The organism is Streptomyces sp. NPDC107765, from assembly GCF_055657085.1.
Genome location: NZ_JBVKBL010000001.1, coordinates 112,842 through 169,191, shown reverse-complemented (window position 1 = coordinate 169,191; position 56,350 = coordinate 112,842). Strand labels below are relative to the sequence as shown.

Below are 56,350 nucleotides of genomic sequence, written 5' to 3'. Positions count from 1 at the left end.
ACGCGGAGGCCGAAGCGTACCTCGACCACCTCGCCCGGACGCTGCACGTCGAGTACGAGGAGCAGGAGTGAGCACCCGCCACGACCCACCACGCCTCTGGCGATCTGCCCGCGGCGACCGCCGTCACCGGGCGTGACCGGACCATCGGCCGCACCCGACATCAACCGCACCCGGCCCGGCCGGAAACGCCGGCCCCGCCGGGACACCCGTGCAAAGGGGAAACACCATGACCGACAGCACCAGCAACACGCTGACCACCGCACCGCAGCTCCGTGACGGCGTGCCCACCTTCTCGGAGCAGGTCCGCCGCACCGGCTTCGTCGTCCTGCGCACACCGGAGCTCGCCGGGCTGATCAGCGACGCCGACCTCGAGGAACTCCGCGGCGCCTGGGAGAACCTGCCGGTCGACACCCAGGTCGACGGCGTCGGCGTCTACCGCGAGCGCCGCTACGGCCGGCTGCGCGTCGACGTCGACGGCGACCACGTCACCTTCGAGGTCCTGCCCAACGCCGTCTTCCGCCAGGACGCCATCCCGCTCTGGAAGGGCAAGGACCGGGTCTTCGAGCCGATAGCCGAGGACGTCCTGCTCAGCGCCGGCATGCGCGCCCTGGTCAGCTTCGACGCCCGGATGGCGACCGCGGTCAACGGCAACACCTCGTGGACGGTCGGGGTTCACCTGGTCCGCGTGGTCGCCCGCGCCGGCGCCGATGGCCTGCCCACCCCCGAGGGCCGCCACCGCGACGGCCATTCCTGCGTCGGCCTGCACCTGATGCGCCGCGAGGGCGTCAGCGGCGGCCTGTCCACCGTCCACCCCAACGACGGCAGCGGCATCGTGCAAACCACCCTGCTCCAGCCGCTCGACTCCATGTTCTTCGACGACAACATGATCACCCACGAGGTCTCGCCGACCGTCTCCGAGGGCGCCTCGGGCGTGCGCGACATGCTCCAGGTCGACTTCAACCCGGTGGTCTGAGCCCATGGACCGGCCGAACGCGGCGGAGCTGCTGCACGATGTGCGGGGCTGCGGCACGGTGCCGGGCGGCGAGATACCGTGCTCGTGCCGGACGAACGCGCGCTCCGCCACCACTCGCCCTGCGTGGTGGTGAGGTGGACGAGGAGCACACAGCCGGCTGAGTGGCGTCAGCCAGGCATGAAGGCATAAAGCAGCCACAGACCCGGGCCGGCTCTTTCGTGGATTCATTCCTGTAGGAGCCGGTCGGGTCTACGGCGTTGGACAACTCCTCCTACCAGGGCGGCAGTTGGCCTCAGCAGTACGGCTCCCAGAGCTCGTACCTCAGGGCGTCGGAAACCGCGGGCGAGGAGTCGCGCAGGCGGGTGAGCAGGGCGCGGTTGTGCTCGCGGATCTCCTCGTCGTACCCGGCCAGCGGGCTGTCCTCGGACAGGTCCAGCAGCCACAGCGGCCGGAGCGTCGCGCCGCGCAGCGCCTTTCCTTCCGCGGTCTCGGTGCCCGCGTGAATCCAGCGCACTCCCGGAAGCCGCGCCGCCATGTAGTAGGTGAGGTTGAAGTACTCGGCGGCCGAGGCGAGTTGGTCGTGATCGAGGCCGAGCCCCCGCAGGTACACGGTGTCGCCGCAACGGTAGTACAGGCAGAAGCCGACGGGCGGTTCGCCGGGGCGCGAGCACAGCACCACTTCGGCGCGCGAACCGGCGAGTTCCCCCTGCTTGCGGAAGGACTCGGCCATCGGGGCCACGTCGACGGTTCTGCCGTAGCGCAGCAGCGAACGGGCCAGCAGCCGGGCGACGTCCTGCCAGGACTCGGCGAGCGTCCGGTGCTCCACCTCGTATCCGGCCTTCTCGAACTTCCGTATCTCGCTGCGGATACGGCGGGCCCGGTGCGCCGACAGCGACTCCAGCCAGGCGTGGAAGCCGCCGGGCGGGATCTCGATCCAGGCGTCGGTCTTCAACGCGACCGGGGCGGTCCGCACCCCCGCCGCACGCAGCGCCCCCACGTCCTCGGTGGTCAGGTACATCGCCACGCGGGCGATCTTCGACTCCTCATGCAGGGGTGAGCGCAGCGCGCGGACCGCGTCGAGCACCGCGGCGGCGGCCTCGGTCCGATCGGTTCCCTCGCCGGTCAGCAGGTGCGCCAGGTAGCCGCGGCGCTGGCCGATGAGCAGGCCGCCCGGCTCGGGCGCCGGCAGGCCGCGCGCGGCCAGCATGTCGTGCCACCGCAGGTCCGGGGTGGGCTCGTCGGTCACCGCCGCCACCGGGATCGCGGCCCGGCCGCCGCCCGAAGTCTTCACGTGCAGTCCGCCGGAGACCGACCCGGGGTCGAGGGCGCACACCCGCAGCCACAGCGCCGACGAGTAGAACCTGCCGTCGGCGAGCCGGTCCCACTCGGCGTCCCCGAGCCCGCCGATGGCGTCGGTGAAAGTGTCCGTCGTGGCGGTCATGGCGCCTCCCATAGTCTCGGCCTGACCGTGCCCGCGGGTTCGCTGCGCGATCGGACGCTGAGTGTGCCGAGCATCTTGCGTAGGTGATAACTGATCGTGTGCGGCGTGCGGTTGATGCGGGTCACGCTCCGGCTGTGGGTGAGGTCGTCGCTGACCAGGGTGGCGATCACCCGGTCGATCTGCCCCAGGCTGGCCGGATGGGCTGGACGGCCAGGGCACCCGCGGCCGGGCGGGCGGGCTCGCCGGGCCGTACGGAATCGCCCCGAGCCCCCGGCCCGCATCGGTTTGGGCAGCGACTCCAGGACGGCCTGCCACACAGCGGTTGGCTGAAGGCCAGCCGGTCGCTGCCGCTGACGATGCCTCCGACATGGGGGGAGCGGGTCGAGGGACCGGACTTGCCCATGTCGAGTGGTACAGGAGTGACCAGCCGGCCCTAGCACAAGCGCATATCGGTGCCAGAGACGCCGCTGAACCCGCAGGCGACGAGCCTATCGCCGTCGCGGGCCGGATGCAGGCCGAAGGTGCGCCCGTCGCAGCGGTGCGATGCACTCCTGTAGTACGAGGGCGTGCGTGGTGCCGGCCGTCATGCCGTCACCGTCTCAAGGTTCTCCGAGAACGGCACGTCCAGGGCGAGCAGCGGCTCGGTGTCCCGGCACACCACGTGGGCGGGGCGGGCCGGGCCGGACGGTTGCGGCAGATTGGCCACGTCGTTGTAGGTCGCGATGAGCAGCCGGCGGGTGAACGGGGACATGTTGGGTGCCGAACCGTGCACGATCTCCGGCGAGAAGAACACTATGGAGCCGGCAGGGCCCTTGGGGCCGGACATTCCGTGGCGGCTGACGAGTTGGGCGAGCTGCCGCGGGGTCAGCGAGATGTCATCGGGGTCCAGGTGCTGGTCCGACTTGGCGGAGTCTTCCCGGCCCTCGCGGACCAGCCCATCGCGGTGGGATCCGGGCAGGAAAATGACTGGCCCGTTGAACTCGGTCACGTCGTCCAGGAAGACACCGACGTTGATCTGCCGGGGGGCGGGCAGGCCGTCAGCGAGGCGCCAGGCGAGGTAGTCCTGGTGCCAGGCCCACTTGTCGCCGCCGAAGGCAGACTTGGCGTTGATCTTGAACTGGTAGATGTAGACGTCGTTGCTGAGCAGTTGCTGGACGGGGCCCAGAAGGCGCGGGTCGCGGATGAGCCTGGCGTACTCCGGTTGCCGCTGGTGTGAGGAGTACACCGCGCGGACCTCCGTCCCGCCTTCCTCGGTGACGACCTGCGGGCCGGGGATCACGCTGTCACGCTCGAAGGCGGAGCGCAGTGCTTCCACTTCTCGCTGGTCCAGCAGGGATTCCAGCAGCAAGAATCCGTTGGAGCGGTATTCGTCGACTTGCATGTGGTTCAGTCGCATGCTGAGGCTACTCCTGAAAGTGAGGGGGAGTTGACGGAGCATTATTCAGCTCATGAAGTGGCCGCCGCCGATGATGAGTTACGCCGCCGACGCAGCGGCCGCGGGCGGTCGGTCTGCCATGTCTGTTCCTGTGATCGAGTCGATTCCGGGCGTGACATTCCCGCCTGGCTGAACCATTCCGTCCAGGTGTTCAGGCATTCTAGTGTTAACACAGATTCTCCGTGCCCACAGGGGCCGTTGACCGGTAATTGAGCCGCAATTGAGTCGCGCCGAAGACCGGGGTGAAACAATGAACCCTGCGGGCCGAGGGGCCCGGTCGCCATCGAGCAGAGCGGAGACTTCATGTCGGCGGAGCGGGTAACGGCCCAGTACAACGAGGAGTTCAGCACACCGGGCAGCGACTTGCCAACGGTCGCCCAGCACGTCAAGAACTTCCCGACGCTCGCACCTTGGCATGGCGAGTATTTGGCCAGACCCCTCTTCGTCGCCGAGCGTGAGATTCGCGATTTCGGCGATGACCTGCAACACCTCCTCACAATGCTTCTTTCCTTGCCGGACCGGATGTTCGGCGGTGATCTGGAAGCATTTCGCTCGGTGCTGGGCATCAGCGACGGCCACTGGGAAGCGATACGGCAGTTCGGTGACGTACTGCCACCCCACTATGGCCGGGCCGACATGTATCACGACGGCACCTCATTCAAACTCCTTGAGTTCAATCTGGGGAGCGAGGCCGGCGGCTGGGGCCTCGCGGGTGAAATCTCCCGGGCGACGATGGAGGTCGACGCCTTTGCGGCCTTCGCGCGCCGGAATCGGCTGGGTTACGTGCATCCCGCTCGCGCCGCGGTGGAGGCGCTGCGCCGCTTCGGCGCCCGGGTGGCACCCGGGCGCGAGCCGGTGGTGGCCCTGCTGGAATGGCGTGGCGGTCTGGCGGACTACGGCGCCGCCTGGCTCAACGACCTGTCCGCACTGCGCTGGGCGGGCCTCGACATCCGGATGGCCGAGGTCTCCGACGTGCACGAACGCGGCGGGGCGCTCTACCTCGGGGACACGAAGATCGACGTGGTCTACCGCGGCTTCGTCCCGGACCAGATCGCCGAGGAACCCGACGGCTGGGACCTGGTCGCGCCCCTGCTGCGTGCACACCGGGCGGGCGGGACGCTGCTGTGGACGCCGCTTTCCAGCAACATGCTCGCGAACAAGGCATGTATGGCGCTGCTTTCGGACCCGAAGTGGCGGCGCAACTTCACCGCGGACGAGGGCCGGCTCATCGACCGGGTGCTGCCCTGGACCCGGCTGATCAACACTGACGCGCTCAAGACCGACACCGACCTCTTCGACGCATGCCTGGAGCGGCGCGATCAGTTGATCCTGAAGGTCAACGCGCGCGGCGGCGGAGTCGGCGCCGTGGTGGGATGGGAAACGGACGACGCCACGTGGCGGCGGGCTCTGGAGGACTCCGCCGCCGAAGGATGTGTCGTACAGCAGAGAGTGATCCCCCGGCCTGAGCTGGTCGTGGACCCGGTATCCGGGAAAACCGAGGAATGGCATGCGGCCTATGGCATGTTCTACACCCCGCAAGGTTGTGCAGGAGTATTCGGCAAGCTGGTGCCGGCCGGTTCGGGCGGCATCATCTCCGTCCTGTCGCATGCCAAGGCGCGCAGCGCGGCCGTCTTCCATAAGAGCGAGCTGCCCGTCTGGGGCGAAGTGCCTGCCGTGGGCGAATTGCCGGCCGATGCAGCGAAGTAAAGAGAAGTCATGATGCCGCAGCATTCCCCGGCGCCCTCGGCGTGGCGGCGGATCCAGTCGGCCTGGGGTCTGCCGGACCTCGCGGGAAAAGGCCGATTCGTCACGGCCAATCTGATCGACAGCCTGGGAAACGGGTTGGTGACGGCGTTCATCGTCGTCTTCTTCGTGAAGACGACGTCGCTGTCGCTGGTCGCCGTCGGCGCCGCGCTGACCGCCGGCCAGCTGCTCGTCCTGCCCTTTCCGCTCTTCATCGGGCGCCTGTTGGACGCCTACGGTCCGCGCACCGTGGTCGCCGTGGGCAACTGGGTTTCGGTGGCCGGATTCATCGGTTTCCTGTTCTCGCACGCGGCCTGGCAGATCGTGCTGTGGCAGTTCGTGGTGCAGCTGGGTTCCACCGCCTTCTGGATGGGCAGCAGTCCGCTCACCGTGCTGGTCGCCCGGGGCGTCGAGCGGGCCCGCTGGTTCGGCTTCGTCCGTGCCCTGCGCAATGTCGGCGTCGGTTTTGGCGGCGCCGCGTCCGCGGTGGCCCTGAGCATCGGAACCGTCGCTGGGCTGCGGGCGGTCATGGTGATCAACGTGGTCACCTTCGCCGTCGCAGGCTGGCTGGTGATCACCTTGCGGGGCGCGGACACGAGCGAGGTGGCCGGCGCCGGGCCCGCGGATCCGAAGCCCGCGGAGTCGAAGCCTGCCGAGCGGAAACCCACCGAGCCGAAACCCGCCGAGCCGAAACCCGCCGAGCCGAAACCTGCCGAGCCGGAGCAGGCGGCCGGCGAAACCACCGGACAACCCTCGGGCGGCTACCGCACCGTGCTGAAGGACACTCGGTATCTGCGGCTGGTCGCGACGAACATTTCCTTCGTCTTCGCCTCCACGGTGATCACGGTGCTGCTCGCCGTCTACGCGGCGGACAACCTCGATGTCGGCTCCTGGATCGTCGGCGTGCTCATCGTGCTGAACACGGCCATGGTCGCGCTGCTCCAGACGCTCGCCAGCCGGTGGATCGAGGCCCGCAGGCCGGTGACGGTGCTGGTGCTGGCCCTGCTGCTCAACGCGGCGGCGTTCGTCGTCTTCGGCATGCTGCTCGTGCTGCCCGGCTGGGCGGTGATCGCCGGGCTGCTGATCGCGATGGTGCTCTACACGGTGGCCGAGATCCTCAGCTCGCCGCCGACCAGCGAACTGAGCGTGGTGATGACGCCCGAGCATCTGCGGGGCCGCTATCTGGCCGTCTACCAGCTGTCCTGGTCGATCGGCAGTGCCGTCGCCCCGGCGCTGCTCACCGCGCTGTTGGAGGGCGGTGCGGCGTTGCCCTGGGTGTTCCTCACCGCGATCAGCGTGCTGGCCGTACCGCTGGCCCTCGGGCTCGACCGGCGGCCCGCGGCCACGAGCCAGGCCGCACCGGCCGGGGACGTCGCCCCCGTGGAGCACCTCGACGGCGACCCCGTCGGCTGAGCCTGCCCACGCCTGTCGAGCGCGCACCGCGCTCAACGCCGACCGCCGCCCGGCAGCACACCGGGCGGCGGTCGGCGTTTGCCATGTCCCTGAGCAGTTGCCGCGTGCCGCACAGTCCCGCCGCCTTGCCTTCGCCGTGTTCTGTGCGCGGACGACGGCGCAACCGCGGTACATGAACGCCTACGCCGGCGCGTGACTCGACGGGTAGGCGTCGACCAGGACGACGCTTGTGCTGTGGGGGCTGCTCATCGCTGTGTGCCCGCCTCCAGGGCCTCGGCGAGGCCCGCGACGGTGGGGTTTCTGAAGACCAGGGCCGGCGAGACCCGGCGCCCGAGTCGCTCGCCGAGCCGGCCCGCGACCGTGGTGATGGTCAACGAGGTGCCGCCGACGTCGAAGAAGTCGTCCTGTGGCCCGAAGTCATCCTCGACGCCCAGGCACTCCCGCCACACTTCGGCGACGAGGAGCTGCTGCTTGGTGACGGCCCGGCGGGTGGCGGGGGCCGGGGCGGACACCGGGCGTGGGTCGGGCAGTGCGTCCCGGTCGACCTTGCCGTTCGGGGTGAGGGGGATCTCGTCGATCACGGTGTAGCTCTGCGGCAGCATGTACGGCGGCAGTTGCTCCGCCAGGTGGGCGCGCAGTTCCGCCGGGTCGGGGGCGGGTCGGCCGGGGTGCTCGGGGATCAGGTAGGCCGCCAGCTGGTCCACACCGGCCCGGGTGCGGCGCACGGCCACCACGCAGTCGGTCAAGGCGGGGTGGCTCTGGAGTGCGGACTCGATCTCGCCGAGCTCGATGCGGAAGCCGCGCACCTTGACCTGGTGGTCGTTGCGGCCGAGGAAGACCAGATTTCCGTCGGGCAGCAGCCGGACCACGTCGCCCGTGGCGTACATACGGGCGCCGGGCTCCGCGGCGTACGGGTCGGGCAGGTACGCCCCGGCCGTGCGGGCCGGCCTGCCGAGATAGCCGCGGCCGACCGCGCTGCCGCCGACGTACAGCTCGCCGCGACAGCCCGGGGCGACCGGGCGCAGCTGCGGGTCCAGTACGTAGAGGTGCGCGTTGTCGGTCGCCCGGCCGAACGGGACGCTCGGGAGATGGCTGTGCCGGTCGAGCAGCTCCTCGGTGATCGGGCAGAACGCCGAGGTGACGGTCGCTTCGGTGGGCCCGTACTCGTTGAAGACCTGGCATCCCGGCGCGATGGAGGACAGGATGCGGCGGGCCACGTCGTGCGGCACGGCCTCGGCGCCGGTGAACACCAGGCGTACGGAGGCGAGTCGGGGAGCGGGATCCGTACCGGACTCCAGCAGGATCCGCATCTGCGAGGGCGTCGCGTTGAGCGTGGTGATACCGCGCTCGGCGACCTCCCGCAGGAACTCCTCGGGGTCGTAGGCGGCGGTGGGGCTCGCCAGGTGCAGTTCGGCGCCGGACACCAGGCACTGGAAGATTTCCCAGACCGAGTTGTCGAACGCCACCGAGTGGTTGAGCAGGGCCCGGTCCCGCCCGGTGAGCCGGCACAGCCGCTGGTTCCACTCCAGGAACCCGGTGATGTTGGCGTGGGTGATCGCGACGCCCTTGGGGTTGCCGGTCGAGCCGGACGTGTAGATCACGTAGGCGAGGTGGTGCGGTTGTGCCTCCTCGGCCGGCCCGGGGTCCCCGGGTTCCTGGTCCACCGCCACCAGCCGCACGCCGTCGCCGAACAGGGCCGAGGTGGGGTGTCCCGGATCCGCGACGACCAGGCGTACGCCCGAGTCGGCCAGCAGGTACTGCAGCCGGTCCGCCGGGTAGCCGGGGTCGAGCGGGACATAGGCGCCGCCCGCCTTCAGCACGCCCAGCAGGGCGACCACCAGCTCCACCGAGCGTTCCAGGCAGACACCGACCAGGCTTTCGGGGCGCACGCCCCCGGCCCGCAGCTCCCGGGCCAGGGCCGAGGCCCGCGCGTCGGTCTCGGCGAACGTCAGCGACCGGCCGTCGCCCACCACGCAGACCGCGTCCGGGGTGGTCCGCACCTGGCGGTCCCACAGGCGGACCAGGGTGGTCGGCTCGGGCAGCGGCTCGGCCCGGTTGCCGAGGGAGAGGGCGCGCAACTCATCGGCCGAGACGATCTCCAGCTCGGACAGGTGGGCCGTGGCGCCGGACAGCATCTGCTCGATCACCCGCAGGAAGTGCCGGCCGAGGCCCCGGACGAAGTCCGCGTCGAACAGGTCGGTGGCGTACTCGACGGAGATGCTGAGGTCACCGGCCCCGGCGGCGTGGTCCGTCACGTCGAAGGCGAGGTCGAAGCGGGCGGTGCCGAGCCGTCCCTCCAGCTCCTTGCGGTCGTACAGCTCGGTGAGGTGACCGGCCCTGGGCTCCTCGTGCAGGGCGAACAGCACCTGGAAGAGCGGGTTGCGGCTCAGGTCGCGCTCCGGGCTCAGCTGCGCCACCAGCTTCTCGAAGGGCAGCTCCTGGTGCGCGTACGCCTGCCGCGCGACCTCGCGGACCCGGCCCAGCAGCTCGCGCCAGGTCGGGTCGCCGGACAGGTCGGTGCGCAGGACGACGGTGTTCACGAAGTAGCCGACCACGTCGTCCAGTTCGGGGTGCGGCCGGCCGCCTGCCAGGGTGCCGACGGCGACATCGCTCTCGTCGGCGTACCGGCCGAGCAGCACCTGCAACGGGGCCAGCAGACCCATGAACAGGGTGACGCCCTCGGACCGGCACAGCATGCGCAGCCGGTGCGCCAAGTCGGCCGGGACGCGCAGCAGTTCGCGGCGGCCGCGGTGGCTCGCGACGGCCGGCCGGGGTCGACTGGTGGGCAGCTCCAGGACGGGCACGCCGGACAGCCGGGTGCGCCAGTGGTCGAGCAGCCGTTCCAGCTCGGCGCCGGTGAGTCGCGCGCGCTGCCAGGCCGCGTAGTCGGCGTACGTCACGGGCAGCGGTGCCGGGGCGGGACGGCGGCCGGCGGCGAGCTCGGTGTAGAGCTCGCCCAGTTCCCGCACCAGCAGGTCGACCGATGCGCCGTCGCAGGCGATGTGATGGATCGTCAGCAACGTGATGTCGCGACTCGGGGTGCGCAGCACGTCCGCGCGCAGCAGCGGTGGGCAGTCGAGGGCGAAGGGGGCGCGGATCAGCTCGGTCACCAGCGCGTCCAGGTCCGCCTCGGCGACCTCGGTGCGGCGCAGCGGCACCGGTCCCGGCTCGCGCAGTTCGGGGCGGGCCCGGCCGGCGACGGCGACGAGGGCCGTGCGCAGCGCCGGGTGCCGCTGCACCAGCGCGGACAGGCAGTCCTGCAGCAGCGTCAGGTCGACGCGCCCGCCGGGCAGGCCCAGGGCGACCGGCAGGTGGTAGGCGGGCACCGAGTCGTTGAGCTGCTCGAAGAACCAGATCCGCTCCTGACCGAAGGAGAGTTCGGCGGTCACGGCCGTGGGGATCGGCTTCTCGTCCGAGGGCGCCACGCCGTCCAGGGCGGCGGCGAGCCTGGCGGGTGTCGGATGGGCGAAGACCGACTGGGCGTCGACCGGCACGCCGAGCTCCGCACGCAGCCGGGCCACGGCCCGTACCGCGGTGAGCGACTGGCCGCCCAGGCCGAAGAAGTCGTCGTACGGGGACACGTCGTCGAGCCCGAGCACCTCGGCCCACACGCGGCGCACCGCCGCGGTGTGCGGCGGCAGCGGGGCATCGTCGGGCACCGGCCCGCTCGCCCGGACCGGGCTGTGCGGGATCCGCCGCACGGCGCCGCGGTCGGCCTTGCCCGCGGGGGTGCGGGGCAGGGCGTCGAGCACCGCGTAGCCCTGGGCCACCATGTGGGTGGGCAGCCGCTGCGCGAGGTGGTCACGGACCTGGCGGGGCAGGTCCTCGGATGCGCTCCGCGCGTCGTGCGCGGGCACGAGGTACGCCACCAACTGGTCGCCGCCGGCTGCCTCGCGGTCGACGAGGACCACCGCGTCCGTGACGAGGGGGTGGCTGCGCACACAGGCCTCGATCTCGCCGAGCTCGATGCGGAAGCCGCGCACCTTGACCTGGTGGTCGTTGCGTCCCAGCACCTCCAGCATGCCGTCGGCGGACCACCGGGCGAGGTCACCGGTCCGGTACAGGCGCCCGGAGGTGTCCCCGAACGGGTCGGGCACGAACCGGTCGGCGGTCAGCGCGGGCCGGTTGAGGTAGCCGCGCGCCACGCCCGCGCCGCCGATCCACAGCTCGCCGGTGACTCCTGGGCCGACCTCCCGCCCACCCTCGTCGACGACGTACAGCCGGGTGCTGGACAGGGCCGTGCCGACCGTGACCCGGTCGGCCACGGCGTCGATGCGGGCGGCGGTGGCCCACACCGTCGCCTCGGTCGGCCCGTACAGGTTCCACAGGGTGCCGCCGGTGGCGAGCAGATCGCGGGCCAGCTGCGGATCGAGCGGCTCACCGCCCGACAGCAGTACCCGGCCGTGCCCGTCCGTCCACCCGGATGCCAGCAGCATCCGCCAGGTGGTGGGGGTCGCCTGGACGACGCTCACACCCGCCTCGGCGAGGGTGGCGGCCAGCAGCTCGGGGTCGGTGTTGGCGGCGCGCGGGGCCATCACCACCGTCGCTCCCCGGGTCAGCGGCAGGAACAGCTCCAGTATCGAGATGTCGAACGACAGCGGGGTCAGCGCGAGGACCCGGTCGTCCGCCCCGAGGCCGGGGCGTTCGGCCACACTCCGCAGGAACGAGGCGAGCGCCGCGTGGTCGACGGCCACGCCCTTGGGCAGGCCGGTCGAACCGGAGGTGTAGATGACGTAAGCCAGGTGGTGCGGGTGTACCACCGGGGCCACCGGTGCGGCCGGTTCCGCGGGGAGGTCCTCGACCAGCAGGACGTCGGCCACGCCGGACGCCAGGGCCTGTGCGCGGTGGTCCGCGTCGCACAGCCACAGCCCGGCCCCGGAGTCGATGGTCATGTGCCGCAGCCGGTCGGCCGGGTAGCTCGGGTCGAGGGGCAGGTACGCGGCGCCCGACTTCAGGATGCCGAGCAGGGCCACGACCATCTCGACCGAGCGGCCGAGACACACGCCGACCAGGTGCTCCGGTCCGATGCCGCGTGCCTGCAGCTCGGCGGCGAGTGCCGTGGCCCGGCGGTCCACGTCGGCGTAGGTGGCGCGGTGTGCTCCCGCGACGACGGCGACCGCGTCGGGTGTCGCGGCTGCCTGCTGCTCCCACAGTGCGACCAGGGTGGTCGGCGCCATGAACGATCCTTTCTCAGCCCCGTGCGGGGAAGGTGCGCGTGATCGTCTCCGCCAGCTGTCGTTCCGAGCCGCGGACATACAGGTGGGGGGCGCCCGGGAACAGGTGCAGTGCGAAGTCGGCCGAGGTGTGCTTGCGCCAGTCGGCGAGCTCCGTCCCGTTGACGCTGTCGTCGTCCGCGCCGGCCAGAACGGTCAGGGGACAGGGCAGGGGTGCCTCGGCCCGGTGCTGGTACGTCTCGCACAACGTCAGGTCCGCACGCAGCAGCGGCAGCAGCAGCTCCTGCAACTCGGGGTCCACGCCGTCGAATTCGGCGGTGGCGAGCAGCTCGTCGTCCGGCAGCGTGTGCCGCGGGTCGCGGTCCGGCAGACCAGGGGCGCGCATGCCCGACAGGAACAGGCGGTCAGGCAGGCGCGTGCCGAATGCACGGAGCCGCCGGGCCGTCTCGAAGGCGACCAGGGAGCCCATGCTGTGCCCGAAGAAGGCGTACGGCAGGTCCGTGTGGTCCGCGATGAGCGGCGCGAGCGCGGCCACGGCCTCGTCCAGGGACGTCAGGGCCGGTTCGGAGAACCGGGTCTCCCGGCCGGGCAACTGGACCGTACAGACTTCGACGGTGTCCGGCAGGTACGCCGCCAGCCGGTAGGCGGAGGCGCCGGCTCCGGCGTGCGGGAAGACGAACAGGCGTCGCTGCGCGGTGCGTTCACGGTTGCCGAGGCCGCGCAGCCAGGCCGCTGCGAGGTCAGCGGCCGTCATCGTGACGCTCGCACGGAGCGTGGGGTCAGCTCGGTCCACACCTGCTCGATGTGGTCCAGGCACTCCTGGCGGGTGCCCTGCGCGCCGGTGGCGTTCCAGCCGGCGGGCAGGGCACGATCGGCGAACCAGACCGAGTACTGCTCCTCGTGGTTCACCACGACGACGTACCGGTCCTCGGCGGGGCGCGGGGTGGATGAGGCGCTCATGCGTCAGACCCCCACCCCGGTGAAGAAGTCGCTCTCGCGGCGGCCCCGGCCCGCGGCGACCACCCGGTCGTGCACCCATTTGCCGACGGCGAGGTCGAGTACGCCGAGACCGAACGGCGAGAAGATCGCCGGGCGTCCGGGGTCCCGGCGCAGCCGCCCGCGCAGCAGGTCGCCGAGGGTGCCGTCGATGAACTCCCGGTTGCCGGTGCGCTGTTCGGTCAGGTGCAGCGAGGTGCGCTCGCGTACGGCGTGGTCGACGTCGTCGGTGACGTTCTGGGCGGCGAGGATCATCTCGGGGGCGAGGTCGCGCAGGGACAGGTGCAGGACCACCGGGTTGTGGGCCAGCAGCCGGGGATCGTGCAGGTGCGGTTCGCCGGCCACGGTGGTCAGCACCACCAGGTCGCAATCGGTGAACGCGTCCTCCACCGCGTCGGCGACCACGATCTCGGCCTCGGTGTGTTCGGCCATGCCGGCGCCGAAGCGGCCCGCCGCCGCCGGGTCGAGGTCGAAGAGCCGGAAGCCGCCGATCTCCCAGTCGAGATCACGCAGGAACCGCCACACGTGCTGGGCGATCAGACCCGTCCCCACGATGCCGACCCGGCGGGCACGTCGCGCGCCGAGCAGCGTCTGCGCGCCGAGCACCGCGGAGGCCGCGGTCCGCGTCGCCGAGACGATCGAGGACTCCATGCAGGCGAACGGGTAGCCGGTGACGCAGTCGTTGAGGATCAGCGTGGCCGAGGCGCGGGGGATTCCGTGCTGGGTGTTGTCCGGAAAGCTGGCGATCCACTTGTTGCCCGCGACCTCGAACTCCCCGCCCAGATAGGCGGGCAGGGAGATGATGCGCGACCGGTTCTGGTGCGGGAAGCGCAGGAACGAGCTGTGCGGGTTCGAGCTCTGTCCGGCGTCGTGCGCGAGGTAGGCGGCACGGACGACCTCGATGAGCTCCGGACGGTGACGGTCCGTCTCGGCGGCGACGTCGCCCGCGCCGATCACGGTCATGGGCGGTGGGGCCAGGGTGGACACGGGGTGGTTCTCCTTCAATTGACGGCCAGGGCTTCGACGCCGGCGGGCTGTACCGCTTCCGCACGCAGCTGCTGGACCCACGCGGGGTCGTAGACGGTCCGGGCGTAGGCATGGCCGCGGTCGGCGGCGATGAAGGCGACCCGGGGACGGTGTGCGCCGGGACGGTGACGAGCGAAGTAGTCCTGGACGGCCGCATAGGTGCTGCCGGTCGAACCTCCCGCGTACAAGCCGTACGTGGCGACCAGGGCGCCGCAGGCCTCGACGGCGCGCACTTCGGAGACGATCTCGACCTGGTCGATCAGCGCCTGACCGCACAGCGGCGGCACGATGCTGGAGCCGATGCCGGGGATCCGCCGCTTCTTCGGCGGGCCTCCGAAGATCACCGAGCCTTCGGTGTCGACCGCGACGACCACGCAGCCCGGGTACGTTTCCTTGATCCGGTGGGAGAGCCCGGCGATCGTGCCGCCCGTGCCCACACCGACGAAGAGGTAGTCGAGCGGGCCGGCCTGCGCGATCAATTCGCCCGCGGTGAAGCGGTAATGCGCGTCGCGGGCATCCGGATTGGCGTACTGGTTGGGCCAATAGGCCGAGTCGAGTTCGACCAGCAGTTCCTGCACCCGGGACAGCCGGGTCTTCAGGTAGCTGCCTGCCGCATCACGGAGGGAAACCTTCTCCACCCGCCCGCACAGCTGCCGGAGTTGGGCCTCGGTGGCCTCGTTGCAGTTCGGATCGATGACCGGGACGAACGAGATGCCGAGCATGCGGCAGTAGAAAGCCAGGGCCAGCGCGAAATTGCCGGACGAGGACTCGACCACCGTGGTGTCGTGCGCTATCTCGCCGCGACCGATTGCCTGTTCCAGAATCCACAGTGCCGAACGGTCCTTGGTACTTCCGGCGGGATTGCAGAATTCCAGCTTGGCGACGATGTCGCACTGCTCGTCCGCCAGAGGAATCAGCGGGGTTCCCGTGAGGCCCCGGCGGATTTGCCTTGTCCGTTCGCTCAGAAATTGATCAGCACGCCTGTGGAGCATGGGCCGAGTGTGGCACGGGGTCGATCGAGGCGGCTCAACCGCGACTCAAGTGCGGTGCGGCAAAAGCCTGTCGGGGCGGGGGAGGGGCTCTTCATCGTGAGGGGTTCACCGCATGCTCTGCCCGTGCGGGAGAACGTCGATGGGCAACTGCCGGCATGGGCCGGCATGGCGAGGGTGATGTGCCGGTAGCCGCCGATGCGGCGGCGGAGGAGGGGGGAAGTAGGCGATCTCATCGGGCTTGGCGATACCGCGGCGGGCAAGCGTCCAGCGCTGCCGGGCGGCGGCCCCGTCGTAGAGCCGTGGCCCTCTGGCGCCGTCGCCTTTCCCGCGGCTCGGTGTCCCGTACGTGATCATGTCCGCTGAAAGAAATGCCTCTGACAGCGAGAATGAGGATTGTCGAGGTCTTTGTTCCCACACCAGCCGGAGACATTTCCCGGGTGAAGAGGCGCACCGGCTGAGAATGCCGCACGGCCATGCGCGCCATACGCTCGACATATGTCCGATGTCACGTCCACCGGCGCCACAGCCGACGACCTTCCTGCACCGACCGAGGGCCTGGTGCTCACGCACTTCCTCACGGTCAGCGATGTCCCTCGCTCGCGGGCGTTCTACGCCGACGTACTGGGTGGAAAGGTGGTGCTGGACGAAAACCCCTGCATCGTCAAGATCGCCAACAGCTGGATCATCATGAATCCGGGCGGCGGGCCCACCGACGACAAACCCGATGTCGTCCTGCGCACACCGGAGGACCCCCACACCGTCTCCAGCTTCCTGAACGTGCGGGTGGCGGACATCCGCGACTTCTACGCCACGGCGAGCGCCAAAGGGGCCGAGTTCCTCACCCCGCCCATCGACCGCCGCGCCGAGCTGCGCTGCTACATGCGCGATCCGGACGGCTACCTCATCGAGGTGGGCCAGGCCACCGGGCTGCTCCAAGGCATCCTGGCGCGCACCGGCACCGAAACCTGACGACGGCGCCTCATCAGGGAGGCATCCCTCATGCCACACGAACAGATCCCAGGCATCGATCCGACCGTCACTCCCAGCGGAGAAGGCTGCGTGGAGTGCATGGCGGGCGATGGACCGGGGTGGTGGTTCCACCTGCGGCGCTGCGCGGCGTGCGGGCATATCGGCTGCTGCGATTCCTCACCCTCGCAGCACGGAACGAAGCACGCGCGCGAGGCCGGACACCCCTTCCTGACCAGCTTCGAACCAGGAGAGAGCTGGTTCTGGAATATCGAGACCGACCAGTACTACGACGGGCCGGAGCTGGCCCCGCCCCTCGCGCACCCGGCCTCGCAGCCCACTCCGGGCCCCCGTGACAAGGTCCCTGGGGACTGGGAGCGGCAGCTCCGCTGACCGCGTCCCTGGGGACTGGCAGCTCCGCTGACCGCGCTCGATCGTTGGACTTCCCGGTCCGTTCGTGCGACTTCCCGGCCCGACGTTCGTTGGACTTTCCGGTCCGGGGTCAGATCTGCCGGACCGGGTCCGTGATGCCTCCGGGGCACGCGAGCGCCGCGATGTCCCATCCGGCGCGTCCGGCCCCGGCCCGGTAGGCGCTTTCGTAGAAGGTGCGGACGGCGGCACGGGGATCGGTCTCGCCGCGGGCCGCGTCGTAGCGCAGCACGGCCAGGTGACTGTTGCCGCGCGGGACCCATTGCGCGGACGCGGGGCTGAGCGGCTCCCCGGCCAGGCCGGCGGGCTCGGGAGCGGTGTAGGAGTAGAAGGCGGGCTCGGGGAAGGTATCGTCGCCGAACCAGAAGCCGAAGCTGATCACTTCCTGGGAGTACGCCTCCCGGGTAACGGGGTCGGCCTGCCGTGGCTGGTCGATCTGTCGCCCGGAGAACCGGCTGTGGGCGATGTCGAAGGTGTGCCAGAAGTGGTGCACCGGGCTGGTCTTTCCCGAGTAGCCCGCCGCGAACTCCTCCAGCGCGGACGCCACCTGGCTCAGGACCCGCCAGTAGCGGTTGGCGGCCACGGGATCGTAGGTCGCGTGCTCGGTGTCCTGGGCGAACGGCCGGCCGGCGTCGGGCAGGTCGAAGGGCCTGGGAATGGCGATGTCCACGCGGACGCCCAGCGCGGCCAGAGCGGCCAGGGTCGCGTCGTGGAAGGACGCGACGGACTGGCCCGGAAGCGGGAAGGACCGCTCTTCGCCGTCCAACGTCGCGACGATGAGCCGGTGGTCGACGAAGTCGAAGTCGATCGTGAAGATCGGATTCCCGTCGACCTGACCCATCGGACGCGTGGTGATGCCACGCCCCGTGACATGGAACGGGACGTTCCACCAGTGGTTGCGCCGGGCGCTGGCCGCCAGGCGGATCTTGCCGATGATCTGAGCGAAGCGGTGCAGTGTCTCCTTGGTGTCCCGCCACTCCGCCAGCGGCATCGGTGGGAACAGCTCCATCACGCTCCCATGATGCCCCCGTGGGCGGCATCCGGCACCCGCGCGCCGGGGGCCGGAGGGGAGCGGTTCAGTCCTCGTCCACCTCAGTCGGCGTCGCCCGCGGTGCTGTTCGCCTCTCACCTGCGGTCACTCATCTGGTCGCACGTTGTTGAGAGCCGCTTGCAGCCGCAGCCAGGCCGGGTCCGTTGGGGTTGCGGTGGTCACGGCTGCCAGATCGTCTGATTCCCAGGTGCGGGCCCCGTCGGTCAGGACAAGGTGCGTTTCCAGCTCGCCGTCCTCAGGGACCTCAGAGGTGGCGTCGAGGAACGCGGTGACTGCGGCTCTCGACGTATCGCGGTCCGTGCTGTGGGTCTTTGCGGAGCCAGCGCGCACGGACAGGAGCACGAGATCCCCTCCACCGTTGGCGATGACGAGCTCGCCGGTCGTCACGGCGCTCAGCCCGGACACCGGGGAACCGGCCAGCACGTCGTGCTCGACCGCGCGCTGACTGTCGAGGTCGACTTCGACGAGAGTCCCCGTCGGGGTTCCGACCCAGAGCACGCCAGGGTGGGCCCCGAACGCAATGTTGTGTCGCGACCAGGCGCGCATCTGCTCAAGCCACTCTTGCGGGTACGGGTAGCCCGGACTGGGTTCGCCGAGAGTTGTCGCCAGCACGCGGTGAAGTGAAGGGACCTCGAATACGTCCAGTGAGTTCTCGTATGCGTTGCCTCGGATCGCCAGATGGCGTCCGTCTGCACTGAAGAGCGGCGTCTGGTAGCCGTCGGCATCCAAGATCAGCGCCCGGCGAAGCACTCGCATCGCAGCAGGCACGGTCTCCTGATCGACCCGCGCGAAGAGTCCGAGCGTCGCGCCTTGATTGCTGTAGAGCGTGGCCACCAAGCCTCCGGCCGGATGCTCCGCCACCCCGGTGTCCCAAGCTGGGCCGGTACCGATAGTTCCCGCAGCGAGGTCGAGGACGTCAGAGCTGTCCCATGCGCTGTCTTCCTCGCCTGACGACGGCGATGCCCACAACGTCTGACCGTCCGGGCTGAATGCCAGACTGCGGTGGCTGGCCGTGGGCGGAAGACCTTCCCGTTCGGAGAGCCCGGCAGGAGTCCACTGCACCACTCTGCCCTCGCTCGCCACCACCAGCAGTGGCTGTTCGGGATGCCATGTCACAGCGGGCGTCCGCTTCGTCCGGTCCCAACCGACGGCATCACCGTAGACAGTCGACTCGGCGCCGACAGAAACGAGTTCGCGCAGCTGCCCTGTCCGGCAGTCCCAGACATGGACTGCCGGACGTTCCGAGTCCAATCCAGCGACCAGGGGAAGCCGCGGATGACATACCAACCGCTCAACAGGACGCCCGCTACTGACTCGCACACGTGCCACAACCTCAACCATCGTCATCCCCACACCGTAGTTCTCGGTGGCTTGTGGCTTGTGGCTCGCGGATCATGGGTCATGCGGCGAGGTAGCGACGAGTGCATGACTCCCGCCCCGTACGCTCAGTCGATACAGAACTCGTTGCCCTCGATGTCCTGCATCGGGATGCACGACTCGTTTTCCTCATCGGCATACAGCGTTTGCACGTGTACTGCGCCGAGCGCGACCAGTCGTGCGCATTCGGCTTCAAGTGCGGCGAGGCGCTCTTCCCCCACGAGTCCCGTGCCGACCCGCACATCAAGGTGCACCCGGTTCTTGACGGCCTTCCCTTCGGGGACGCGCTGGAAGAACAGTCGCGGGCCCACACCTGAGGGATCCATGCAGGCGAACCAGGCATCCCGCTGCTCAGGTGGCTGCGACCGCTTGAAATCCTCCCAAGTGGCAAACCCCTCCGGTGGCGGCGGTACGACGTAACCCAACACCTCGCACCAGAAACGAGCGAGACGCTCCGGTTCTGCGCAGTCAAAGGTGACTTGGAACTTCTTGATCGCTGACATCGGTGCACCGTACCAAGGGGACTTGGGACTCTGCCGCTCATTTCCCCAGAGGGATCCACCCGCATCCCGTCGAGCCCTGGGCCACCGTGGACACCAAGTGATCAAACCGGACAATCCGCGAGAACGACGCGACCTTGGTGTCGGAGGCCATCGGTGGTCCCCAGGATTCGGGCCGGGCCTGACCATCTATCCGACCGAGTAGTCACTGGGTACGAGCACGAGACTGTGGAGACGGTGGGCGACGGCACAGGAAGAGACCGTTCACCCGGGGGCATTCGCTCGGGATGGTTCGCTTACGCCCGGGACAGGCTCTGCGCGAAGTCGAAGACCTGGTCCGGATCATAGTCGTGCGCGACGGAGCGCAGACGTTCCAGGTTCGGGCCGTAGTAGGACCTCCCCCAGTCAGGCAGGTCCGGGTCGATGTAATTGACATAGCCGCCGCTGAAACCGAGGTCCGCCAGCCCCTTCACCACCTGTCCGACACTGCGCGTCACTTCGGCTTCGGAGGCAGCCGTGGCCGTCGCGTAGATCTGGGCCGTGGCGAAAGCGGTGCGGTGCGGGAAGGCGGTCTGCTGGACGTCGACATCGGCCACCGCGCCACCGAGGGCATCGAGGATGAGCGACATGCCGCTGTGGCCGGCGAGCAGGGCGACCACGCCACCCGGATCAGCGGCGGGCGTGGTGAGCACCCGCGACGAGGCGACGAACGACTCCCGGTCGGGCCGGCCGGAGAAGAAGCGCATGGCGTCGAAGTAGTCCCGGGCCTCCACCGTACGGCGGTTGGGCTGAACATCGGCACGCGCGATGAGGCTGTCCAGCAGCGGAGTGCAGGCACTGCGCGGCCCGACGAAGCAGCCGGCCACCCGACAGCTCGGATCGCTGCCACCCGACACATTGAGGTTGGCCCACAACTCCCGAGGCGCCCCGGCGATCCACGATTGCCACGCCGTCATCACCTTGGTCACCGGCACCTTTCCCGCCGGGAACCCGAGCACGAACACGGTCAGCGGCGGAGCCGGATCGGTTGTGAAGGTGAACCGCGTAACGATCCCGAAGTTGCCTCCGCCGCCTCCGCGCAACGCCCAGAACAGGTCGGGGGTGCGAGTGGCGTTGGCTATGAGCGTCCGCCCGTCAGCGGTGATGACCTCTGCCTCCACCAGATGGTCACAGGTGAGCCCGAACTTCCTTTGCAGTACGCCGATCCCGCCCCCCAGAGCCACCCCTGAGATGCCGACCGTGAAGCAGGATCCCCCGGGCAGGCAGCGGTTCGCCCGGCCGAGCCCGCTGTAGACGTCCCGCAGTGACGCACCGGCGCCCACCGCCGCGCTGCCGTCCGCCTGGACCGACACCGTCGCCATACGCCGCAGGTCAAGGACAAGACCGCCGCGCGGCGCCGAATAGCCGACGTAGGAGTGTCCACCGCTCCTGGCGGCCAGCGGCACCCGGTTCGCGGCCGCCAACACCCCCTGACGGACGTCCTCGGCCGACTCGCACTGTGCCACGGCCGCGGGAATGTGATCGTCATTGAGCGGATTGAACAGCTTCCGGGCGTCCTCGAACCCGGGATCTCCCGGCCGCAGCAACGGTCCCTGCATCCGCTGCCGCAGCCCGTCCCAGTCCACCTTGGCCTTGGAGGGGCCGATGGCCTGCGGTGCTTCCCGGGACGCATGGAACAACGGCGCCCGCGCCATGGTCACCATCTCCTCTGCAGCGATCGAGTCCTCTGCAGTAATCGAGGAAGGCCGGTGAGCGCGCCCATTTGGCGTAGATATTTTCACGCTAACACGCAGTAATGACCCCCTCCAGTCGATCAGACACGCAGCCGTTCGCGCCCTCTACCGCAACGAAGCCGCGTCAGAGGCGTCCGACGCTGAGGGGACAGGCCCTGCGGATGCTCGATCGGCCCCCGAGACTTGGTCTCGGGGGCCGATGTCATTGGGCTCCCTGCACGGCGGGGCTCCCTGAGCTGTGACCTGCGTGGATGACTTCTACTGATCCCTCGCCGCGATGGGAAGGGTGTTCTCCGTACGGAGGCAAGAAGCCGCCCCGCACCAGCGCCTGACATGAGCAGCCCGTGTCCCGTCGGGATGCGAGGACGGGGCGGCAACGGCGCGCCAGGCATCCCATCGCGGTCCGCTGACATCGTGCTGGTGGGTCACACGGCGGCAGTCAGGGCGTCGAACTCGTCGTCGGTGAGGGTGATACGAGCGGCCTCGGTGTTTTCCTCCAGGTGGGCGGTCTGGGAGGTGCCTGGGATAGGGAGGATGACCGGGGAGCGGCGCAGCAGCCAGGCGAGGGCCAGTTGGGAGGGACTGACGCCGTACTGTTTGGCGGCGGCGTCGAGCGGACCGCCAGGGCGGGCGAGTTCCCCGGTGGCTATGGGGAACCACGGGATGAAGGCGATGTTCTCGCGCTCGGCGTACTCAAGGACGTCTTCGGCGCTGCGGTTGGCGAGGTTGAACAGGTTCTGCACGGAGGCGATGTCCGTAATCGTGCGGGCCTCCTTGAGCTGCTGGACGGTCACTTCGGAGACGCCGATGTGGTGGATCTTCCCCTCCTGCTGAAGCAGAACGAGCTCGCCCAACTGGTCAGCGAGCGGCACTTTCTCGTCGATACGGTGCAGCTGGTAGAGGCCGATGCGTTCGACGCCGAGGTGGCGCAGGCTCAGCTCCGCCTGCTGACGCAGGTACTCAGGCCGGCCCACGGGGCGCCAGTCGTCGGGGCCGGGGCGGGTCAGCCCGCCCTTGGTGGCGATAAGCAAGTCGTCGGCGTAAGGGTGCAGGGCCTCGCGGATGAGCTGCTCGCTGACGAAGGGGCCGTAGGAGTCGGCCGTGTCGATGAAGTTGATGCCCAGCTCGACGGCGCGGCGCAGCACCCGTATCGCTTCGGCTCGGTCCTTTGGCTCACCCCAGATGCCGGGGCCGGTGAGTTGCATGGCACCGTAACCGAGGCGGTTGACGGTGAGGTCTCCGCCGAGGGCGAAGGTGCCGGAGGCATCTGCCGGGCGGGAGCTGTTCTGGTGGCTCATCTAACTCACTTCTTTCATTGGGGAACCGTGTCGAAGCTGCCCGTCGAACCCACGGGATAATCGGGCTCGAGAGTCCAAGGTCCAGCTGGCGCGCGACTTCTTACCGGCTTATGGGCCGGCGGCGGCCAGGCGGTAGGTGCGGCTCACCGTGCCGTCCAGACTGAGGTGGGCCTTCGGGCGGGTAGTGGTAGGCGGTCGGGCCGTGATGCCGTTGTTCGGGGCGAGTGGGACGAGCACTATCACGTTGTCAAGAAGACCTCATGGATAACTGAATGAGATGATGTCGTCCCCTCCAGCGGGATGACGGGGAAATCGTCGCGTGATATACAGTCATAATGCATTTACAGCGCCCCTTCCGCTTCGGTGTCAACATGTTCGGTCCCGGATCGCGACGCGAGTGGATCGCGAAATGTCGCAGAGCCGAGGAACTCGGTTTCGATGTAGTCGGAGTGGCTGATCACCTCGGGTTCTCCGCGCCGTTGCCAGCAATGGTGCTCGCAGCCGAAGCGACCGAACGGGTGCGGCTGAGTACGTTCGTGTTGAATACCCCGTTCTACAACCCCGTCCTTCTCGCGCGTGACGTGGCGAGCACCGACCAATTCGTCGACGGGCGTATGGAACTCGGGCTCGGCGCAGGCTACGTGAAGGCCGAGTTCGACACCGCGGAGATACCGTTTCCCAGCGGCGGAAAGCGGGTCGAACAGCTGGAACGGACTGTCACCACGTTGCGCCGTCTGTTTGAGGACACGGAATATCTGCCGCGTCCGGCCCAACCGTCCGGGCCACCACTGCTGATTGGGGGCTGGGGCGACCGCCTGCTGCGGCTCGCCGCCACGCACGCCGACATCATCGCCTTCACCGGAGGGTGGGCCAACACCACCGGTGATGTCCTCCACCTGGCCGGAGTCGCGCAGACGGAAGAACGGGTCGCCTACGTGCGTGGCCTACTCGGTGACCGTGCCGACGCCGTGGAGCTGAATGTCATGGTGCAGCAGGTGATTCCGCCCGCCGAACGCGCCGCGATGCCGGAGAGGTTCGAGCCATTGCCGCCCGACGCCGCGGACAGCCCCGAGGAGCTGCCCTCTGTGTTGATCGGCACCCCAACGGAGATGGCGCAACAACTCAAGGAACGCCGCGAACGCTACGGCTTCACCTACTTCACGGTCATGGAATACAACATGGAGAACTTCGCTCCGGTCATCGCCGCGCTCCGTTGATTTACGCAATTCGCCGTAATTGCCGTCAACAAGCGGCGGCTGTGATCGAAAGGGTCACCCGATGCGCACCGTCTCAAGAATTAGTCGTGGAGCGGCCGGCGTGAATTTCTCGCGCGCCGACCAGGGAAGCCCCACGACCCTTATGCTGCTACGCCACGGTGAGACGGCATTGACACCGGAGAAGCGGATATCGGGTAGCGGCGGCTCCGATCCGGCATTGTCGGAGACCGGGCGGCGGCAGGCCGAGGCCGTCGCGAGGATGCTCGCGGCCCGCGGCGCGGTGCAGGCGGTGGTGTCCTCACCGCTGCGCCGAGCCCAGCAGACGGCCGAGACAGCGGCACGACGGCTGGGCCTGGAAGTGCAGGTCGACGATGGGCTCACCGAGGCGGATTTCGGTGTCTGGGAGGGACTTACGTTCGCCGAGGTGCGCGAGCGCTACCCGGACGAGATGGCAGCGTGGCTCGCTTCTCCGGCGGCGGTGCCCGGCGGAACCGGGGAGACGTTCACCTCGGTTGCGCGCCGGGCCGCGCTCTCGCGGGACCGGCTCCTGGCCCGGTACGAGGGGCAGACGGTGTTGGTCGTTTCGCATGTCGGGGTGTTGCGGACGCTGGTTCGGCTGGCGCTGGGCGCGCCGCCCGAGTCGCTGTTCCGGATGGAGCTGTCGGCCGCCTCAGTGTCGGCCGTGGCCTATGACGGGGACGGTAATGCGTCGGTGCAATTGCTCAACAACACCTCGCATCTGGCGGACCATCGCTGACCTCAGCAGCCCAAGGGGCGGCGCTCGGCACCGCAACCTCGTCGGTCAGCATCGAATCGTCTTGGTGCGCATAAGGAATTCGGCGAGGTAGCCGTCGTGCGGCAGTCCGTGCTCCATCCACGGGGTCGGATGGTCACCGACGTACACGTTGGCGATGGTCGGCTCGGCCACCAATTCGTCGATCAGGTTCTCGTCGGTGGTGACAGCAGTGAGGACTAGGGTGTCGCGCAGCGGCCGGATCCCGGCGTCACGGTCCCACGGGGCAACCCACGCACAGGGAAAGCCCAATTCCATCCCGAGCTGTTCGGCGAACGGGCTGTCGAGCTGGTGCACCGCCGGCCGGAGCACCGCGGAACCATCGCCGAGCTCGTCGACGATACCGTCACCGCCGAGCCACGCCTTGGTGCCTGCTGCCCGCTGCCGCAGATACCCGTCCCACCGACGGGCGGGACCGACGGGCATCACGGGCAAGACTGCGCGTTCGTCCGTCGCGGGGAGGCTGGGCAGCGCGGCGAGGCGTTCGGCGATCGCCGCGGCCACGGGGGAGGGGTCGCCCTCGACCAGGACGCCGGTGGCGTTGACGCAACCGACGCCCCCACCACTGCTGATCGACTCCACGAGGGTGTCGACGATCGGCTCCCACTCGGTTTCGGCGGTGATGAGTATCTTGGAGCGCCCGGGTCCCTGCGGCAGAATGCGTCCGTCGCCCGCATATTTGCCCACGACCTCCGCACCGCCGTACACCATTCCGAAGTCGGCGTGCCGGAGGATGTCGTCGGCCACGTTGTGGTCGGTGGGCAGCAACGCGATTCCCTCGTCGCCGAAACCGGCCTCGCGCAGGGCAGTGACCAGCCGATGTGGGGTGAACGGCTCGCGCCGGGAGGGACGCACGGCAACGCGATAGCCGAGCGCGAGGGCATCGAACCAACCCTGGTGCACCGCCGGGTGATTGCCCGCCGCATGGACGGCGAACACCTCACCGCGCCGGGTCCACACCGCCGCACCGCCCCGGGCTCGCGGATCGCGCCACGAGCCGACCGCAGCGGCCGGCCGCGCATTCTCCACAGTGTGGTGGATCCGCTCGGCGGCCCGCGCAATGTCGTCGGTGGCATTGCGTACCACCGTGATTGGTATCCCGGTGACGGCGCTGACCGTGTGCTGGTATTCCTGCGCCGTCAGTCCCGCGATCGACTGCGTGGCGAAAGCCCGGGCCGCCTGTGCGAACGCCGCGATCCGTGCGTCGACGGGTAACGCCGGCGCTCGGCGCAGGGCCTTTATCGCGCGGGTGATGTAGAGAGAGGGGGCGAGACTCAGCGTCGCGACCGGGTTTCCGGCAATATCTTGAATGGTCTCCTGGCGCCGGGACCGATACGGGCCGCCGGGGCCGAGAACGTCCAGGGACAACATCAGTACACGCCCTCGATTACCGTCGCATCGCCGAAGGACGCCACGGGTGTGACGTCTGCGACCGCATCACCGCAACCGCCGTCCACCGGTGCGATCCGGGTTGCGTAGTCCCGCTCGATGTTGTTGACCAGCAAGGCACTTCGGCTCATGTGATGCACGACTATCTGTCCGCGCTCGCCGTACGGAACAACCTGGCCGGTGTCGGGGTCGATCACCCGGAACGTGGTGTACGGAGCGAAGGAGTCGAACACGCACGGCTCGTCGGCACCGAGGTCGGGTCGTTCCACCGATGTGCCCAGCATCATCGTGCCGCCGTATCCGCCGACGAACTTGGCGCTTTTGAACACCTCGTCGCGCAGCAGATCTCGGGTGTCAGCGTCCAGATGCGTACCGCCCCAGATGATCGCGCGGACCTTCCGGTTCACCAACTCGACCAGATCGTCGTGCTGCGCGAGACGCTCCAGCATCGGCGGAGTGGCGAAGAGGACGCCCACATCCTGGCTGGCCAGAATGTAGCCGACCTGTTCGATGAGGTGATCGGTGTAGGCGTCGGCCACGTCCGTCCGGCCCTGCGCGAGCAGCTTCTTCACCCATCGCGGGTCCAGATCGATGCTGAAGTTCAATCCACCCCGAGCCATCGCGGTGTCGACCGCCATGGCTCCGACATTGTGCGGACCGGTAGGAACCGCACTGAGCCAGTCGACATTTCGAGGTACGCCGTGAGAATCCAGTCGCTCACTGAACCATTCGACGCTGCGCCGATGCCACTCCGCGGCGTACGGCACTCGCTTGGGCTGCCCCGTGGTACCGCCGCTTTCGTAGACGGCCGCTCCGTGCTCGTCGCCGTAGCCACGGGGAATCAGATCACGGACGCCGACATCGCGCAGATCGTCCACCACATTGGGAAACAAGCCGAGATCGTCGAATTCCCGGACGTCGGTCAGCGGATCGAAGTCGAGGGTCTCGGCCCGTTTCAGCCAGAACGGTGACCCGGTCTCCGGACTGAAGTGCCACCGCATCATCTCTCGAACGAACTCTCCGCCGGTGTGCTCGACCAATGAATTTTCCTCTCGAAAGAATGAAACAAATGCCTGGTAACTGCTACATCACCGTCGGTCGGAAGGAAATCATGATGATTTCCTTGCTTTCCTACCCGGTCTCGGCCGAACCGCTGAGGCAGCGGGCGGTGGAAAGGCCGGCCGTGTCGATCCAGGATTTCTTGTCGAGCACGAGGTTCCGGATGATCTCTCCGGCAGCAGGTGCTTGGCACAGTCCCTGACCGGAGAATCCAGCCGCGTAGAGGAACGGGCGGGAGGGATCGCGGCCGATGAAAGCCATCCCGTCCGGACTGACATCGAGGTCTCCGCTCCACCCGCTCTCGAGGTTGTTGCCGGCGAGGGTCGGGAAGGTCGTGCCGAGGTGGTGCGACACCCGCTTCAGCCAGGTCTGTCGGGTCTCGTCCGGAGCGGGGCGGCCCATCCCGACGAGGATGCGGTCTCCCCAACTTCGAATCCGCAGGCTGGACGGGTGCATGGTCATCGGCAGAGCGTTACGCGGGGCACTACCCGGGGTGTCGGTCAGGAGCATTTCGACGGGGTATGTGGTCACAGGAAGGCGCACGTCGGCCATGGCGGCGACCGTTCCCGCCCAGGGGCCGGCCGCGCAGACGATGGTGTCGGCGTGGATGCTGCCCGCAGGCGTGTGAACCCGCCCATCCGGGTCGATGCCGGTGACGGGTGTACCCGTGCGCAGGATGGCGCCGGCCTGCTGAGCGGCTGTGGCATAGCCGCGCACGATCGCGGCGGGATCGCAGGCGTAGGCCTCGGGCGACCAGGCGGCCGCCAGGATGGTTCGCTCGTCGACCAGCGGATTGAGCCGCGCTGCTTCAGCAGCGGTCACGAGTTCGACATCCACTCCAGCTGCCTGCTGGGCAGCCTGGGTCTCTCGGAAGTCCCGCACCTGGTGTTCGTCGGTGAACAGCACGAGCAAGCCGATACGCTTCAAGCCGAGGTCGTTTCCGGTCCGTTCGGTGAAGGCGTGGTAAGCCGCCAGGCTCCGGACGGCAAGGCTGCTGATGAGAGCGTTGCCGGGAAAGTAGGTACGCACCACGCCCGCAGTGGTCCCGGACGATCCCGATCCGAGCTCGCCACGCTCCAGCAGGACGGTACCGACGCCTGCCTCGGCGAGCTGGCACGCTATTGAGTTGCCGATGACGCCCCCGCCGATGACGACGGCGTCCGCACGTTCGGGGAGTTGGCTCACGACTGGCGAACCGATTCCTTGAGGCGCAGCTGGCGCAGGTGATCTCCGGCCTCCCACGGGTACAGGTGGAGATTCCAACCACCCAGACAGTTGACGTAGAGGGCCAGTTGGCTCACCACACTCAGGAAATCGTCGCGATCGAGCTGGTCGAGGCAGGCCAAGAAACGCTGGGTGAAACTCCACAGCTGCTCCAGGCCGCAGTAGCCCAGAAACTCGGCAGGAAGACCGACCAGCAGGCGCGCCATGTGACGCAAGGAATCCATCGGCATGCCCTGGACCGTGGCCCGGACCAGGCCACCGTAGGTGGCATAACCCAGCGGGCGGGTCTCGCCGTTGACGAACAACAGAGTGGGTAACACCATCTCAAAACTCCCTGCCCCGGAAGGGATCACCCCCTCGTGGAGATCAGCGAGCTCCTGTGGTGCGGACAGCCAGGCCCGCTCGGTCGCGGTGTACACGTCGTGTATGAGACGTTTCGCCTCGGGATCTGCGGCGGTTAAGTGCGGAATACGGTGGCCGCCTTCGGTTCCCGCCTTGCGGACTTCCGCCAGGATCGGCTTCTTCGTCGAATAGACCGAATCCCAGACCGCCTGCCCGGCCTCCCGTAGTGCGGGCAGGTCCTCCTGCCGGATCCGGCCCACCGGGGATGCCGGCATCGGTTCGGTCAATGTGCCGTACTTGATGCCCAAATGCTGTAGCGCGGAGCAGAATACGGTCCCGTCGGGCGCCTCGCGTCGATCTGGGATCCGAGTGGACGCGGACAGATGCAGCAGCGACGGGATCGGTGCCGTGTGGTAGAGATGCTGTCCCGCCACCAGCGCGTGCCCCTGCAGACTCTGGTAGGGCAGCGCCTCCCACAGTGCGTCGGCAAGTTCAGGGTTACGACCGTCGAGTTCCGCGGTCACGGTGATACCCAGGTCGGGCCAGACGATCTCGAAACTCCGACCGGAAAACGTTTCAGTCAAGGCTTTCCCCTTCGTTGAGTGAAATGTCGCCGCTGCTGTTTCTTTGCGAAAGAGTCCCAATGAGAGGGCCCGCGTCACCGGGTCGCCAGCGATGACACAGAGGGTTCAGTGAGCAGATCTCAGCTACGTCTTTGCGAGTGAGCGCTGTTCCTGGGTGACGGCGAGGAGCGCGAGCAGCAGGGCGGTGCCCCGTCCGGGGCTGATGCGGATCTTGTGCAGCACGCGCCACCTCTTGAGCTGGCCGAAGGGTCGCTCTGCGGCGCTCGCAGGCGTGCAAGGCCGGTGTTGGCCGGCTTCTCCCAGCCGTTGCGGCCCTCAGGGGCTGCGTGTGGCCCGGCACCTACTCCAGCTATGCCGCCGGTACCCGACCCGCTCGCTCGTCCAGACGGCAAGGACGGGAAATGCCAACGGATCCATGTGTGTCTCCTCCCCCTGAGCCCGCACGACGGTGGCATTTCCCACTGGTAGGTGCGACTGGCAAGTGCACGGGCAAAACGTGATCACCGTACGAGGATGATCAAGGGCAAGGGCAGAGGGTATATCGGCCGCTCGGAGAGGTGACTGAGGAGTACGCATTGACAGGACGCAGGAGCGTGATCCGACCTGCGTGATGAGTCAGTGGCTTCAAACACCTGCTTCGACAGCTCTCACCTTCGGCTGGAACCGCACGATGTTCGATTCGTGTTCGTGTGGGGGCGGTGTCTGATTCCGGGTGGCGGGTGCCTGGGCTGCCGAGTCAGTTCACGATCACGGTTGAGGGACAGGTCAAAGGTCGGCTGAGGCCCTGATGAGGCAGGCTGTGCGGTCGGCTGGGCACTCTGTATGGTCGCTCGGGCCTCGACGGGAGCGGACAGCTGACCGCCGCGGCCGAGGTCGACAACTGCGACGGTCGATGGTGTCCCGGCGAAAGAGGGCCGGCTATTGGGCCAGCCCATCGCGCGCATCCTGCACGTTCCATTGCAGCGTCCACCTCGAGTGGGAAGGCGAGCAGGTCGACGCCGGCGTCGCCGCGATTTCCGAGAGAACCGGCGCCGCCGTACCCGACCTCGTCGGCAGCGTCCCGATGTCCGCGAAAGGATGAAGCGGAGCAGGTCACTACGTCATCATGGCGAGGTGAGCGAAGCGCAGATAGCCATAGCCGTCGCCTGCATTGGTCTCATCGGTGCTGTCCTCGCTGCTGCCGCTGCCATCGCCAGTGCGAGGATGGCTTCTCGGGCAACGTTGCGTCAGTCAACAACACAGGCTGAGGCAACACATGCACAGTGGCTGATGCAGCAACGACAAGCGAGTTATGAGGAATTCCTTTCCAGTTGGGAACAGTGGATCTCAGCAATCAGTCACTGGACTGACGACGACATCCCACTTCTCCGCGAGTTGGACATTCCTGCGATGGAGGGAGCGTCTCGTCAACTCGCCACACGCGAGGTACGCATCGCCGTACTAGGTCCCGATTGCGTGGCCGTTGCAGCTCGCAAACTCGCTCGGTCGGCCGCACTCTTCACTGCTGCCGAGCGGGAAGCACGCACGGCTGTGACCGAACACCGTGATAACGGTATCGCACTGAACTTGTCACGCCATCGACAGCTATCTGCTGTGGCCGGCTCCTGGAACTCTCGGCAGGAGTGGTACCGGGAATTTCTTGCTGCGGTTCGGCACACCCTCGTGTCGCCTTCAGTCAATGTGACCGAGGAAGTACCAGTGCGCTGAAGCGTGTTGCGGGATACAACCTTGCCCTGACCACATGATCACAGTTGCGGAAGTGTATGTAGTGCGTAGTGCTCTGACCGGGAAGGTTCGTCGGGCGGTGGCTTCGGCTCGATAGTCTGCACTGCGTGATCAACTCATACGCGAGCTCCGACGATGCTGCAGTCGCGATAGCCGGGGTGCGGGCTGGCGCGGACGTGATCCGCAGCATGTACGGCCAGCGGCTCAACCGCATCGACAAGGGTGCCGGGGACTTTGCCACCGCCGCCGATGTGGAGGCCGAGAAGGCGATCCTCCGTGTCATCCGTGCCGCACGGCCCGATGACGCGGTGCTCGGCGAGGAAGGCGGGCAACAGGGCGCCGTTGAAGCTGTGCGCCAGTGGTTGGTGGATCCCTTGTGCGGCACGCTGAACTACGCCGTCGGCAACATGCTGGTGGCCGTCAACGTGGCGCTGCGCGATGGGCCGGCGGCCGTGGCCGACCCGTTCAGCGGCGAGGTTTTCTTCACCGACGGGGAGAGCGCCTGGGTACGGCAGGACGGGGCCGACGACGCACTCTTGACGCCTACGCCCGCTACCCGATTGGTGGATGTCAACCTGGATCCGCCGTTCCCAAGTGCGCCCGGGTTCCGGGCCGTTGATCTGCTTTCCCACCCTGAGTTCGTCGAACGTTTCCGGCCTCGGGTGGTGTCCACGACCCTCGCGTTGGCCTGGGTGGCTGCCGGTAAGCGCGCCGCGTATGTCACCGATGGCGGCGACCTCTCCAGGAGCGTGCATTTCGCGGCCGGCATCGCTTTGTGCCGGGCTGCTGGCTGCGTTGTCACTGGGATCGACGGCGCCCCGATTGGTGAGGCAGGTCGTGGGCTTGTGATTGCCGCCGACGGCGAGACCCACGGGCTGCTGATGTCGATGATGGGCGTCTCGCGCCGATAACGCACCGAACTGGTGCTGCCGCGGCGCACGATCTACTGCAGCTTCTGCTCCTGCTGGTCGGTCAGTTTGCGCACCCGGACAGGCGCTGCCACCACACCCCCATCAGTCGGAGCAGACGCGTCGTGCATCCAGCCGTTCGGACGACCGCCCGGCGAACCTTCCCAGCCAGAGCAGCAGCGACACTGTGCGACGGTTCTGATCGAAGCCACGCGGCCCTCTTCAGACGCCGACTGACCAAGTGAACGGCGTCTTAGCGCCACCGCACCAGCAGGCTCCCCAGCTCGGTGCGCCGGTGCAGTACGGCCCGCCCGGCGCGGACCGTGGTGATCAGGCCCGCGCCGCGCAGCGCGGCGGTGTGGGCGGAGGCGGTGGCGTTGCTGACGCCCAGCCGTCGGGCGAGCCCGCTGGTGGTGTGCTCATCCGAGAGGAGAAGCAGTATGCCGACGCGAGTTCGCCCGAGTACCTCGGCCAGTGCGTCGTCCCGGCCCTCCACCCCGGCCGGCGAGAGTGGCTGGCCGGGACCCGCCGGGTAGGTCAGGTACAGCGGGCGGTCGGGCAGGTCGGCGATGAGGGGATGGCCGGTCCAGTGGAAGGTGGGCAGCAGCACCATGCCACGACCGCCCAGCTTGATGTCCCGCGCGCCGGGCACTTCCAGCTCCCAGACACGGCCATCGTGCAGCCGGGCGCTGGGGAGGAGTCCGGCGAGTACGGCGCCGATGCCGTGCTCGGCCACGGCCACGGCGTGGCGGGTGAACTCCTTCTGGTGCAGGTCTTGCACCACGGGCCACACCGGGCGCAGCACCGTCTCGAAGGCGGCGTGCTGTGCCTGGCGGAGGATCTGCCAGGCATCGGCGTCGCCCTGGTGCAGGTGGCGGATCCACTGCGGGGGCTGGGCCGTTTGCCTGGCGTAGATGCGCTCGATCTCGGAGCGGACCAGGTCCGGGCGCGAGGCCCGGACGGTGTCCAGTCCCTCCTTCAGGGTGTCGCTGAACACGTCGATGAAGGCAGGGGCCTCTCCTAGAGGGACCAGGTCCGCGAATGGCTCGACGATGACTGGCAAGGAGCGCAGAGCCCGCCGCCTCCAGCGGCCGAAGAGCAATTCGTTGTCGCGAGCGCACAACATGCTGAGGGCCGCGTTGAGTTCCTGCAACGGGGCCGGCCGAGGTGCGAACCGGACACGGGCGAAGTCGGCGGCCGTGAAATGGATCCGGATCACTACTCTCCCGGGCGGCGCAGCGCCATCGTTTCGGCGAGGGCCTGAACCATGGCTGCCTTCCCCACCGGGCGCCAGCATTCAGGGTATGCCTTCTTCCTTCACTGTAGACCGGCGGACCGTCACCAAGTCGGCCGTACTGGCCACCGCGGCACTGCTGGTCCCCGCCGGCGTTGGTGTGGCGCGAGCTGCTACGGGCGGCCTCACCCTGCGACTGCCCGGGCCGACCGGCCCCCACCGGATCGGCGTTACCACACTGCACTTGACCGACCGCTCCAGGCGCGACCCGTGGGAGCCGAGCATCGTTCGCGAACTGATGATCACGGTGTGCTATCCGGCCCGCGACGTCTGCGGCTACCCGGTCGCACCCCAGATGACGGCGGGGGCTGCGAAGCATTTCCAAGAGTTCGCCCCGCTGTTCCACACGGAGTTGCCGCGGGCCGGAGTGGACTGGGCGGCCACCACGGCCCACGCGCACACGGGCGCACCCGCGCTGCCCGTGCGGCAGCCGGTGCTGCTGTACAGCCCGGGTGGCGGCGATCCGCGCACGCTGGGTACCGGGGTCGCCGAGGAGCTGGCGAGCCACGGGTATGTGGTGGTGACCATCGACCATCCCGGCGACGCCTCTGAGGTCGAGTTCCCCGACAATTCCATCCGGGAGAGCGTTTTCAGGGGAAATCCCCGGACGGATCCGACCGTCTTCCGCACCGCGATCGACACCCGGATCGCGGACACCGGATTCGTACTGGACCAGCTGGAAGCCCTGGCGGCCGGGCGAAGTGACCTCGGCCGTGCGCTGGATCTGAGGCGGGTGGGCATCTACGGCCACTCGGCGGGTGGGACGACAGCGGCAGAGGCGATGCACGAGGACCGCCGCATCAAAGCGGCGATCAACCTGGAGGGCTTTCTGGACTACCCCGACGGGAAGTTGTTCCCGGTTGCCGAGCACGCGGCGGACCGGCCGCTGCTCCTGCTGGGAACCGACGGCTTCTCGGAGCAGAAGGAGCTGGAGCGTTCCTGGTCGATCATGCGGCGTGTCCACCGGCGGGAGATCGATAACGCCACGCATGGGGTGTTCACGGATTACGCGTCCATTGCGCCCCAGTTGCAGTCGGCCAGGCTCATGACGGCTGACAACCGGGACAAGCTCATCGGGGCGATTGCCCCAGAGCGATCTGTGCCGCTGGTGCGCGGCTACGTGCGCTCGTTCTTCACCCGGCACCTGCGGGCGTAGATCTACTGTCGCTGCGCGCGGCTGGGTCTGTCACATGCCTCCTCGGACAGTCCCTAGTCCGGCGACGTCACCATCGGCCTTGAGCGTCCGGAGGTTCCCGTGGCCGTCTCCGCCGGACGATGTCGGGTGAAGGACGGGGTGCCGGGGCGCAGGGCTTGGGCGAGTGCGGCGGCGTCGGCGTGATCGCGGCGAAGATGGGGCAGAGCCCGGCCTGTACATGTCCCTCCGTGCGTGGGCGGGCGACCTTGAGTATCGGGGCTGACAGGCCAGTTCCCGCCAAGACGCCCCGGGTATGCCGAGCAGACCGATGACAAAGCCAGGGCCGCTGGCACCGCTCGGGGCGAAGGTCTTGGCCACGGCGATGACGTCGTAGCCGCCGCCGACCGCCGCCTGCTGCACCTCCTCGATCGCGACATAGAAGTAGACGCAGTGCTGTCCCGCCGGCTGGTTGGTGAGCTCGATGGTGTTGCCGGGCCATGTCCACGGGTCGTCGACGGTGACGGCGATCTGGTGCCGGTCATGGACAAGATCCGCGTACCCGGCACGGGGACTCGGACGTCCCCGCCGTAGCCGGACCACCAACGCCGTCGGCCGCCGCACCTCGTTCACCTGACGTGCCCGTCGCCGGAGCAGCGGCCGCATGGCGGGCGTCAGTGGGCGCCCTGATCGGGCTGGGCGCCGCAAACGTAGCCGGCCAAGCATCCGGCCCGAGCATCAGGGCCTCAGCAGTCCGCCCACCCACCAGTCGTGCGGCTTGCCATCGTTGGCGATGCCGCGATTGCGCAGTGTCCCTTCGACAGTGAAGCCGAGTTTCTCGGCGACGGCACGCGAGCCGGTGTTGCCGGCCATGGCCCACCACTCGATGCGGTGGACGTCGAGGGTGGCCCAGCCCCAGTCACACAGGGCCCGAGCGGCCTCCACCGAGTAGCCGCGTCCGCGTTGTTCCTTGGCTGCCCAGTAACCGAGCTCCCAGACGCCGCGGCTGACGAGGGTCAGGGAGTAGGAGCCGACCAGGGCGCCGGTGTCCTTGCGGAACGCGCCGAGGGTGTAGTCCCTGTCCTCGGCCCACTGAGCGGGCAGCTTCTCGCCGACGAGCTTCTCCGCGTCCGCACGCCGGTACGGCACCGGCACCGGGGTGTAGAACTGGATGTCCTTGTCCTGGCAGGCTTCGTACACCGCATCCACGTCGGCAGGTGTGAAGGCCCGCAGTACCAGACGGTCGGTCTCAAGAGTCACTGGATCCATCGCGGCAGTATGACCACCGTCAACAAGCGGCGACCAGCGAATATCCCGACTGAACACCGCCCACCACAACACCCCGGGCCGGTCGACGGTCGTCGCAACACCCCAGATCAGCGGTCCCCGAGACGGAGCTACACCCACCATCAATCGCGGACCGAGCCGTAAAGGCTGTCGGCTGCGGGTTGATGATCGCGGTGTGACTGGTGTGATTCCGGCGTCGGAGCCGTTTTGGACAGCCCCTTTCTCGGTTGGCAGGGGAACGGCCCTGGAGCCTGTCCCTTGAGGACGCGACATGTCGTGGTGCTCTTCGATGCAGCAAGTGGCTTGGTTCACGTGCAGCAGCAGCGTTTGGCGGTGAGTCTTGTCCCCGGCCATCCAATCGAGGCATTTGCCAGTCAACGTAGTCGTTGGGGGTGCCGGAAACACAACCTCCAGGGCTCCGGGGCTCCGGCGAGAAGGGTGGGCGTGCCGCCTGTCGGACGTGGCCACCGCACCACCCGGAGGCTTCAACCCCTTCCGGGAATCCTGCGGTGACCACCAGCGACTGAAGGGAAGCTCAGAGGCTGCCCAGTCGGTTACCGCCCGACCGGATTGAGGTAGGTGCCCGGGTGGGTGGCGCCGTCCTGCTTGAGGATCTGGCCGCCGAACGGCCACTTCAGGGTGAAGTGCTGCGTCTCGTTCGGCGGCGTGACCAGGAACTTCGCCGGAACGAACTTCTCCTTCTGCGGCGTGGACTTTGCCACCGGGAGCAGGTTGATGCTGAAGTCCACCGTGTCCCCCTGCTCCAGGATCATCTTTTCGGGCTTCGCGGAGGAGCGCGCCAGCGACCAGGTGCCGTCGGTCCCCTGAGCGCCGATCATGTCGACACCGGCGAAGCCGGACAGGGTGCAGGTGCGCTTGCTCTGGTTGGTGAACCAGATGTACGCCTGGGTCTGCTTCTCGCTCTGCTCCATCTCCGGCCTCGCGTCATCACCCGTGGCGAAGCCCGCCTTCAGGTCGGCGGTGTGGCAACGGGTCGGCTCGGCTTTGGCGGGGGCGGCCGAGGCCGGGATGGTGGTAGCGGCAGTGGCGGCGACGACGACGGCCGCAAGGGCCACGGCGGTCAGCTTGCTCTTCATGTCGGGTTCCCCTCGAAGGCGAATCGGCACGCGAGGTCAGCGCGCGCCTACGCACCTGAAGATGTGCAATGCCCGGGGGAGGTTCGGTGTGCCGGAGAACCTATTCCCGGCAGTCAGGGTCGGGGCCGTTTCAGAGTTTCGGCGTTGCGGCGTTGCGGGGGAGGGCACCGCAACGCCCCGCGACCTCGCTCGGCCTCCGGTCCAGCAAAGCGGGACAGATGGCAGCGTGAGCAACCTGAGCAGCATGCTGAGCTGCCTGGGGAAGCCCCCAGCGATGACGCCGGGAAGCCCTTGAAGAAGCAATTCCCGCCAACTCTCGCGAACTCCCGCCAACTCCCGCGAACTCCTGGGAACTTCACTCACCCGCCAGTAGCATCCGGCCGGCCGGTAGCACGCCGCCCAAGCAGCCACCCTCGAAAGGGTCTCCTGCATGCGCCTGACCTCCCGCGTCGCCCCCGCCGCCCTCGCCGTGGCCGCCCTCCTGCTCGGCGTCCTCCCCGCGCAGGCCCAAGCCCACCCCGACCGCGCCCCCGACCGGGTCACGGTCGGTGACCGCACATTCATCGCCGACGGCCAAGGCCGCGCGCTCCAGTGGCGCGGCTTCAACCTCGCCGACAAGAGCAGCCGAGGCACGCACGCGTTCGCCGACATCCACGAGAGCGACCTCAAAGACATGGCTGCCCGGGGCTTCAATCTCGCGCGCCTCGCGTTCTTCTGGGACGACCTCGAACCCACCCCCGGGCACTACGACCGCGGCTACCTCGCCAAGATGCGCCGCATCCTCGACTGGGCCCACCGCTACCACATCAAGGTCATCCTCGACGCCCACCAGGACGTATACGGCCCCCACTTCGGCTCCCGCGGCGTCCCCGACTGGGCCACCCGAGATGAGGGGCTACCGTTCTCGCCGATACCCGACGACTGGTTCTCCGAGTACTTCGAGCCATCCGTACAGACCGCCTTTGACCACCTGTACAAGGACGCCGACCTCCGTGCCGCGCACGCGCGCATGTGGATGACGGTCGCCTCCGCCCTGGGCAGACACCCGGCGCTGCTCGGCTACGACCTGATGAACGAGCCGTTCGCGAAGTTCCTCGAAGGCGAAGACCTCCCCGCCGCCGCGGCCCGCTTCGAGGCCACCGAGCTCACCGAGCTGTGGAACCGCCTTGCCCGGGCGATCCGCCTGGTCGACCACAGGTCGTGGGTGTTCGTCGAACCAACCGTCATCGTCGGTGTCGGCGTCCCCACCCAGATGGGCCACATCGACGACCCGCACGCCGGCTACGCGCCGCACTTCTACGAGACCGCGATGGAAACCGGCGCCGACTACGACCCCAACGGCACCTTCATCCCCGGCTACGAGGCCGCGATCAGCGATTACCCGACCCGCAACCGCATGCCGGTGATCGTGGGGGAGTGGGGCGGCAACCCCTACGTTCCGCACGCAAGCCAGTTCGTCACCGACATGACGGCCGCCCTGGACCGCTTCTCCAGTGGCTGGACGTGGTGGCAGTGGTGCCGGGGCGGCGGCTACTGCTTCCTCGACCGGACGGGCGCCGCGAAGCCCAACGCGCAGCTGCTCGTCCAGCCGTACGCGCGGGCCGTCGCGGGCGACCCGCTCACGTTCGCGTACGACCCGCCTACCCGCACCTACACGCTCACCTTCCGCACCCGCGACAACGCAAAGGGCCCCACCCAGATCACTGTGCCCAGGGACACCTACCCAGGCGGCTACCGCGTCGATGTCCAAGGCAATGCCCAAGGTGGTAAGGCCAGTTGGGGCGATCACGATCAGACCGTCACCGTGAGCACCCACGGCAGGGCCGGAGCCACCTACAGGGTCACGATCAGCCCGAGGTAGCCCACCCGATCGCTCGGGGGCTGCGGCCCGCGGCCCCGCATCAACGGAAGAAACACCTTCTCCACACCACTGCGGGCAAGCACCTGCCTCCGGAGCCGGTGACACCACCTCCCCAGGCCATGCGATCGACGTTCACCTCACACGCCCGGACAGCTCCTAGTCGCCGGTCGTGCCGTCGAGCATCTCGCGCAGGATGTCCAGGTGGCCGTTGTGGCGGGCGGTCTCCTCGGTGAGGTGGAGGAGGATCCAGCGCAGGTCGACGTGGAGGCCGTTGCGGACGGCTCGCTGGGCGTGCTTGTCCAGGGCGTTCCGGGCGACCAGTTCGCGGTAGTGGGCGCTCTGTTCAGCGTATTCGTCGAGCAACTGCGTGAGCGGGAAATCGACGGCGATACGCATCTCCCGGTCGGGGTCCTCCTCGGTCCAGGGGTCCCGGTCTTCCTCGCCGAGGAAGACCACTTGGAACCAGTAGTACTCGACCCAGCGGAGGTGGTTGATCACTCCGCTCATGGTCATCAGCGGTGAGGCCGGCAGGAGCGCCTTGCGTGCGTTCTCCGCGGAGACGCCCTCGCACTTGGCGCGGGCGGTGTCACGTGCGTAGTCGAGAAACGTGGTGAGCTGGGTGCGCTCGTCCCACGCGGGCGGGGTGTCGTCGATTCTGGTCATCGCGCGAAGCGTCCCCGATCACTACGCCCGATGTCGAGGTATTTATCGACGGACCCAACCTGCTCCACCCAGCTCCTTGTCCGGCGGGTCGCCACAGCGATTCAGCGCCGGTGGGCCACCCGGCATGATCCGCGGGACAAGCCCCGGGCAGATCGCTCTGAACTCGCTCGTTCGGGGTACTCGCGTGTTCATCGGATGGTTGGGCGCACGACGCAGCCCGGCCTGCAGGAACCAGAGGGACGGGAGGTGACCGCCGTGTCGAGTCCGCAGCCGCACTCTGCCGGATCCGACCACAGCACGGACCGCTCCGGCCAGGAGCCGGTGAGGGAGCTGGTGCAGCGGGCCTCGCAGCAGCTGACCGAGCTGGTGCGAAGCGAGCTGAGACTGGCGCAGGCGGAGATGAAGGAGAAGGGCAAGCACTACGGCAAGGGCGGGGGGCTGTTCGGCGGCGCCGGCATCGTTGGCTTCCTGACGCTGCAAGCGCTGGTCGCCACCGCCATCGCCGCACTGGCGGTGCCGCTACCGGTGTGGGCGGCGGCGCTGATCGTCACGGCGGTGCTGGGTGTGATCGCCGCAGTGCTGGCCATGAGTGGAAAGAAGCAGGTCGACCAGGCCACGCCGGCCACACCCGAGCAGACGGTTGAGAGCGCGAAGGCGGACGTGGCCGAGATCAAGGAGAGTGCACAGCGATGACCCAGCCGCCTCACGACGAGCCCACCGCCTCCAGCCTCGACGAGCTGCGCGAGCAGGCCGAGCAGACCCGGACCGAGCTCGGACAGACGGTCGAGGCGCTGGCGGCCAAGACCCACGTCAAGGCGCGTGCCCAGGAGAAGGCCGCCGAGGTCAAGGAACAGGCCGCCGCAAAGGCCGGCGAGCTGAAGGAGCAAGCCGCGGTCAAGGCCGGTGAGCTGAAGGAGAAGGCCGCCGACCTGGCACACCAGGCGCAGGAAAGCCTGCCCGACCCGGTCAGGGACAAAGCCGCTCAGGCGGCCGAACAGGCCCGGGCGAAGGCGGCGCAGGCCAGCCAGATGTGGGCGGAGAAGGCACCCGAGCCGATGCGACAGAAGACGGCCCAGGGGGCGCAACTGGCGCGGGACAACCGCAACGTGTTGCTGGCGGCAGCGAGTGTGGCCGTCGTCGTGTGGCTGGCCTGCCGCCGCCGGAAGGGGTGAGTGGGGTGAAGGGATCGAAGATCGCCTACAAGCCGGTCGGTCTGGTGCTGGGCGCCGTCAGCGGCATGGCCGCGAGAGCGGCGTTCAAGCGAACGTGGAAGATGCTCGGCCACGACGAGGACGCCCCGGACGCCACCGATGAGGAGCGCTCTTGGCGTGAGGTGCTGCTCGCTGCCACGCTGCAGGGCGCGATCTTCGCCGGAGTCAAGGCGGCTGTCGACCGCGCCGGCGCCACGGTTACCCGCCGCCTGACCGGAACCTGGCCCGGCTGACCCGCACAAGGAGGCCAAGCCGGAACAGGCCGGAAACGTGCGTTCGGCCTTGAGGGCGTGGCGGGGAGGTTCTGCACCTATGCCGGCTCGGGTCGTTCCGGGTTCGGGACGAAGGCGGGTAGCGCGGCGAGGCTGTGGCGCACGGCCTCGCCCCCGTACGCGAACATCTGCCGCTCGTAGCTGTCGACTGCGGTGAGAAGCTCTTGACGGCCCTCGGCTGCCTCCCTCAGGCATCGGCCCAGCAGGTCGGCATCGCGCAGGGCGGTGTTCGCACCGTTGCCGCCGGTCGGAGAGGTGGCGTGGATGGCGTCACCGAGCAGCGTGACCGGACCGGGCGCCCAGCGCTCACCTGGCTCGACCACCCCGATGGACAGCAGGGTGCTGTTGTCCGGGTCGGCCTGTTCGATGAGTGCCCGCAGGTCCGCGTGCCAGCCTTGCATCCTGGACAGCGCGGCCTCCTGTGCCGTCGAGGTGCCGAGAGAGCCGTTCGGCGGGAGGATCATGGCCCAGCGCACGTAGTCATGGATGTCAGGGAGCGTTACTTCGGGTGCCAGTTTCTCCGCCGCTTCCTTTGGCGGAACGGGGAACCGCATCGCCCCGAGCAACAGACTCACTCCGCCCCCGACGATCTTCCCGCCGTAGGCTTGGGACAGGCCGGCGAACTGCTCCGTCAGCGGAGTGCGGCCGATGACGAACCGAATGCCGGTGTCCCTCGGGTTGGTCTGCGGCGTCAGCACCTGACGAACCGCGGAGCCGACCCCGTCCGCCCCGACGAGCAGATCAGCGGTTGCCGGATCGCGTTGCGCGAACCGGGCTTCGACCCTGCCGCTGTCCAACACGTCGTAACCGGTCAGTGTGGCCCCGGTGTGCACAGTGAGTCCGGTCAGCAGCAGGTGCCGGAGTACTTGCCGGTCAACCACGAGCCCACTCCTTGCCGGGCCGAGTTCGCCGATCTTGTTCAGCTGGGCGTCCAGGGCCAGTCGCTCGACGTAGGCGTCACTGATGACCGCGTCCAGCAGCGGGTGCCAACGCTGTGGCAGACAGCTGCGCAGCGCCTCGAATCCGACCGGATCCAGTACGAGCCGGTACCCCTGAAATCGTGCGGTGATCGCTGGGTCCCGCTCGTACACGTCTACCTCGATCCCGGCGCCACGCAGCCCCTGCGCCAAGCACAGGCCCCCCAGACCGGCGCCGACCACGGAAACGCGCATCCCACACCTCCTGAACAGACTGTCCGAACCCCGCTCAGGACCTGTGCAGGGGATGCCAACCACGCGGACACGAACTTAGTTCTGCATGTACGAACTAAGTTCTACGAGGCGAACTTAGTTCGTGTCAAGCTATAGTGATCGGTATGCCCTCCGACCCCCGGCAACGCCGAGCAGCTCGTCACGCCCAGCCCGCTGGGGAGCCCTCAGCGGCGTCCCCACGCAAGAAGCCCCTCACGCTCGACCGGATCACCGACGCCGCCCTGCAGGTCGTGGCCACCGAGGGCTACGACGCACTGACCATCCGTCGAGTCGCCGCGGTACTCGGCACCGGGCCGTCGTCGCTGTACGCGCACATCGTCAGCAAAGAGGACATCGACGATCTGCTCGTCGGCCGGCTCTGTTCCGAGATCGTGCTGCCCGAACCGGACCCGGCCACATGGCGCGAGCAGATCCTCGACGTGTACGCCCAGATCCGCGACCAGTACCTGAAATACCCCGGAGTCTCCCGTGCCGCGCTGGGCGTGGTCCCGACCAATCTCTCCACGTTGCGGGTCAGGGAAGGGCTTTTGGCGATCCTGCTCGCCGGCGGAATCGCACCGCAGAACGCTGCCTGGGTGCTCGATGCTCTGTCCCTCTACGTCAGCGCCTACGCCTTGGAGCAGTCGCTGGTCCAGCAACGGCGCAGACACCCGGACCAGGAATGGGTCCTTGGCCGCGAGGAGTTGATCCGCCGGTTCACCGCGCTGCCGGCCGACACGTTTCCGCAGACCCGACGCTATGCCGCTGAGCTGACCGCCGGCACCGGACACGACCGGTTCGAGTTCACCCTCGGACTGATCATGGACAACCTCGCCCAGCCCTAGCTGACACCGGCATCCGCCACTGCCGGATGAACGCGGCGGCGGATCTGTTGGAGCGCCCGCGCTACCGAAAGTCGCTGCTGCCGTCGCGGCCGGCCTGGGCCACCAGGGGCAGATGGTCCAGGCCGGCCGCGACGGGGCCCTTTGGTCATGCGGTTGCGTGGTGGAGGGAGTCCAGGTCGGCCAGTTCGTCCTCGGTAAGGCGCAGCGCGCCGGCCGCCACGTTCTGGGTGAGGTGGTCGAGGTCGCCGGTGCCGGGAATGGCCAGGACGTGCGGGCCTTGGTGCAGCGTCCACGCCAGGCGGACCTGGGCGGTGCTCACCCCGTGGGCGTGGGCGATGGCGTGCACCGTGCTGCTGTCGTGCCCAGGTGCGCCGGCCGTGCGTCCGGTCCCGGCGATCGAGTAAAACGGTACGAACGCGATGCGTTGTTCACCGCAGAGGCGCAGGAGTTCCGCTTGCTCGGGTGATGCGCCGATGCCGTACATGTTCTGGACGCAGACCACCGGTGCAATGGCCTGGGCCTCGGCCAGGTGGTGGGGGCGGATGTTGGACAGGCCCAGGTGGCGGATGAGGCCGGCGTCGCGCAGTTCGGCGAGCGCGCCGAAGCGGTCGGCGAGGGAATCGGTGCCGACGATGCGCAGGTTCACCACGTCGAGGTGGTCGCGACCGAGCTGGCGCAGGTTCTCCTCGACCTGGCCGCGCAGCTGCTCGGGGGTGGCGTGCGGCAGCCAGGCACCTGAGGGATCGCGCCCGGGTCCGACCTTGGTCGCGATGACAAGATCGTCCGGGTAGGGCGCCAGGACGCGGTTGATCAGCTCGTTGGCGGAGCGCAGCGGCGAGAAGTAGAACGCGGCGGTGTCGATGTGGTTCACGCCGAGCTCAACCGCCCGGCGCAGCACCTTGATTGCCTGGTCGCGGTCGCGCGGGACAGCGTCGGGCGCGAGCGCCTCGCCGTACTGGGGCAGGCGCATCGTGCCGAAGCCGACCCGGTTGACCGTGCGGTCGCCGAGCTTCCAGGTGCCCGATGCCGCCGCGGTGATCGTCTGTGAGGTCATGGCGGGATGATCGGCGCACGATAACCTGGTGCGCCATTGTTTAAGGCATGTCTGAATCCATTGAGGGGCGCTTGTCGTGGCAGAGCTGGCGTTCTCGGCGGACGACCTCGCGAAAGTGCGGTTCGCCATCTCGCCGATGTGGGAGGTCGCACCCAGCTTCCGGCTGCTGACATCGAACACGGCGCACCCGGTCCACCGGCCATGGATCGAGCAGGTGCGGCCACGCGTGCTGGCCGCCGGACTGGACCGAGGATGGCTCGCCGAGCTGATCGGACCCTCCGGCTACGTGCCCGACTTCCTCAACCCGGCCCCCGCAGGGCCGGCCCCCACACCGGTAGCAGAGTGGGATGCGATCTTGGCCTCGCCCGCCGACCGGGTATGCCAGGACCTCGACCACCTCGCCCGCCACCAGGGACATCTCGGCCCACGCCTGTCGAGCCTTCGCGCCGACCCGCCCTCCCGCCTGGCCAAGGTCACACAAGAGATCGAAACCTATTGGGAGTTGGCGCTCGCTCCTTACTGGGCGCGGATCAGGGCCGTACTGGACGCCGACATCTTCCACCGGGCCCGCACAGTCGCCGAGCACGGCGCGGGTCACCTCTTCAACGACCTGCACACCTCGGTGAGCTGGGACAACAATGCGCTCAGACTGCTGCGCCGGAAACGAACCATGCCCCGCGAGTCCGCGGGCGCGGGACTGCTGCTGATCCCCTCCGCGTTCACCGGACCTGGCCTGCGCACCCGGGTGAGACCGCCGGACCCGCCACAACTCGCCTATCCAGCCCGCAGCGTAGGCACCCTCTGGGAGACACGGCCGGCCACCGGAACCTGCACCCTCACCCCTGTCCTCGGCCGCTCCCGAACTCTGCTGCTCACCGAACTGGACACCCCGGCCTCCACCACCGAACTGGCCCACCGCACCGGACTCTCCCCAGCCGGGGTATCCCAATACCTCACCGCGCTACGCAACGCAGGTCTGGTCAGCTCCCACCGCGCCGGCCGTTCCGTCCTCTACGCCCGCACCGCTGCCGCCGAAACCCTCCTCAACGCCCCCTCCACCTGAAGCTCCAGACATCAACCCCAGAAGAACTTCCGGTGCCGACCACCAGGGCATCGGGCACCAAGAAGTGCACCGAGTACCGCAGGGCGGTCGCCGTCCTGGAACGCATGAGGCACAGCGTGGAGCGCCGGGCAGGCCTTGCACCTGCATTTCCCCACAGGAAGTGGGGCGTCTTTCGTTGGGCCACCAAAGCGTGGGGGATGGGGAGTTCAGCCGTTGAGCAGGGTCTCCACCTCGGAGGCGAACAACTCGGCGGGATCGAAGCCCATACCGGTGAAATGGCCCGCGAGCTCCAGTGAGAGGACACCGTGCAGTCGGGTCCAGAAGGCGAGGGCGCGGCGCAGGGCCGGGGTGGGGGCAGGATGTCCGCCGTCCCACTGCCGGTGATCGGCGAGATGCGCGTCGAACGCCGTATCGTCGGTGTCGTCCACCGGGATGACCGCGCACGCGTCGAGCAGGATCGCCATGATTTCGGCGGCGATCGCCGTGACGTCGTCCGGGGCGTGATAGCCGGGCACCGGTGTGCCGTAGATGAGGAAGTACCGCTGCGGGTCCTTGAGTGCCCAGCGGCGCAGTGCATGGGCGAGCTGCGCCGGGTCGGCCCCTTCGGCCGCGGTGGCGCGGAAGCTCTCCGCGAGACCGCGGTAGGCGTCCGTGACGAGCTCGGTGATCAGCTCGTCCCGGCTGCCGAAGTAGCGGTAGAGCGCGGGCCCGGTCATGCCCATCTGCTTGGCGATCGCGTTGAGGGAGAGCGCGGAGGCCCCCGCGCTGGCGACCTGCTCCCAGGCGTGCTCCTTGATCTCCGCCCGCACCTGGGCCCGGTACCGGTCCCGTGGAGATGTCGCGTTCCGCGCCACGTCCGTCACCTCTCTCGGTCATCAGGTGTTAGACCTTATCACTATCGGCAACCCCTCTAAAAATAACTCCAGCTACTACTTGACGAAACAAGGCCACGCTCTGCAATCTGGTTATAGCTTCTAACGCAAGCAATAACCCCTATCAATACGTCGGAGGTTCACGTGAACACAGTGGAGCGCATCGAGGTTGTCCTGCCGGGCAAGGTCGAGCCCGAGGAACTGCAGGTCCGCCGGAGCCCGGTCCCCGTTCCGGACGCGGGGCAGGTCGTCGTGCGTATGGAGGCCACCGGGGTGTCCTTCGCCGAGCAGCAGATGCGCCGGGGCCGCTACTACGACCAGCCGCCCTTCCCCTTCGTCCCCGGCTACGACCTGGTCGGCACCGTGCACACGGCAGGCGCGGGAGTCGACCCGGCCCTGGTCGGCAAGCGGGTGGCCGCGCTGACGAAGACCGGCGGCTGGGCCAGCCACGTGGTGCTCGACGCGGCGGACGTGGTCGAGGTGCCCGAGGGTCTCGGTGCTGCGGAGGCGGAGACCGCCGTCGTCAACGGCATCACGGCCTGGCAGATGCTCCACCGCAAGGCACGCGTACGGGCCGGCCAGACGATCCTCGTGCACGGCGCCAACGGGGGAGTGGGCTCACTCCTCGTCCAACTGGCGCTCGCCGCCGGGGTCCAGGTCATCGGCACCGCATCGGCCCGCCACCACCACGCGCTGCGCGTCCTGGGCGTCAGCCCCGTCGACTACCGCACCGAGGACATCCCCACCCGCGTTCGCGAACTGGCACCCGGCGGCGTGGACGCCGTCTTCGACCACGTCGGCGGCAGTGGCCTGATCGACTCCTGGCGCCTCCTCGCTCCCGGCGGCACCCTCGTCTCGTACGGCAGCGCCGCCACCCGCGACGACACCGGCTCCAAGCAGTGGCCCGTGCTGAAGCTCCTGGGCCGAGTGTGGAGGTGGAACGCCCTGCCCAATGGCCGCAGCGCCTACTTCTTCAACGTCTGGGCGGGTAAGGCCCTGTCCAAGAACCGCTTCCGCACCCGCCTGCGCGCCGACCTCACCCAGGTCTTCACGGCCCTGCAGAAGGGCGACATCAACGCGACCGTAGCCGCCCAACTCCCGCTCGCCCAGGCCGCCGAGGCCCTGCGCCTGGCCGAGTCCGGCACGGTGAGCGGAAAGGTCGTCCTGGTCCCGTAGGAAGACGGTCGCCAGAAGCCGCATTCCGTGGATGGCCGGTGACCGGACGGGGTACGCCGATACGTCTGGCACCGGGATCATCTGCGGGGCATTGCCCCCAACCCGGGGATGACCGGCATCGCCAACGGCCGCAGTCCGCCCTCACCCGTGCTGATGGGCACGGCACACGGTGGAGGCCACACTCACTATGGACCGGCCGACGAGATCTCCTACGTCGGCATCAGCCTGGACAATCTTGGCGCGGGGCGCGTCGAGAGGCTCCGGATGGTGTGGTGAGCCCGATTTGGGACCATGGGCATGTGGACGGGGATCCGGTTTACGGCGGGGCCGAGCCGGTGGCGGCGCTCGAGGTGGCGCCGACGGCCCGGACGGCGGTGGCATGGCTGCCGCCGCGGAGGCTCTGGCCGGTGATTCAGGACATCCGCTGGGAGCACGATCCGCAGGTACGGCGGTGGCCGCCGCATGTGAATCTGCTGTTCGGCTTCGTGCCGGAGGAGGCGTTCGCGCGGGCCGTGCCGTTGCTCTCCGCCGGGGCGGCGCAGAGCACGGTGTTCACGGCGCGCCTGGCCGGAGTGCGGTACTTCCGGCACCGGCACTACGCGACGTTGTGGCTCGATCCGGCTGCGGCGGATCCGGCGCCCTGGACTCACCTGTACCGGGAGCTGGCGCTGCGGTTCCCGCTTTGCCGGGGGCGCGAGGGCCGTTTCACCCCGCATTTGTCCCTCGGCCGTACGCAGGACCCGAAGCGCCTGGCCGCCGAGTGTGCGGCTCGGCTCGGCGCGCTGGTGGCGGTGGTCGAGGAGGTGGTCCTGCTCTCCCGAAGCGGCGAGGAGCCCATGCGGCCTCGGGCCGTGATCACACTGGGCACGGGCGAGGTCCGCCGAGCGCAGGGGTGTTAGGCGACCAGTCACCAGGGCCTCTTGGACGGCCTGGGGTGATCTCTGGGGCCGGGCGCAGTCGGCTTGCGCAGTCGCCGGAGCTGGTGGCCGAGTGCGCCCAGGTCGACGGCCGACCTCGGACTCGACAACACCCTGCCCAGGTCCTCGCAGCATCCAGGCAACGTCTGGGCCCTCCACGGCTTCCACGAATGCCTGGTGCGGCTCGGCAGGACGGCAGAGGCCCGCATCGTCGCCCAGCAACTCACCATGGCCACCGCACTCGCGGACATCCCCATCGAGGCGTCGTGCTTCTGCCGTCTCGACACCACGGGCACGAAGAGTGGCTGCTGCTCCGACTGAATCGAGTACGTCCTGGGCCGAGTTGGCTCAGCCGGTGCCGACCCGTTCAGTGACACGCAGGCGGTGGACTTGTCAGACCGAAGGTTCGGCCTCGTCGTCTGCGTCCTCGGGGAGCATGTTGCCGTCCTCGTCCAGCACCGGGTGGATGCGCTCAGGGTCGTGCCTGTCGATATCGGACGGGCGTGGCCCTTCGGGGCCGTCCGGGCCCCAGCGCAGCAGGCGGCGGGTGCGGCAGATCCGGTAGACGGTGCCCTCGACCTCGAGCTGGTTGACCCGGCCGGCGCGGAGCCGGTCGGCGGCCTCGGCGTAGGCGGCCAGCTCCGAGGCCGCAGGGTCGACACCTTCGGCGACCAGGGTACGTGCGTCGACATCCCTGTCAGCGCCCACCGGGACGAGACCCCGTCTGCGTGGCTCCCACCATGTCAGGGAAAAGTCCAGTGTCTTACGGGCCTCGTGCGCACTGCCGTGCAGGGCGCTGGCCAGCACCCACCCACCACCCTCACCCTGCTCCACCACCGCGAACGTCGCAGGCAGCAGTAGGACGTCGGGATGGGTGTCCACCGCCCGCTGCGAGTCGCTGCGTACGTCGTCGGGGAACCGGGAACCGGTGTAGGCCAAGCTGCGCAGCGCCAGGCGCTCCGCGGCTTGAGCCGGGGTGATGGGGGCGTCGGGATCGAGGAGCAGCCCGTCATCGATCGGTGCCTCGAAGGTGCCGCGGGCCCAGTCGGGCCTGACCGGCTCCGGATCCGTCGGGCGCGGCTGCTCGATGCCGTCCGCGTCCATGCCGGCGTACTCCTCGGCACGCACGATCCGATAGCGGGTCCCGAGCACGGTGAGTTCGTCGACGCGTTCGCGCTCCAAGCGGGCGACCGCCGCCAGCAGAGCGCGCCGTTCCGTCCTGTCCTGGGCATCGTCCTTCGCCCGGAACCACAGCAGCGAGTTCAGGCTGTCACGCGCCGTCTGCGGACAGCCGGCCGTCACTGCGACCACCACCTGCCACTGCGGTCGCTTCTCCGCCGCCACACTCTGCGCTGCCACCCCGAACAGCGGGCCGCGCACCGCCAGCGCGTCGACCTGCACCACGGCGTCCATCGCGTCCGCCTCCACGGCGGCCTCCACCGGTTCTACAGGAAACCGCACCACCACCGGCCACGCCCCGCCCGACCCCGTCTCTTCCTGGTCCGTCTTTGCCTGGTCCATGCCCCTATCCTGCCGACCACGGCACATCGTCCTCCTGCATTTCCTGATTCCTGCCTTATTCGCGGACTTCACACGCTATGAGGGGAGCCGGGAGGGGCGTTGAGAACTCGCGCAGATAGGCAGATAGGCAGATAGGGCGTCTGCTCATGGGCGCAGGTAAGGGCGCGCCTTCCAGCGGTGAGTCCTCCATGCTTGGCGGATCGGACTACGTACGGTGATGACGGCGTCGGCGAGGTCGAAGAAGGCGTCAATCACGGTGAGTCGACGCTCGTAGCATCGGGTGAGGCGGTGGAAGGCGTTGTGCCAGGCGTGGGTGCGCTCCACGTGCCACCGTCGACTTTCCTGAATCGGTCCTTTCTCTCGCCGCTCACCGCGTTGCCCCGGACCCCGGGCGGCTGGCTCGGGGAACAGGTCGTCCACGATGCGGTGCCGGCCGCTGTGCGGCCGGCGTACAAGCAGATCTGTCGGGTGCGGTGCAACGCGGCAGGGCCTTTCCCGGCCCCGTGGGCGGATGATCAGGGGCACAGCCCGTCGTCGGGCCGCGGGGACGGTCAGGCTGCCGGCGCGAATGCGGTGATGGCGTCGACGAGGCCGGCCGGGGCTTCCAGCGGGATCAGGTGACCGGTGTGGGGGATCACCACGAAGTCGGCTTGGGAGAGGTAGGGCACCAGGTTGTCGCGGAGCACGCCGACGGGCTCCACCTGGTCGTGTTCTCCGGCGACGACGAGAGCGGGCACGCTGACCATGCGCGTGTGCTCGGTGATGTCCTGCGCGATGCCGCGCTGCGGCCACTCGGTGCGGGCGGCGTCGGTGACGGTCCGTGAATCGGTCACGATCTGCGCCTTGACCGGAGCGGGCAGCTCGGTCGCGGTGAGGACGTGATCCCGTGCCCCGGCCACGGACTCGGCGGAGTCGTAGGCGTGCGACAGGGCTTCCTGGTACTCGGGAGTGACCTGTGCGGCGGGCTTCGCCGGGCCGGAGCCGACGAGAACGATGCCGCGCAAGCCGGCGGGCCGGGTGGCCGCGACCAGCTGTGCGACCTTACCCCCCATCGAATGCCCCACCAGGACGTAGTCGGTGACCCCCGCATCCGCGAGCACGGCGAGCGTGTCGTCGGCGAGCTGACCGAGCGTATAGGGACCGGGCAGAGCGCTCGACCGGCTCCACCCGCGGAAGTCGACCGTGAGCACGTCACGGCCCGCCAGGCGGTCGACGACGAGGTCCCAGGTGCGGGCAGAACCACCCCAATAGTGCAGGAACACCAGAGTCGGCCCGGTCCCCGTCCGATGGTCATAAGCGGGCAGAAGCGTCTGCTGCGTCGTGTTCATGATGGCTCTTCCGGTCGATGCTCTAGGCGATTGTCCTGTGGATTCATTGAAACTTCTGTACCCGGACGGGGCATCGGCGTGACTGGTCGCTCGATGGTGAAAACTGGACACGTGAGCATGATCCGGCAGATGACCTACCAGCCCGCAGGAGGCCGCGCCGCCTCGGTCGAGACGATGACGTTCGACCGCCTTCGCGAGCTGAACGACGGCGGCACGCAGCGCGCCGACTTCCACGTCCTTGCCCTCATCGACGCCGGACCCGGCTCCGTCACGGTCGATTTCCACCTCCACCCGCTCCAAGATCGGTCCGCGGTATGGATTCCCCCCGGCGCGGTGCACCGGTGGGACGACATCGCCGAAGTGGCAGGGCACCTCGTGCTGTTCGTGCCGACCGCGCCGGTCACCCACACCACCCGAGAACTCGTCGCCTCCCCGGACCTGGCCGCGCACTGGAGCATCCCCGACGCCGACTGGCCCTTCGTCGACACGGCGCGCAGCCATCTCCTCCTCGAAGCATTGGCCCCGCCCAGTGACTCCTCGACGGAGCTGCCCGACATCCTGCTCTCCGCGCTCATCACCCGGCTGCACCCACCGCACGCCGAAGCACGGCTCACACATCCGGTGTTCCGGTTGTTCCGCTCCAGCGTCGAAGCGCACTTCCGGCAACACCACGACGCCGGCTACTACGCCCGTGCGCTGGGATATGCGCCCCGCACCCTCTCACGAGCGGTGCAGCAGGCCACCGGCCGCACCGCGAAGGCGTACATCGTCGAACGGATCACCCTGGAAGCCAAACGGCTCCTCGCACACGACCGCCTCACCGCCGCCCGCTGTGCCGACATACTCGGCTTCTCCGACGCATCCAACTTCTCGGTGTTCTTCCACAAGGCCACAGGCAAACGCCCGGGCGCGTGGCAGGCGACGGTTGCCGCCGAGTGAGGAGGTGCCCACAAGAACACTCACATCTGTGATCACGTGCCGTCACAACCCCATGATCGTGCCCGCCGTGGTCGCCGTGCCCGCCGTGGAGAAGCCATCAACACGGCCCCCGCGGTACGTCGACCTGCGCCGCCTCGGGACGTCCCGCGTTGCTCCCTCGTTCCACACGAGCCGGCGGACGTCCTTCGCCCAGGGGGCGTGGCCATCACAAGCATCGAACTCAGTCATCTGGACGACTCTTTGCGGTCGGTACAGCGCGGTGCGACCAGGAACGGGCGGCGCCCTTTACCGCCGAACGCCACCCGCCCCGCCCCGCCCAGCGCAGGTGACCGCGGCGACGTGCACGGCGGTAGCCGTCTCACTTCCGGCCGGCGACCGAGCCGGGATCGCTGGGGACGTGAGGCTTGGTGAGTGTGCCGCGGCCGGGCCATGCGAGGTCGTCCACCGCGAGGAACGGCTCGCCGGCCACGGTCGCGGGAGTTGCCCCGGTGAACGCCATGACGTCCCGATGCAGGTGGGACTGGTCGGCGTAGCCGGCGTCGGCCGCGACGTGGGCCGCGCCTTCACCCGCGACCAGGCGGTGGGCGGCATGGTCGAAGCGGACCAGCTTCACGGCGCGTTTGGGCGGCAGACCGAGCTGCGACCGGAACCGGGCCCACAGGCGCTTACGGCTCCATCCGACCTCGGCCGCGAGTCCGTCGACCCGGGTCAGGCCACGGCTGCCGACGATCCGGTGCCAGGCCCAGGCCACCTCCGGGTCCACCGGCGGCCCCGCCTCATGCCGGCGGGCGAGCAGCGCGTCCGTCAACGCGAAGCGGCCCTGCCACGACGAGACATCGCCCAGTTGCTCGCAGATCCGCGACACCTCCCGGCCCCACAGGTCGCCCAGGGACACGACGGCGCCGTCGAGGTCGGCGGGGGAGACGCCCAGAACCGCGCGTGCGATCACCGGGGACAGGCGCACCTGCACGCACTCGAGGTTCTCTCCCCGCGCCCGGGCCTCGCCTCCGGACCCAAATCCGGGCCCGGCGACGAGACTTCCCCGCTGCTGCCGCCCGGCGGCACAGTCAAGGACGGGCGAGCCGGCGCCGAATTCCAGGAGCAGCGTCACGGCCGGATGCGGGACCATCCGGAGCGCATCGAGGTCACGAACACGGAACCCGGCCATGGTGAGACCGGCCACCCTGCTGGGCCGCTGCGGGCATGCGACGTCCCATACAGCCGCACCGTGCATGAAAGTCCGCACCGCCCCATGCTATGGGAGCGGGATGAGGGGAACATTTATCCAATCCGCCCGCGGGCACCGGCGGCGACAGTGAGCTCATGACTGTTTCTGACGGCGGACCGCACGTGAAGGGCGGCGCCGAGGCCACCGAGAGCTCGACCCTGTCGCTGGACGACGGCGACATCCACGTGTGCCAGGACGGCCCCCGCGACGCCCCCGCACTCCTGCTCCTCCACGGGTCCGCATCCTCGACCCGCTCGTGGGAACCGCTGGTTCCGCTGCTGACCGGATCTCACCGCGTCATCCGGATCGACCTGCTCGGGCACGGCCGGTCGGCCAAACCGGCCGATCGCAGCTACGCGCTTCCGGACCAGGCACGCCGGGCGGGCGTGGCACTGGACCGGCTCGGCGTCGAACACGCCGTGCTCGTCGGGCATTCCAGCGGCGGCGTGGTCGCCACCGCCGTCGCCGAACAGCGACCAGACCTGGTGACCGCGCTCGCGCTCATCAACACCGGACCCAGCCTGGACGCCTTCATCGCACCGCAGTCCACCGCCGTCGGACTCTCGCAGTGGCCGCCGACCGACGAGCAGATCCGCGGCTTCGCGAGCACCGCTTTCAGCCGCGCGGGCTACCAGATCCCACCAGAACTCCTGGACGACGTGCGCTGCATGACCCACCACACGCTCACCACAACGATGCAGGCCACCCGCACCTACCTGGAGCAGCAGGCACTCCCGGACCGGCTGACGGCCCTCGGCAAACCGCTACTGGTGCTCTTCGGCGAGGACGACCGCAGGTGGCGATCCTCTTCCGCCGCCGACTACCGCGCCGTTCCGGGTGCGGAAGTCGCGTTGCTGCCCGGTCTCGGACACTCACCCCTACTTGAGGATCCCCCGAGGACCGCCACGCCCCTGCTGGCCTTCACCACGATCCACGCCGTACGGGTGGACTGAATGACCAGGAGGAGTGCCATGCGGATTCTCGTCTCCGGCGCCGGCGTCGCCGGTCCGGTGCTGGCGTACTGGCTCACCAGGCACGGCTTCCGTGTCACCGTCGTTGAGCGCGCGCCGACTCCGCGCAGGAGCGGCGGCCACGCGGTCGACCTTTTCCGGCCCGCGATGAACATCTCGGAGAAGATGGGCGTGCTCCCGCGGGTCGAGGAGCGGGCCACCGGCACCAGCCGGATGACGGTCCATCAGGAGGGCGCGCGGCGTCCCGTCCGGGTGGACCTCTCCAAGATCTTCCGTGCCACCTCCGACCGGCACGTCGAGATCATGCGCGACGACCTCAGCGAGATCTACTACGACGCCGCGCGAGGCGACGTCGAGTACGTCTTCGGCGACTCGATCACCGCGATCTCGCCCGACGGCGAGGTGCGGTTCGAAAACGCCGCGCCGCGCCGCTTCGACCTCGTCGTCGGCGCGGACGGGCTGCACTCCCACGTGCGCCGCCTCGTCTTCGGCGACGAGTCCCGCTTCAGCGCCTTCATCGGGGCGTACTTCGGGGTGTTGACCCTGCCGAATGTCTCCGGGCTCGACGGCGAGCTCCTCATGCACGTCGGTGTCGGCCGCACGGCCGGCATGTACGGCGTGCGGCACCTCGACGACGCGCGCGCGTTGTTCCTGTTCCGGAGCGAGCGTGAGCTCGACCACCACCACGACGTGGCCCGGCAGAAGGAGTTGCTGCGCGGTGCGTTCGACGGCCTGCACCCTGACGTGGACGGTTGGCTGGACGAGCTCGACCGCACGCCGGCGTTCTACTTCGACTCGATCACCCAGCTCCGTATGGACACCTGGTCGCGGGGGAGGGTGACGCTCGTCGGCGACGCGGGCTACAGCCCCGGCCCGGCCGTCGGCGGTAGCACCAGCCTGGCCGTCGTCGGCGCGTACGTCCTCGCCGGGGAGCTGGCGCGGGCGGGCGGTGACCACGAGCTCGCCTTTCCCGCCTACGAGCGCGCGATGGCGGAGCACGTGCGCGGCAGCCGCGCGGCCGCGCTCAGCGCGGCGAAGACCCTGATCCCCACCTCACGCCTCGGCGTGCGGGGACTGGCCCAGGGCGCCCGTCTGATCTCAGCCCTGCCCGCGGGGCCCAGCCGCGCCCTCCTCCGCCTCACCACCAGGAGCGCACGCCTCCACAACTCCATGACCGTCGACGACTACCCACCGTCGCCCACCGCATCATGAGGCGGGGCAGCCTCGCGGGTTTACCCCCGAGGCGGGCTCGGGGTGGAGTGAGGAGTGGCCGCCGCCGTCGACGCCCTGGTCCGCACCGACCTCGCCCGCCACGCCACCGGGCAATGTACGGCGTGCCCCCCGGCGGATTGAGGTAGGGAGCGCCCGGTTCGCGCTCTTCGGTTTGCCGTGCGCCCCTCCTCCCGACCGGATGGAGGGTCGGGTTCCGGAAACGCAGTTCAAAACGTTTCGTTGCCGCGAAATTTACTCACTGACTTTGATTCACTTTTTTGCGACGCCCTCTACATGCCGGTTTTCGCGCCCGGCATCTCGTCGTTAAGCCGAAAATCATACTTTCCTTTCGGGGGTTGCAGAGGGTCGAGGGCCTGCAACTAGCTTCGTCTGCGAACGCCCCGCCTCCTCGTTCCGGGCCTCCGATGGGCTCGGGCGCCGGGACGGCCGTGGACCGGTATGCCGGTTCGCGGTCGTACCAGGGGAGGCGGACGCGACCAACGACGAAGGAGACGTCATGAAGAAGGCTTACGAGGCACCGACCCTCGTCCGGCTGGGGACGTTCCGGAAGAAGACCGGGCTCCTGAACAGCTCCGGCAACGACCGTCTGATCCTGAGCAAGAACTGACCGCGGACGGCTGACGGATCGCTGCCCAGCACCATGGCTGATTCGCATCAGAGCAAGGGACCGGGCCCCGGCGACGCGCATTTCGCGGTCTTCCCCGACCGCGCGGATGCGGCCGCCGTGGCCCGCTCCTGCTCCTTCTCACGCCCAGGAACCCGCATCCTGACGCACACCTCGGGCCGGCCCTGGCTGGTCGGGCACTGGAATGACGACGAGCTCGTCACCGCACGCGCCGGCCGGGCGGCGCTCGCCGTCGTCGGATGCTGCCCCGTCGACGCCGCCGAACTCCAGCGTTACGCAGCCAAGTTGAGCGACCTGGCCGGGCTCGACGAGTTGGCGCGCACACTGCCCGGAAGCTTCCACCTCGTCGCCGCGCTCGACGGGCAGCTCAGGGTGCAGGGCACCGCGTCGGGTCTCCGGCTGGTGTTCCATGCCGCCGTCGACGGTGTCCAGACCGCCGCCACCAGCGCGGACGTCCTCGCGGACGCGCTCGGCGCCGGTCCGGACGTGGCGCAGCTGGCCGTTCGGCTGCTGTGGCCGGTTCCCCATCCGTTGTTCGAGGCTCCGATGTTCCCGGGGGTCACGGCCGTACCCCCACAGGACGCACTGATCATCGCGGCGGACGGGCGGACCGCGCGGCGGTCCCGCTGGTGGACACCGCCCGAGCCCACACGGTCGCTCGCCGACGGCGCCCCCGTCGTACGGGAGGCACTGGCCGCCGCCGTCGATGCCCGCACCAGGCAGGGCGGCGTGGTCAGTTGTGACCTTTCCGGCGGGCTGGACTCCACCTCGATCTGTTTCCTG

The 56,350-nt window shown here is 68.8% G+C and carries 49 protein-coding genes and 4 pseudogenes (2 of these 53 only partly in view); 25 read left to right on the top strand and 28 right to left on the bottom strand.

Annotation, left to right across the window (positions count from 1 at the left end):
* Together ACZ7MX_RS00830 and ACZ7MX_RS00825 are read left to right on the top strand one after the other, a co-directional pair.
* Positions 1-71, top strand: partial view of an ATP-grasp domain-containing protein gene (locus tag ACZ7MX_RS00830; RefSeq protein WP_472127994.1) — the 3' portion only. 1,198 nt of this gene lie to the left of the window's left edge; only the last 71 of its 1,269 coding nucleotides appear in the window; the start codon falls outside the window, past its left edge; it ends in the stop codon at positions 69-71.
* Positions 72-226: 155 nt separating this feature from the next.
* On the top strand, positions 227-973 hold the full coding sequence (locus ACZ7MX_RS00825; RefSeq protein WP_472127992.1) for a 2OG-Fe dioxygenase family protein: 747 nt from the start codon (positions 227-229) through the stop codon (positions 971-973).
* 292 nt (positions 974-1,265) lie between these two features.
* Here ACZ7MX_RS00825 and ACZ7MX_RS00820 read toward each other — a convergent pair whose 3' ends face one another.
* Positions 1,266-2,414, bottom strand: a complete 1,149-nt coding sequence (locus ACZ7MX_RS00820; RefSeq protein ID WP_472127990.1) for a GNAT family N-acetyltransferase — start codon at positions 2,412-2,414, stop codon at positions 1,266-1,268.
* Positions 2,415-2,997: 583 nt separating this feature from the next.
* Positions 2,998-3,810, bottom strand: a complete 813-nt coding sequence (locus ACZ7MX_RS00815; protein WP_472127988.1) for a phytanoyl-CoA dioxygenase family protein — start codon at positions 3,808-3,810, stop codon at positions 2,998-3,000.
* A gap of 342 nt (positions 3,811-4,152) precedes the next feature.
* Between ACZ7MX_RS00815 and ACZ7MX_RS00810 the strand changes: the two genes are divergently transcribed.
* Both ACZ7MX_RS00810 and ACZ7MX_RS00805 read left to right on the top strand, forming a co-directional pair.
* A complete protein-coding gene (locus ACZ7MX_RS00810; protein ID WP_472127986.1) occupies positions 4,153-5,556 on the top strand; it encodes a glutathionylspermidine synthase family protein in 1,404 nt (467 codons plus the stop codon).
* 9 nt (positions 5,557-5,565) lie between these two features.
* Entirely contained in the window at positions 5,566-7,005 is a 1,440-nt protein-coding gene (locus ACZ7MX_RS00805) for an MFS transporter (RefSeq protein ID WP_472127984.1), read from the top strand.
* 245 nt (positions 7,006-7,250) lie between these two features.
* Here the strand turns inward: ACZ7MX_RS00805 and ACZ7MX_RS00800 are convergent, their stop codons facing one another.
* The 5 genes from ACZ7MX_RS00800 to sbnA are packed head-to-tail and all read right to left on the bottom strand — an operon-like array spanning position 7,251 to position 15,193.
* Positions 7,251-12,182, bottom strand: a complete 4,932-nt coding sequence (locus tag ACZ7MX_RS00800) for an amino acid adenylation domain-containing protein (RefSeq protein ID WP_472127982.1) — start codon at positions 12,180-12,182, stop codon at positions 7,251-7,253.
* Between the two features lie 13 nt (positions 12,183-12,195).
* Positions 12,196-12,933, bottom strand: a complete 738-nt coding sequence (locus ACZ7MX_RS00795) for a thioesterase II family protein (protein WP_472127980.1) — start codon at positions 12,931-12,933, stop codon at positions 12,196-12,198.
* On the bottom strand, positions 12,930-13,139 hold the full coding sequence (locus ACZ7MX_RS00790) for an MbtH family protein (protein ID WP_472127978.1): 210 nt from the start codon (positions 13,137-13,139) through the stop codon (positions 12,930-12,932). The genes ACZ7MX_RS00795 and ACZ7MX_RS00790 overlap by 4 nt, the downstream gene beginning before the upstream one ends.
* A 3-nt stretch (positions 13,140-13,142) precedes the next feature.
* Positions 13,143-14,138 carry a 2,3-diaminopropionate biosynthesis protein SbnB gene (gene sbnB / locus ACZ7MX_RS00785; RefSeq protein ID WP_472129236.1) on the bottom strand — a complete coding sequence of 332 codons (996 nt, stop codon included), beginning with the start codon at positions 14,136-14,138 and terminating at the stop codon, positions 13,143-13,145.
* 38 nt (positions 14,139-14,176) lie between these two features.
* On the bottom strand, positions 14,177-15,193 hold the full coding sequence (gene sbnA, locus ACZ7MX_RS00780; protein WP_472127976.1) for a 2,3-diaminopropionate biosynthesis protein SbnA: 1,017 nt from the start codon (positions 15,191-15,193) through the stop codon (positions 14,177-14,179).
* A 495-nt stretch (positions 15,194-15,688) separates the two neighbouring features.
* Between sbnA and ACZ7MX_RS00775 the strand changes: the two genes are divergently transcribed.
* Both ACZ7MX_RS00775 and ACZ7MX_RS00770 read left to right on the top strand, forming a co-directional pair.
* The gene (locus tag ACZ7MX_RS00775) at positions 15,689-16,162 is read left to right on the top strand and encodes a VOC family protein (RefSeq protein WP_472127974.1); all 474 of its coding nucleotides are present in this window, start codon (positions 15,689-15,691) and stop codon (positions 16,160-16,162) included.
* 30 nt (positions 16,163-16,192) lie between these two features.
* A complete protein-coding gene (locus ACZ7MX_RS00770; RefSeq protein ID WP_472127973.1) occupies positions 16,193-16,552 on the top strand; it encodes a UBP-type zinc finger domain-containing protein in 360 nt (119 codons plus the stop codon).
* A gap of 109 nt (positions 16,553-16,661) precedes the next feature.
* Here the strand turns inward: ACZ7MX_RS00770 and ACZ7MX_RS00765 are convergent, their stop codons facing one another.
* The 5 genes from ACZ7MX_RS00765 to ACZ7MX_RS00745 form a co-directional block, all read right to left on the bottom strand.
* Complete coding sequence (locus tag ACZ7MX_RS00765; protein WP_472129235.1) at positions 16,662-17,597, bottom strand: DUF5996 family protein; 936 nt, start codon at positions 17,595-17,597, stop codon at positions 16,662-16,664.
* 126 nt (positions 17,598-17,723) lie between these two features.
* Positions 17,724-18,986 (bottom strand): hypothetical protein, encoded by a 1,263-nt coding sequence (locus ACZ7MX_RS00760; RefSeq protein ID WP_472127972.1) that lies wholly within the window; start codon positions 18,984-18,986, stop codon positions 17,724-17,726.
* Between the two features lie 98 nt (positions 18,987-19,084).
* On the bottom strand, positions 19,085-19,519 hold the full coding sequence (locus ACZ7MX_RS00755) for a VOC family protein (RefSeq protein ID WP_472127970.1): 435 nt from the start codon (positions 19,517-19,519) through the stop codon (positions 19,085-19,087).
* Between the two features lie 293 nt (positions 19,520-19,812).
* Positions 19,813-21,219, bottom strand: coding sequence for an FAD-binding oxidoreductase (locus ACZ7MX_RS00750; RefSeq protein WP_472127968.1), 1,407 nt, complete (start codon positions 21,217-21,219; stop codon positions 19,813-19,815).
* 455 nt (positions 21,220-21,674) lie between these two features.
* Positions 21,675-22,547, bottom strand: coding sequence for an aldo/keto reductase (locus tag ACZ7MX_RS00745; RefSeq protein ID WP_472127966.1), 873 nt, complete (start codon positions 22,545-22,547; stop codon positions 21,675-21,677).
* A gap of 335 nt (positions 22,548-22,882) precedes the next feature.
* On the opposite strand from ACZ7MX_RS00745, the gene ACZ7MX_RS00740 reads away from it, so the two are divergent.
* Together ACZ7MX_RS00740 and ACZ7MX_RS00735 are read left to right on the top strand one after the other, a co-directional pair.
* The gene (locus ACZ7MX_RS00740; RefSeq protein WP_472127964.1) at positions 22,883-23,764 is read left to right on the top strand and encodes an LLM class F420-dependent oxidoreductase; all 882 of its coding nucleotides are present in this window, start codon (positions 22,883-22,885) and stop codon (positions 23,762-23,764) included.
* 115 nt (positions 23,765-23,879) lie between these two features.
* Positions 23,880-24,521: pseudogene (locus tag ACZ7MX_RS00735) on the top strand (histidine phosphatase family protein); the annotation flags it as partial.
* Positions 24,522-24,566: 45 nt separating this feature from the next.
* Here ACZ7MX_RS00735 and ACZ7MX_RS00730 read toward each other — a convergent pair.
* The 4 genes from ACZ7MX_RS00730 to ACZ7MX_RS00715 all read right to left on the bottom strand — a co-directional run bounded on the left by ACZ7MX_RS00730 (position 24,567) and on the right by ACZ7MX_RS00715 (position 29,155).
* Positions 24,567-25,928: an aldehyde dehydrogenase family protein gene (locus tag ACZ7MX_RS00730; protein ID WP_472127962.1), complete on the bottom strand. Its 1,362-nt coding sequence runs from the start codon at positions 25,926-25,928 to the stop codon at positions 24,567-24,569.
* Entirely contained in the window at positions 25,928-26,986 is a 1,059-nt protein-coding gene (locus ACZ7MX_RS00725) for an AMP-binding protein (RefSeq protein WP_472127960.1), read from the bottom strand. The genes ACZ7MX_RS00730 and ACZ7MX_RS00725 overlap by 1 nt, the downstream gene beginning before the upstream one ends.
* 91 nt (positions 26,987-27,077) lie before the next feature.
* On the bottom strand, positions 27,078-28,190 hold the full coding sequence (locus tag ACZ7MX_RS00720; RefSeq protein WP_472127958.1) for an NAD(P)/FAD-dependent oxidoreductase: 1,113 nt from the start codon (positions 28,188-28,190) through the stop codon (positions 27,078-27,080).
* Complete coding sequence (locus tag ACZ7MX_RS00715) at positions 28,187-29,155, bottom strand: cucumopine synthase-related protein (RefSeq protein ID WP_472127956.1); 969 nt, start codon at positions 29,153-29,155, stop codon at positions 28,187-28,189. The genes ACZ7MX_RS00720 and ACZ7MX_RS00715 overlap by 4 nt, the downstream gene beginning before the upstream one ends.
* A 1,113-nt stretch (positions 29,156-30,268) precedes the next feature.
* On the opposite strand from ACZ7MX_RS00715, the gene ACZ7MX_RS00710 reads away from it, so the two are divergent.
* Complete coding sequence (locus tag ACZ7MX_RS00710; protein ID WP_472127955.1) at positions 30,269-30,862, top strand: hypothetical protein; 594 nt, start codon at positions 30,269-30,271, stop codon at positions 30,860-30,862.
* Between the two features lie 125 nt (positions 30,863-30,987).
* Positions 30,988-31,791 (top strand): inositol monophosphatase family protein, encoded by an 804-nt coding sequence (locus ACZ7MX_RS00705; protein WP_472127953.1) that lies wholly within the window; start codon positions 30,988-30,990, stop codon positions 31,789-31,791.
* Between the two features lie 250 nt (positions 31,792-32,041).
* Here the strand turns inward: ACZ7MX_RS00705 and ACZ7MX_RS00700 are convergent, their stop codons facing one another.
* Positions 32,042-33,007 carry an ArsR/SmtB family transcription factor gene (locus ACZ7MX_RS00700; RefSeq protein ID WP_472127951.1) on the bottom strand — a complete coding sequence of 322 codons (966 nt, stop codon included), beginning with the start codon at positions 33,005-33,007 and terminating at the stop codon, positions 32,042-32,044.
* An 85-nt stretch (positions 33,008-33,092) separates the two neighbouring features.
* Here ACZ7MX_RS00700 and ACZ7MX_RS00695 point away from each other — a divergent pair, with 85 nt between their 5' ends.
* Positions 33,093-34,238, top strand: a complete 1,146-nt coding sequence (locus ACZ7MX_RS00695; RefSeq protein ID WP_472127950.1) for an alpha/beta hydrolase family protein — start codon at positions 33,093-33,095, stop codon at positions 34,236-34,238.
* Between the two features lie 714 nt (positions 34,239-34,952).
* Here the strand turns inward: ACZ7MX_RS00695 and ACZ7MX_RS00690 are convergent.
* Both ACZ7MX_RS00690 and ACZ7MX_RS00685 read right to left on the bottom strand, forming a co-directional pair.
* On the bottom strand, positions 34,953-35,483 hold the full coding sequence (locus tag ACZ7MX_RS00690; RefSeq protein ID WP_472127949.1) for a GNAT family N-acetyltransferase: 531 nt from the start codon (positions 35,481-35,483) through the stop codon (positions 34,953-34,955).
* Positions 35,484-36,055: 572 nt separating this feature from the next.
* A complete protein-coding gene (locus tag ACZ7MX_RS00685; protein ID WP_472127948.1) occupies positions 36,056-36,598 on the bottom strand; it encodes a DUF4232 domain-containing protein in 543 nt (180 codons plus the stop codon).
* Between the two features lie 430 nt (positions 36,599-37,028).
* Here ACZ7MX_RS00685 and ACZ7MX_RS00680 point away from each other — a divergent pair, with 430 nt between their 5' ends.
* Positions 37,029-38,459, top strand: coding sequence for a cellulase family glycosylhydrolase (locus ACZ7MX_RS00680; RefSeq protein ID WP_472127947.1), 1,431 nt, complete (start codon positions 37,029-37,031; stop codon positions 38,457-38,459).
* A 156-nt stretch (positions 38,460-38,615) separates the two neighbouring features.
* Here ACZ7MX_RS00680 and ACZ7MX_RS00675 read toward each other — a convergent pair whose 3' ends face one another.
* Positions 38,616-39,122: a DinB family protein gene (locus tag ACZ7MX_RS00675; RefSeq protein ID WP_472127946.1), complete on the bottom strand. Its 507-nt coding sequence runs from the start codon at positions 39,120-39,122 to the stop codon at positions 38,616-38,618.
* 321 nt (positions 39,123-39,443) lie between these two features.
* On the opposite strand from ACZ7MX_RS00675, the gene ACZ7MX_RS00670 reads away from it, so the two are divergent.
* Genes ACZ7MX_RS00670 through ACZ7MX_RS00660 form a run of 3 tightly spaced genes read left to right on the top strand, consistent with a single transcriptional unit; the run spans position 39,444 to position 40,566 of the window.
* Positions 39,444-39,815 (top strand): phage holin family protein, encoded by a 372-nt coding sequence (locus ACZ7MX_RS00670; protein WP_472129233.1) that lies wholly within the window; start codon positions 39,444-39,446, stop codon positions 39,813-39,815.
* On the top strand, positions 39,812-40,294 hold the full coding sequence (locus ACZ7MX_RS00665; protein WP_472127944.1) for a DUF3618 domain-containing protein: 483 nt from the start codon (positions 39,812-39,814) through the stop codon (positions 40,292-40,294). The genes ACZ7MX_RS00670 and ACZ7MX_RS00665 overlap by 4 nt, the downstream gene beginning before the upstream one ends.
* A gap of 5 nt (positions 40,295-40,299) precedes the next feature.
* Positions 40,300-40,566 carry a DUF4235 domain-containing protein gene (locus ACZ7MX_RS00660; RefSeq protein ID WP_472127943.1) on the top strand — a complete coding sequence of 89 codons (267 nt, stop codon included), beginning with the start codon at positions 40,300-40,302 and terminating at the stop codon, positions 40,564-40,566.
* A gap of 77 nt (positions 40,567-40,643) precedes the next feature.
* Here ACZ7MX_RS00660 and ACZ7MX_RS00655 read toward each other — a convergent pair whose 3' ends face one another.
* Positions 40,644-41,777 (bottom strand): FAD-dependent oxidoreductase, encoded by a 1,134-nt coding sequence (locus tag ACZ7MX_RS00655; RefSeq protein WP_472127941.1) that lies wholly within the window; start codon positions 41,775-41,777, stop codon positions 40,644-40,646.
* Between the two features lie 143 nt (positions 41,778-41,920).
* Between ACZ7MX_RS00655 and ACZ7MX_RS00650 the strand changes: the two genes are divergently transcribed.
* Positions 41,921-42,640 (top strand): TetR/AcrR family transcriptional regulator, encoded by a 720-nt coding sequence (locus tag ACZ7MX_RS00650; protein WP_472127939.1) that lies wholly within the window; start codon positions 41,921-41,923, stop codon positions 42,638-42,640.
* A gap of 145 nt (positions 42,641-42,785) precedes the next feature.
* On the opposite strand, the gene ACZ7MX_RS00645 is transcribed toward ACZ7MX_RS00650, so the two are convergent.
* A complete protein-coding gene (locus tag ACZ7MX_RS00645; RefSeq protein ID WP_472127937.1) occupies positions 42,786-43,694 on the bottom strand; it encodes an aldo/keto reductase in 909 nt (302 codons plus the stop codon).
* Positions 43,695-43,779: 85 nt separating this feature from the next.
* Between ACZ7MX_RS00645 and ACZ7MX_RS00640 the strand changes: the two genes are divergently transcribed.
* The gene (locus ACZ7MX_RS00640) at positions 43,780-44,757 is read left to right on the top strand and encodes an ArsR/SmtB family transcription factor (RefSeq protein WP_472129231.1); all 978 of its coding nucleotides are present in this window, start codon (positions 43,780-43,782) and stop codon (positions 44,755-44,757) included.
* 206 nt (positions 44,758-44,963) lie between these two features.
* On the opposite strand, the gene ACZ7MX_RS00635 is transcribed toward ACZ7MX_RS00640, so the two are convergent.
* The gene (locus ACZ7MX_RS00635) at positions 44,964-45,611 is read right to left on the bottom strand and encodes a TetR/AcrR family transcriptional regulator (protein ID WP_472127936.1); all 648 of its coding nucleotides are present in this window, start codon (positions 45,609-45,611) and stop codon (positions 44,964-44,966) included.
* Positions 45,612-45,773: 162 nt separating this feature from the next.
* Between ACZ7MX_RS00635 and ACZ7MX_RS00630 the strand changes: the two genes are divergently transcribed.
* Positions 45,774-46,805, top strand: a complete 1,032-nt coding sequence (locus ACZ7MX_RS00630) for a medium chain dehydrogenase/reductase family protein (protein ID WP_472127935.1) — start codon at positions 45,774-45,776, stop codon at positions 46,803-46,805.
* A 147-nt stretch (positions 46,806-46,952) separates the two neighbouring features.
* Here ACZ7MX_RS00630 and ACZ7MX_RS00625 read toward each other — a convergent pair.
* Positions 46,953-47,042: pseudogene (locus ACZ7MX_RS00625) on the bottom strand (IS5/IS1182 family transposase); the annotation flags it as partial.
* A 62-nt stretch (positions 47,043-47,104) separates the two neighbouring features.
* Between ACZ7MX_RS00625 and ACZ7MX_RS00620 the strand changes: the two are divergent.
* Together ACZ7MX_RS00620 and ACZ7MX_RS00615 are read left to right on the top strand one after the other, a co-directional pair.
* Entirely contained in the window at positions 47,105-47,704 is a 600-nt protein-coding gene (locus ACZ7MX_RS00620; RefSeq protein WP_472127933.1) for a 2'-5' RNA ligase family protein, read from the top strand.
* A 108-nt stretch (positions 47,705-47,812) separates the two neighbouring features.
* Positions 47,813-48,043, top strand: a pseudogene (locus ACZ7MX_RS00615) (hypothetical protein); the annotation flags it as partial.
* Positions 48,044-48,115: 72 nt separating this feature from the next.
* Here ACZ7MX_RS00615 and ACZ7MX_RS00610 read toward each other — a convergent pair.
* From ACZ7MX_RS00610 to ACZ7MX_RS00600, 3 genes and pseudogenes are all read right to left on the bottom strand, one after another.
* Positions 48,116-49,243: a DUF5954 family protein gene (locus ACZ7MX_RS00610; protein ID WP_472127931.1), complete on the bottom strand. Its 1,128-nt coding sequence runs from the start codon at positions 49,241-49,243 to the stop codon at positions 48,116-48,118.
* Between the two features lie 144 nt (positions 49,244-49,387).
* Positions 49,388-49,723 (bottom strand): annotated as a pseudogene (locus ACZ7MX_RS00605) (IS5/IS1182 family transposase); the annotation flags it as partial.
* A gap of 71 nt (positions 49,724-49,794) precedes the next feature.
* Positions 49,795-50,571: an alpha/beta fold hydrolase gene (locus ACZ7MX_RS00600; protein ID WP_472127929.1), complete on the bottom strand. Its 777-nt coding sequence runs from the start codon at positions 50,569-50,571 to the stop codon at positions 49,795-49,797.
* Positions 50,572-50,664: 93 nt separating this feature from the next.
* Between ACZ7MX_RS00600 and ACZ7MX_RS00595 the strand changes: the two genes are divergently transcribed.
* A complete protein-coding gene (locus ACZ7MX_RS00595) occupies positions 50,665-51,510 on the top strand; it encodes a helix-turn-helix domain-containing protein (RefSeq protein ID WP_472127927.1) in 846 nt (281 codons plus the stop codon).
* A 358-nt stretch (positions 51,511-51,868) separates the two neighbouring features.
* Here the strand turns inward: ACZ7MX_RS00595 and ACZ7MX_RS00590 are convergent, their stop codons facing one another.
* Positions 51,869-52,756 (bottom strand): AraC family transcriptional regulator, encoded by an 888-nt coding sequence (locus ACZ7MX_RS00590; RefSeq protein WP_472127925.1) that lies wholly within the window; start codon positions 52,754-52,756, stop codon positions 51,869-51,871.
* A gap of 77 nt (positions 52,757-52,833) precedes the next feature.
* Here ACZ7MX_RS00590 and ACZ7MX_RS00585 point away from each other — a divergent pair, with 77 nt between their 5' ends.
* From ACZ7MX_RS00585 to ACZ7MX_RS00570, 4 genes are all read left to right on the top strand, one after another.
* Complete coding sequence (locus ACZ7MX_RS00585) at positions 52,834-53,691, top strand: alpha/beta fold hydrolase (RefSeq protein ID WP_472127923.1); 858 nt, start codon at positions 52,834-52,836, stop codon at positions 53,689-53,691.
* 18 nt (positions 53,692-53,709) lie between these two features.
* Positions 53,710-54,921 (top strand): FAD-dependent monooxygenase, encoded by a 1,212-nt coding sequence (locus ACZ7MX_RS00580; RefSeq protein WP_472127921.1) that lies wholly within the window; start codon positions 53,710-53,712, stop codon positions 54,919-54,921.
* 517 nt (positions 54,922-55,438) lie between these two features.
* The gene (locus ACZ7MX_RS00575) at positions 55,439-55,549 is read left to right on the top strand and encodes a keywimysin-related RiPP (RefSeq protein ID WP_106974916.1); all 111 of its coding nucleotides are present in this window, start codon (positions 55,439-55,441) and stop codon (positions 55,547-55,549) included.
* Positions 55,550-55,582: 33 nt separating this feature from the next.
* Positions 55,583-56,350, top strand: partial view of a lasso peptide isopeptide bond-forming cyclase gene (locus ACZ7MX_RS00570; RefSeq protein ID WP_472127919.1) — the 5' end (the start) only. The gene runs 1,110 nt beyond the window's last position; 768 of the gene's 1,878 nt are visible here — the first part of the coding sequence; its start codon is at positions 55,583-55,585; its stop codon lies beyond the right edge, outside the window.

Bases quoted from the DNA above. Each gene is read 5' to 3' on its own strand.
- ACZ7MX_RS00645 (WP_472127937.1), bottom strand. From the start codon at position 43,694: ATGACCTCACAGACGATCACCGCGGCGGCATCGGGCACCTGGAAGCTC.
- ACZ7MX_RS00825 (WP_472127992.1), top strand. From the start codon at position 227: ATGACCGACAGCACCAGCAACACGCTGACCACCGCACCGCAGCTCCGT.
- ACZ7MX_RS00770 (WP_472127973.1), top strand. From the start codon at position 16,193: ATGCCACACGAACAGATCCCAGGCATCGATCCGACCGTCACTCCCAGC.
- ACZ7MX_RS00815 (WP_472127988.1), bottom strand. From the start codon at position 3,810: ATGCGACTGAACCACATGCAAGTCGACGAATACCGCTCCAACGGATTC.
- ACZ7MX_RS00795 (WP_472127980.1), bottom strand. From the start codon at position 12,933: ATGACGGCCGCTGACCTCGCAGCGGCCTGGCTGCGCGGCCTCGGCAAC.
- ACZ7MX_RS00820 (WP_472127990.1), bottom strand. From the start codon at position 2,414: ATGACCGCCACGACGGACACTTTCACCGACGCCATCGGCGGGCTCGGG.
- ACZ7MX_RS00745 (WP_472127966.1), bottom strand. From the start codon at position 22,547: ATGAGCCACCAGAACAGCTCCCGCCCGGCAGATGCCTCCGGCACCTTC.
- sbnA (WP_472127976.1), bottom strand. From the start codon at position 15,193: ATGCTCCACAGGCGTGCTGATCAATTTCTGAGCGAACGGACAAGGCAA.
- ACZ7MX_RS00685 (WP_472127948.1), bottom strand. From the start codon at position 36,598: ATGAAGAGCAAGCTGACCGCCGTGGCCCTTGCGGCCGTCGTCGTCGCC.
- ACZ7MX_RS00655 (WP_472127941.1), bottom strand. From the start codon at position 41,777: ATGCGCGTTTCCGTGGTCGGCGCCGGTCTGGGGGGCCTGTGCTTGGCG.
- ACZ7MX_RS00575 (WP_106974916.1), top strand. From the start codon at position 55,439: ATGAAGAAGGCTTACGAGGCACCGACCCTCGTCCGGCTGGGGACGTTC.
- ACZ7MX_RS00810 (WP_472127986.1), top strand. From the start codon at position 4,153: ATGTCGGCGGAGCGGGTAACGGCCCAGTACAACGAGGAGTTCAGCACA.
- ACZ7MX_RS00600 (WP_472127929.1), bottom strand. From the start codon at position 50,571: ATGAACACGACGCAGCAGACGCTTCTGCCCGCTTATGACCATCGGACG.
- ACZ7MX_RS00695 (WP_472127950.1), top strand. From the start codon at position 33,093: ATGCCTTCTTCCTTCACTGTAGACCGGCGGACCGTCACCAAGTCGGCC.
- ACZ7MX_RS00650 (WP_472127939.1), top strand. From the start codon at position 41,921: ATGCCCTCCGACCCCCGGCAACGCCGAGCAGCTCGTCACGCCCAGCCC.
- ACZ7MX_RS00805 (WP_472127984.1), top strand. From the start codon at position 5,566: ATGATGCCGCAGCATTCCCCGGCGCCCTCGGCGTGGCGGCGGATCCAG.
- ACZ7MX_RS00775 (WP_472127974.1), top strand. From the start codon at position 15,689: ATGTCCGATGTCACGTCCACCGGCGCCACAGCCGACGACCTTCCTGCA.
- ACZ7MX_RS00730 (WP_472127962.1), bottom strand. From the start codon at position 25,928: ATGTTGTCCCTGGACGTTCTCGGCCCCGGCGGCCCGTATCGGTCCCGG.
- ACZ7MX_RS00585 (WP_472127923.1), top strand. From the start codon at position 52,834: ATGACTGTTTCTGACGGCGGACCGCACGTGAAGGGCGGCGCCGAGGCC.
- ACZ7MX_RS00800 (WP_472127982.1), bottom strand. From the start codon at position 12,182: ATGGCGCCGACCACCCTGGTCGCACTGTGGGAGCAGCAGGCAGCCGCG.
- ACZ7MX_RS00580 (WP_472127921.1), top strand. From the start codon at position 53,710: ATGCGGATTCTCGTCTCCGGCGCCGGCGTCGCCGGTCCGGTGCTGGCG.
- ACZ7MX_RS00675 (WP_472127946.1), bottom strand. From the start codon at position 39,122: ATGACCAGAATCGACGACACCCCGCCCGCGTGGGACGAGCGCACCCAG.
- ACZ7MX_RS00750 (WP_472127968.1), bottom strand. From the start codon at position 21,219: ATGGTGACCATGGCGCGGGCGCCGTTGTTCCATGCGTCCCGGGAAGCA.
- sbnB (WP_472129236.1), bottom strand. From the start codon at position 14,138: ATGACCGTGATCGGCGCGGGCGACGTCGCCGCCGAGACGGACCGTCAC.
- ACZ7MX_RS00760 (WP_472127972.1), bottom strand. From the start codon at position 18,986: ATGACGATGGTTGAGGTTGTGGCACGTGTGCGAGTCAGTAGCGGGCGT.
- ACZ7MX_RS00690 (WP_472127949.1), bottom strand. From the start codon at position 35,483: ATGGATCCAGTGACTCTTGAGACCGACCGTCTGGTACTGCGGGCCTTC.
- ACZ7MX_RS00790 (WP_472127978.1), bottom strand. From the start codon at position 13,139: ATGAGCGCCTCATCCACCCCGCGCCCCGCCGAGGACCGGTACGTCGTC.
- ACZ7MX_RS00680 (WP_472127947.1), top strand. From the start codon at position 37,029: ATGCGCCTGACCTCCCGCGTCGCCCCCGCCGCCCTCGCCGTGGCCGCC.
- ACZ7MX_RS00665 (WP_472127944.1), top strand. From the start codon at position 39,812: ATGACCCAGCCGCCTCACGACGAGCCCACCGCCTCCAGCCTCGACGAG.
- ACZ7MX_RS00610 (WP_472127931.1), bottom strand. From the start codon at position 49,243: ATGGACCAGGCAAAGACGGACCAGGAAGAGACGGGGTCGGGCGGGGCG.
- ACZ7MX_RS00740 (WP_472127964.1), top strand. From the start codon at position 22,883: ATGCATTTACAGCGCCCCTTCCGCTTCGGTGTCAACATGTTCGGTCCC.
- ACZ7MX_RS00755 (WP_472127970.1), bottom strand. From the start codon at position 19,519: ATGTCAGCGATCAAGAAGTTCCAAGTCACCTTTGACTGCGCAGAACCG.
- ACZ7MX_RS00765 (WP_472129235.1), bottom strand. From the start codon at position 17,597: ATGGAGCTGTTCCCACCGATGCCGCTGGCGGAGTGGCGGGACACCAAG.
- ACZ7MX_RS00595 (WP_472127927.1), top strand. From the start codon at position 50,665: ATGGTGAAAACTGGACACGTGAGCATGATCCGGCAGATGACCTACCAG.